We start from the raw sequence: 57,671 nt of genomic DNA, 5'->3' as shown, positions 1-57,671 counted from the left end.
TGCATCTGACGAAAATGACGTATCTTACCTATACGAAGATAACGGTGATTGCTACGATCTAGATTGCTTTGACGACAATGATATTTAAAGGAGTATTCATACGACATGGACGGAATTAAATCGATAAAGGATGTGGCGATTAACTGATTATCGCCACATCCTTTATTATTTTACATATTGGATCAGCCAGTCCGGCCCATCCGCTCTCATTGATATACCGATAAAGCCGGATTTAAGAAGCTGCTGCTGCGCCTCTGTATTTTCCATCGGGACAAACTGCTGTTCAGTCCACTCATACTCCTTATAAGGAAGTGACTTCATAAATACATAGCGCAGTTTCCCGCCATACTTCAGCTTCAATGCTGCTATATGCATATTTTGCGAAAACTTGTCCTTCAAACTTGCGATATTGCCAGGCATAACCGTTGCACAAACCGTATTAAATTTCGTTTCATCCACTTGCTGCATAATGATGTCCGCCATCGTACGCTGCAGACGATAACCGCGATAATCCGGATGTACATTGGAGATTTCCTGATACAGCACTTTTCGCAGTTCTTCCTCTGTTTTCAAGCCAATATCATAGCCTAAATGTTCTTCATCAATCATTGGTTCCAGCAGTGCCCGGAATGCAATTAGCTTTCCTTCAACGAATACCCCGATCATCAGCCCGTTCCCGCTTAAAATAAAGCTCAGCTCTTCATGATCAAGCGGCTGCAATATTGCTTTATCCGGCAGTGCATCCACTACTTCCTGCTGCAAAGTGATCAGTTCCGGAATATGTGTTTCATCCAGTAAATACACTTCATATCGTTCATTCCCTAAAAAGCCCGACGTGATCATTTACTGCACCACACTATGTTCACGTGTTAAATCCTCTAAAACCGATTCGTCCACATCGACACCTAACCCTGCACACTCATTCAACTGAATAAACGGAACATTATATTGAAGGTTTCCGATATCTTTCGAGAATTTTAACGGTCCGGTTAACTCTACACTCGTAAATACTTTGTTCGAAAATGCAACATGGAAACCTGCAGAAGAACCGACCGATGATTCGACCATTGAACCGATTTGGCATTCAATTCCCGCCATTTCCGCCATATGGGCAAGCTTCATCGCGGGATACATTCCTCCACACTTCATCAATTTAATATTCACTTTGTCCGCTGCACGCTTCGCAATAATTTCGCGCATTTCACGTACACCGCGTAAACCTTCGTCAATCATGACAGGAATCGATGTTTTCGATTTAATTTCAACCATGCCATCAATATCATCTGCATGTACCGGCTGTTCAAGCCAGTCGATGTTCAATTTCTCCAGCTCACGAACTGCTTGCATCGTTGTTGAACTGTTTACCCAGCCTTGGTTAACATCAACGCGAATCGCAATTTCATTCCCGACACGTTCACGTACTGCTTTGATGCGGGCAACATCACTCGCAACATCGCGTCCGACTTTCATTTTGAATGAGTTGTACCCCATTTCCACACGTTCTGCCGCTTCATTTGCCATCTTTTCAGGTGTTCCGATGCTTAACACATGTGTAATCGGAAACTTCTCATAGTAACGTCCGCCTGTTAACTGGTAGGCAGGCACTCCAAGTTTTTTCCCAGCCAGATCAAAGCAAGCGATATCGATTGCCGCTTTGGCAGCCGGAGCACTGTAGATAAGCGCGTCCATTTTGGCATGGATCTTTTCAAAATTCATCGGGTTTTCCCCAATCATTGCCGGTGCCAGCGTATGTTTTAATACAGCATACGTGCCTTCCAATGTTTCACCTGTCACATGTTCATCCGGCACCGCTTCCCCCCAGCCGACTAAACCGCATTGTGATGTCATCTTTACAATAATGGACGGCATGTTCGGATAAGTTCCGTAACTTACGATAAACGGTTCAATTAACGGTAACTCAATATTAAATAATTCAATTGATTTGATTTGCATTGTTCGTTGTTCTCCTTCATTACTCAGGGCGTTTCATTGTGAATTGCGCACCGATTTTTGCATAGTCATTTCCAGCAAGACGGCTGATCGCGCCAAGCCCTTCCGGATCTATTCGACCTTCTTCATACAGACTTTCTTCTATATGATAGTACACGACTTTTCCGATAATCAGATCACAGCCGACAGTTTCATCATCGCCGCCAAGTTCCAATGCTTTTTCAAGGACACATTCCAGTCGGACTTTCGCTTCCTTCACACCCGGGACACCGATTTTTTCGCTCTTTACTAATGTCATTCCCGCAAGTGCTACTTCACTTTCGTTTGGCGGCAAGTTCGCTGCAGTTTCATTTACTTGCTTTACATTATCAGTATCGACAATATGAACAACAAATTGCTCATTTTCACAAATATTTCTCGCTGTATCTTTTTGTTCCCCTTTTTTTCGTTGGATACTTACCGAAATCATCGGCGGATTTGAAGATACAATATTGAAGAAACTAAAGGGTGCCGCGTTTACAACACCTTCTTTGGAAACGGATGTGACAAAAGCAATTGGTCTTGGAATAATGGAGCCAATCAAAAACTTATAATTTTCACGTTCGGATAATAGTTTTGGATCTATTTTTTTCATAAAAATTCGCCTCTTTTCTTATCACTAATTTGACTTTAGAGAACAGAACGTAACACGTCAATTAATTTCTTTAAGTCCAAATAGAGGCTTAAGCATTTTTATACATATCCCTCCAGTTCCATTTTTTATGTGAATTTCAGCCGCTATTTACAGGCTTTTTTAAGGTAAATAAAGTAAAGAATCTCCTTCATCTCTCGAGAAAATTTCTTTTTTAAACAAAATTCTTCGGCGTAACTTCAAATATTTCATTTTATTTCAACTGTTATAAACAGTTTCGCCTAATTCTTTTAAATTAATAATAAAAATAGTTTTTCAGGGCTGAGTTGTAGGCAAAACGTTGATTTACCAATGCATAAAGTATCTTTCAAGTTAATTTCACGTGTATTAGTAACTGTTATATTATGAATCCAAAAGTATTTTCAGTTCATCTCATTTAAGCATATAAGAGAAAAAATGAGCACAATTAAGTATTTTTAGTTATTTAAATACGATTTATTATAGTTTACAATATTATCCTCTTCTTCAAAGATTGTTATACTGAACTAATACTAAAACCTTGCAAAACCTTGATTTATCAATGTTATTACGCATTTTGACCATCAAAAAATATTTACTTTAAGCACAATTTCATTACACAAAAGAGAAATATATGTTTTTTCGAGATAATTATTTCTAGTAAATTCTACTTGCGCAAAATAATAAGTTAGTGTTAAGTTTATGTACATGGACGTTCATATTTTTGACATAACTACTCCAAGTAGAGAAATGTCGTATAACTGATATTTATTTTTGTGTGAGGGGGAATATTTTTGAAAAAGAATCGTTGGTTAATTGCTGCATCAGCAATCGCTATTCACCTTTCAATCGGTGGAGCTTATGCATACAGTGTGTATAAAAATCCAATCGCCGCAGAGCTTGGATGGGATGCATCGCAAATTACAATCGCGTTTACAATTATGATGGGGTTAGCAGGTTTTGCTGCCGCACTATTTGGTAGTACAGTAGAGAAATTAGGACCGAGAAAAGCAGCGATGGTTGCTGCAGTACTTTTTGGTTTAGGTCAAGGTGGCGCAGGGATTGCCATCGCTATGGATTCGGTTGTTTTATATTGGTTAACTTACGGGTTATTAAGCGGTCTCGGGATGGGGATCGGTTATATCGCTCCAGTATCAACACTTGTTAAATGGTTCCCTAACCGTCGCGGTTTAGCGACAGGGATGGCTGTATTAGGATTCGGTTCAGGTGCATTAATTACAGCGCCGGTTGCCGTAAGTCTAATGGATGCTGTAGGAATTTCTAACACGTACTTTATTTTAGGTATTAGCTATTTTGTATTAATGATGATTGGCGCACTTTACATCGCTCCACCTAAGCCAGGTGAAGTAGAGGAAGCTGTCGCTACAGGTAAAACAAAAACTCAGGAAATCGCTCAAATGTCAGCACGTGAAGCTGTTCGTACGAAGCAGTTCTGGATGCTTTGGGCAATGCACTTAATTAACGTTACATCTGGTTTAATGATGATTTCCGTTGCTTCGCCAATGTCTCAGGAAATTGCGGGCTTATCAGTAGCTGCGGCTGCAACAATGGTTGGTTTAATGGGATTATTCAATGGTGGCGGTCGTTTACTATGGGCGGCTGGATCTGACTATATCGGTCGTTCTAACGTCTTCGTGATCTTCTTCACGATTCAGCTGATTGCCTTTATTACATTACCGTTTACGACAAATGCACTTCTTTTACAACTATTCATTTTCTTAGTAGTTAGTTGTTACGGCGGTGGCTTCTCGAACTTACCAGCATTTGCGAGTGATTTATTCGGTACGAAGCAACTTGGCGTAATTCACGGTTATTTATTAACAACTTGGTCACTTGGTGGTATTTTTGGTCCGATTATCGTATCAACAATTCACGAAGCGACAAACAGCTATATTCCAGTGTTCTATTTATTCAGCTTCTTAATCGCAATTTCTTTAGGCATTTCTTTACTATTACGTTCAGATTTAAACAAAAAGAAAAAACAGCGTGCACAAGAAGAAGCAATTGCCAACAGCAAAGGGAAACAGGGAGCACCTGCTCATTCATAAGGGGATTATATAGAGATGAACGGAAGTATTCTACTTCCGGTTCATCTCTTTTTATTTTCTTCTCATTTCTGCAAGTATTTTCTCTATTACTCTTGAATTTAACAGTGTTACAATCAACGTAAGGGATGTTTTTCCAGGGGGGATGTTCATGAACCGTCAACATTTCAGTGTTATTTTAGGGGGAGTTTTATTTTTAGCTGTTGCCATGGGGATTAGCCGTTTTGCTTTCACACCGATTTTACCGTTCATGCGTGTTGATGAAAACTTATCATTTTCACAAGGCGGTTGGCTCGCATCAAGCAATTACATTGGATACTTCATCGGCGCTTTAGGGGCTGGCTTTATTTCCAAGTCAAAAAAGAACTTCCTATTAATAAATGTTTTTCTGAATGTATTCTCCATCATTTTAATGGGATTGGTTGAATCTTATTTAATCTGGATAGTGTTACGTTTTATCGCCGGCTTAACAAGCGGCTTTATATTTGTTCTGACCTCTAGTATTGTAATGGATTATTTAGCGGCAAATCTTTTAACGCGCTGGAGCGGCTTTTTGTTTAGCGGGATTGGATTGGGTATCGCGTTATCGGGTCTTTTCGTACCATTTTTCGAAGCCAGCTTTAATTGGCAAGGTTCATGGCTTGGGCTTGGTGCATTATCCATCTTATTTTTGACAACAACAACTTTTTTATGGCGGCATTTAACCGTTGCAAATCATATAAAAGAACCAAAGTCTGCGGACAACAATATTTGGCGCGGCTTTATGCCATGGCTGATCATCGCATATGGCTTGGAAGGACTCGGTTATATTATTACAGGCACTTTTTTAGTCGACATTATTTATAATATCGAATCATTACGTGCCTATGCCGGCTATAGTTGGGTACTGGCCGGGCTCGCTGCTATTCCTTCGGCACCGATCTGGATGAAGTGCATGTCCCGCTTCTCTCCGGTTTCGATGATGACTACCGCCTATTCTTTGCAGATCATCGGAATTCTGCTTCCTGTTTTAACACAATCAGCATGGAGCGTACTCGTATCGGCAATGTCGTTTGGTTTTACGTTTGTCGGACTCGTAACAATGTCGACTTCCTATTCCAGACAGCTGTTTCCAAAGCAAAGCAATTATGTCGTATCTGTACTGACTACGTTCTATGCGATCGGGCAAATTATCGGACCGGTCATTGCGTCTCGTCTTGAAACGCATTTCCACACGTATAAAGCACCACTGCTGTTTGCAGGGGGCACCGTTACACTCGCACTTGTCCTGTTACTCTTCGGCTATTTCTACAGCAGGAAAAGCCCTGTTCATCTAGCCACGGATATGAAATATTGAATGTACATCACATCTCATGAGTTATTGGGGTGTGATTTTTTCTCGTCCCTAAAATAATTTACCCCTATCCCCCATTAATGGTACGATACCGATAACATTGTACTTCGGAGGACACGCTATGGAAGAAAAACATTACTCAATCGGTGAGGTTTCCAAATTGACGAATATCTCTATTCAAACATTACGCTACTACGATCAGATCGGCTTATTCAAACCTTCCTTTGTCGATCCTAAAACAAATTACCGCTACTACAAAGACTCACAATTTTATCATCTGGACATTATTAAATCATTGAAGTATATCGGTGTCTCATTGGAAGAAATTAAAGCAGCGCAGCAGTTCACCCCTGCCGAGCTTCTCTCCTTTTTGCAGCAGCAGGAAAGCGTCATTGAACAGCAAATGACTCGCATGTACGAAATTCAGCAGTCCTTGTATAAAACGAAAAGGCAGATGGAAGAACAGCTCGCAATCGATGTGATGGATACGGTCTATTTCAAAAATGAAGAATCGGTACGGATTTTATCGATTGAAACAAACGAACTGACACCGTACTATATCCCAAATACGTACTACAGTTCCTTAATTAAAACATTGGAAGTTGAAAACAGCTTGCTGAGCAATCGGTACGGATGTATTTTTCCTTACGAGCAATACGACAGCCTGGATGATTTGCATTACAGTCATGTTTTCACGCCTCTCATTACAGACCGGTATATTACCCATTTAACATCTGATATGGACGTGAAAACGATACCTGTCGGACGCTACGTATGCATTGCATTCATTTTTGAACGGGATACTTATTTAACACAATATCAAAAGCTTTATCACTATATAGAAGAGCATCAGTTACAGGTTGTTCCGGTTGTCTATGAAATCTTCATGCCCCTTAACTATTCTCCAAACGAAGAAGACCAGTTTATTGTGGAATTAAAAATTAAGCTACTTTAACTAATTTTACTTCTACTTAAATCTGTTCTATTGACTCTATAGCTACTGTAGGGTTTATGTTAGGAAGTGCGGATTAACGATTTTTCACAACTTAATAAGGAGCAATAACAATGAAAGACTATAAAATAACATTAGGGTTACTATTATTAAACCTGTTCATCGCTTTTCTTGGCATTGGTTTAGTAATCCCGGTACTCCCTACTTTGATGAATGAACTGCAATTAAGCGGCCAGGTTATCGGCTATTTAACAGCCGCATTCGCAATTGCACAACTAATTGTTTCACCGCTCGCTGGTAAAGCGGTTGATAAATACGGACGTAAAATTATGATCGTTCTTGGTTTATTTATTTTCGGTATTTCCGAATTTCTATTCGGTTTAGGGAAGACGATAGAAGTTCTTTTCATTTCCCGTATATTGGGCGGTATCAGTGCAGCATTTATTATGCCTGCTGTTACGGCATTTATTGCAGACATTACAACAATGGAAACACGTCCAAAAGCACTTGGCTATATGAGTGCGGCTATTAGTACCGGTTTCATTATCGGACCTGGCATCGGCGGATTTTTAGCTGATTTCGGTACACGCGTGCCCTTCTACTTTGCAGGTGCACTCGGTACAACAGCAGCAATTTTATCGATCATTTTACTACGCGAACCGGAACGTAATGCGGAAAACGCGGAAAATGCACCTGTACAAACATCCGGATTCAAACGGATTTTAGAGCCGATGTACTTGATCGCGTTTATTCTGATTTTTGTTGCGTCATTTGGACTCGCGGCATTCGAATCGTTCTTCAGTCTGTTTGTCGACCATAAATTCGGATTTACGCCTATGGATATCGCAATCATTATTACAGGTGGTGCAATTTTCGGGGCAGTTGCGCAAGTATTACTGTTTGACCGGCTTGCACAAAAATGGGGAGAAATTAAACTCATTCGCTACAGTCTGATTGTATCGGGGATTCTCGTATTTTTAATGACCGTTGTCAGTTCATATTTTGCTATTTTACTTGTTACATGTATCGTCTTTATCGGCTTCGACCTATTCCGTCCTGCCGTTACGAGCTATTTATCAAAAATAGCCGGCAATGAGCAAGGTTTCGTCGGCGGAATGAACTCGATGTTCACAAGCTTGGCCAATATTTTCGGCCCGATTATAGGCGGGATGCTATTCGATATTGATATTAACTACCCATATTACTTTGCAACGGTTGTCATCTTCTTCGGTATTCTGTTAACATTAATTTGGAAGAAACCTGCATCGTATATGTAATTTTTTCTGTCTTTTGCAATAGATTTATCTGTTTTACAAGTAAATTTGCTTAAGGAGGATTTCATCATGACAACAAAATCAAAATCAGAACAACTTATTTCAACTACGGAAAAATTCGGGGCACACAATTATCACCCACTTCCGATCGTAATCGAAAAAGCAGAAGGTTCTTGGGTAACAGATCCTGAAGGCAACCGTTATTTAGATATGCTTTCGGCGTATTCTGCCTTAAACCAAGGTCATCGCCACCCAAAAATTATTCAGGCGTTAAAAGATCAGGCCGACGCGGTGACACTTACGTCACGCGCATTCCATAGTGCGACATTAGGCGTTTGGTATGAAAAGGTTAGTAAGCTAACGGGGAAAAATATGGTGCTGCCGATGAATACAGGCGCTGAAGCTGTCGAGACCGCCATTAAAACAGCCCGTCGCTGGGGATATGAAGTAAAAGGCATCGAAGCAAACAAAGCGCAAATTATCGGCTGTAACGGCAATTTCCACGGTCGTACAATGGGCGCTGTGTCACTATCTTCGGAAGCAGAATATAAGCGCGGATTTGGTCCGATGCTGGAGGGCTTCACATTAGTTCCTTACGGCGATATTGACGCATTGAAGGAAGCCATTACACCGAATACAGCAGCATTTATCGTCGAGCCGATCCAGGGAGAAGCAGGCATTATCATCCCGACTGAAGGCTTCTTAAAAGCAGCGTATAATTTATGTAAAGAAAATAATGTTTTGTTTATTGCAGATGAAATCCAAACAGGTTTATCACGAACAGGAAAACTGTTTGCCTGTGAATGGGAAGATGTGACACCGGACGTGTACATTTTAGGGAAAGCGCTGGGCGGCGGAGTTTATCCGATTTCAGCAGTTGTTGCAAACGACGATATCCTAGGTGTGTTCAATCCAGGTTCACACGGCTCGACTTTCGGCGGCAACCCGCTGGCATGTGCCGTATCGATTGCTGCGATCGATGTATTGCTGGATGAAAAGCTGACAGAGCGTTCATTGGAGCTTGGCGACTACTTTAAAGCACAACTTCAGACAATTGAGAACCCGGTGATTAAAGAAGTGCGCGGACGCGGTCTTTTCATAGGTGTTGAGCTTCACGAATCAGCTCGCCCTTACTGCGAAAAACTGTCAGAACGCAAACTGCTTTGCAAAGAAACACATGACACAGTAATCCGCTTCGCCCCACCACTAGTCATTTCAAAAGAAGACTTAGATTGGGCAATCGAGCAGATTAAAGCTGTTTTTAGTGAATAGATAGTATATTAAGGGGGCGCTGTGTTATGCATAGTGCCCTTATTTTATTGATGGTGAGTAAAGGAGACTTATGATGAAATCACTTTTTATTACGGGCTACCGTCCGCATGAACTCGGAATATTTAATGACAAGCACCCTGGTGTTCCGGTTATTAAAAAAGCGCTGGAAAACCAGCTGCGCATCCTAATAGAAGACGGATTGGAATGGGTCGTGATCAGCGGCCAGCAAGGTGTCGAAACATGGGCAGCACAAGTTGTACTGGAACTTAAAAATGATTACCCGGAACTTAAATATTCCATTATCACCCCCTTCCTGGAACAGGAGAAAAACTGGAATGAGCATAAACAAGAGACCTATATGCATATAGTAAGTAAGGCCGATTTTGTGACAAGCGTGACGAAGCGCCCATATGAAGCTCCATGGCAGTTTATCGAAAAGGACAAGTTCATTATCGATAACACGGATGCGACATTGCTCGTCTACGATGAAGAAAATGAAGGTTCCCCAAAATATGCACTAAGCCTCATCCAAAAGTATATGGAGCAGCATGATGAATACGAGCTGTTGATTATCAATGCTTATGATTTACAGATGGTGGCGGAGGAGATGCAGCAAGGAGATGATTGGTAAACATTATGTAAATGTCTAAATTTAGTAAATTTTCTGATTACAGACGTTAGTTTTGGGATATAATATATTAAATAAATTATATTTTACTATTCAAGGAGGACACACTATGAACCAATTGACGATGATTAATGAAACAACACCAATAAATATTCCGCACCATACGTATAAGCGCGAGTGCCGATATACGAGAGGCATCAACATTCCCCTTGCAGATATTGAAAGAATTTTATACGGGTTGAGCGATGATGCACTTTACTATTTTGAGTTCCATAATATCGCTAAAGAAATCAAACAAGGCACATTATTAAATGGTTATGCGGGTCTTGCAAATATTATTTCAGACTATTATAAGAACGAAAAAAATATAGAAATTCCTGAGCTGACAAATGGCCGGGACTTTTATGTGAAAATAGTTTAACAAAAATAAGGGGATGACTTCCTAAGTGAATACCAAAAACAACAACGTCTAAAGTATCCTATTCGGTTCGGTGCTTTCGGCGTTGTTTTACATATTGAGAAATTCAGCAAATTGAATTTTCTAAAAATTTATTCAATAAAAGTATTGACTTCCTAATTGATAAAGATTATCATTATCATTGTAAGGTTAGTAAAACCTTTTCGATACTGTTCCCCCCAGTTCAGATTCGAAACTCATTAATTACTTTTCTCATATTTCGGAAAGATAAAAGGATTTATCTTTTCTCCTGGAAGAATGGCAAATCCCCTCACACGATTTGCCATTTTTTCATGGAAAATTGGGTATACATATATTAAAGGAGATGATTTAGTTGGAATTCCGTATTGAAAAAGACACTTTAGGTGAAATTCGTGTACCAGCAGACAAAATTTGGGGTGCACAAACACAGCGAAGCAAGGAAAATTTCCAAATTGGGACAGAAAGAATGCCGATTGAAATTATTCGTGCCATGACCATTTTGAAAAAAGCAGCGGCCATCGCCAACAATAAATTAGGCAAGCTGTCCGATGCGAAAAAGGATGCAATTGTGCAAGCAGCCGATGAAATTCTTGCAGGCAAATGGGATGAGCACTTCCCTCTTGTAGTATGGCAAACAGGCAGTGGTACACAGACAAATATGAATGTGAACGAAACAATTGCCTACTTGGCAAATGAAAAGCTGACGGCAGCCGGATCGGATGAAAAAGTTCATCCAAACGATGACGTTAACAAATCACAAAGCTCGAATGACACATTCCCTACTGCGCTACATATTGCTGCAGTCGAAATTGTAGAGAACTATTTAATGCCGCGCTTAAAGCTGTTACAGGCGACATTGAAAGAAAAAGCATTAGCGTTTAACGATATTATTAAAATCGGTCGTACCCATTTACAGGATGCTACACCGCTTACACTAGGCCAGGAAATTGGCGGCTGGCACCATATGCTGTTAAAATGTGAAAAAATGATTATGGTGAACACGCAGTTCATGAAAGAGCTTGCGATTGGCGGTACTGCTGTTGGTACAGGCATTAACGCCCATCCGGAATTCGGTGCCCGCACAGCTGCAGAAATCAGCAACCTGACAGGCATTGAATTTACATCTGCGGAAAACAAATTCCATGCACTGACAAGTCATGATGAAGTCGTGACAGCACACGGTGCATTGAAGGCATTGGCTGCAGATTTAATGAAAATTGCCAATGATATACGCTGGCTGGCAAGCGGTCCTCGCTCAGGGATCGGTGAAATTACGATTCCCGAAAACGAACCAGGCTCATCAATCATGCCAGGTAAAGTTAACCCGACACAAAGTGAAGCGATGACAATGGTCGTAACACAAGTTGTCGGCAATGACGCAACAATAGCCTTCGCAGCATCACAAGGTAATTTTGAGTTGAACGTATTCAAGCCGGTTATCATCTACAACTTCCTGCAATCAGCACGTCTGTTGGCCGATTCGATGAAATCATTCAACGATAATTGTGCAGTCGGTATCGAACCGAATATGGAAGTATTGGATGCTAATTTGAAAAATTCACTCATGCTTGTAACTGCGTTAAACCCGTATATCGGTTATGAAAATGCGGCGAAAATCGCAAAAACAGCGCATAAAGAAGGCACAACTTTAAAAGAAGCGGCTATCGCATCAGGTCTTTTAACTGAAGAGGAATTTGAACGTTATGTTGATCCAAAAACGATGATTTATCCAAATGCTGAATAATTTTTAGCGATCCTACACAACCTTCCAACAAGTTTAGTCAATTACTTTTATCCAGTAATAAACTATTGTTGAGGAGGTTGTTTTTATTGAAAAAAATTCAATTTGTAAAGGATGGTTATGAAATCGTCATAAATATTCGCAGGAATATACAGAGCGAAACGACTCAATATGTTGAAGCAGACGCCTATTATAAAGATTTTGATAAATACCGTATACTAGTTTTAGCAAATACCGTGGAAAGTGCAGTGGAAACTGCAACATACGAACTATTGACGAATCACCCGTTTGAAAAAATTATAATAGATTATTAACGCGTATTAAAAGGGATGCCCAGAAAATGAATTCAGGACACCCCTTTTTATCCTACATTAACAGAAGTAGTACTTCATCTGCCTCGAAAGCACAGCAGCAGAAGTTCGACCGGCTGCGTATGGGAAATTTATTCCTCAGTTTGGAGGAGATAATCCTCACTTCATGCTGAATACTCCTCGATATAGGTATCTTAATCCTCATTTGGTGCTGTTTATTCCTCATTCGTGAACAGATAATCCTCAAATGCATTTTTAATCCTCATTTTATAAGGGTTAATCCTCGATATCAGGAAGGCATCTGCTCGGTTGCCTATGAAAATTTATTCCTCAAATTGGTACACATAACCTTCTTACAGCGGGCGGTGACATGATATTCGCTACTTTGGCACGGGTAATCGCCAAATTTGATGCGGTATTCGCCACTCCGGTTCACTTAATCGTCACTTTCAAGCGGATAATCGCCACTTTCAATTTTAATTGGGCAGTTTGCAATCTTTATTCGCCACTCCTCGAATACAGTGGGAGGCATTCTCTTCCTGCTTGAAAAAGAGTGATGCTTTAGTTCAACTTATAAAAAAGCAAAAAATGCCCCAGAAAAGTAATTCCAGGGCATCCGATTATTCATTATAGCAATAAGTCTAAGTATAGATCGATTAGCTGGTCACCGTAAAAGTATACGATGATCGCGGCAATAGCAATTGATGGTCCGAACGGTACAGGGGTTTTGCGCCCTTTCCCACGAATTTTCAAAATGACGATTCCGACAATCATCCCGATCACCGAAGCTAAAAATAAGGTTAATAACGTATTAAATGTTCCCAACACTAATCCGATCAGTAAAAACAGCTTAATGTCACCGCCGCCCATTCCGCCTTTAGAAATGACTGCGATTAACAGTAATATCGAAAATCCGATTGCGGCACCGGCAATACTATCCCACCACGGGTCAAGCGGAGAAAGAATTCTACCAATGATTAGTAGCGGCAGGAAAAACAATAATATTTTATCCGGAATAAGCATGTACGCAATATCCGAAACATTTATAATGACCAATAGTGATATGAACAGTAAAGCTACTGCCAATTCCCATGTGATGCCGAGCTGCCATGTAGCAAACGCAAACAGCAGTCCTGTAACAAGCTCAGTAAACGCATAAATCGGCGATACTTTCACACCGCATGTCCGGCATCTCCCTCGTAAAAATATGTACGAAAAAACAGGTACGAGTTCAAAAGCCCTTAAACGTCGATTGCAATGGACACAGTGAGATGGCGGTGTCACAATCGACTCTTTTTTCGGTACCCGTAATCCGACTACATTGTAAAACGAACCGAAAACCAATCCGAAAATCCCCGCAAATATTGTATACATAATCTCCATTTTAGATGCTCCTTACTTGTACCTGCTAAATGTTACTCATAGTAGAAAGTTGTGACTTGAATGTCGGCTGTTACGATTTCCGATACTTCTTCCGTAAATTTGTCTTCTTCACCCGGAAGCGCGAAATCAATAATATCGATTCGCATCACGCGTTCTTTCTTTTCAATTTCTTCAATGAATTGCAGTAAATTTACGTCATTTGGTGCCGCCACATTAATGTTAAATGTAACTAACTTCAGTGAAGGCGGTAATGTTTCTACAGCGATTGTGGAAACCGGCAATTCTTCTGATGCCTCCGTACCCTCCGTTTGATCAATAGCACTCTGTGTTAAATCAGATACAGCCCCTTCTTCCGTTTCCGGTGTAGAAAGCGGGTCTTGTAGTCCCGAACTAGAAACAAGTGCATCATAGTTGTTGAAATCAATACTTTGAATACGTGAATCTGTTACATACTGCATTTCCTCAATCGATAAAATCAGCTCATCAATTTCCCGGTTATCCGGCACTTTTTTACGTAGTGCAAATTCATTTTCATTCGTTTGAGATTGCTGTGACTGATTTGTTGCAATTGTTTCTTCTATTGCTGCAATTTCTGTATGAAGACTATTAATCTCGGAACGAATCATCTGTTCCTCGTCCTGCTTCGGTTTTACGACATAGTAATACATAGCAAACAGCAAAGCCATCGCCAATGCAATTACAATGAGGAGTGTCCCGTTTTTACTACTTGAGATGGAATTCATTACTCTTCACCTCCAGCAGCTACGTGCAATTGATCAATTACAAGGAAAATTTCCACGCTATATCGCGGTACTTCCGTGAATTGCTGTGTATCATTAACTTCTTCACCAGTTGGGTTAAGTTCAAAGTTTTGGATTGTCCCCACTTGAACATCACTAAAATACGGACTTTTTTCCAGCTGGCTTACATATGATGAAATAGCATTCAATGTTTCGAAATCTACCGCTACTTGTACTCCTGTCTCAGAAAATGCATAAGAACGCAAGTATGTATCCGTTGGCAATAAATTTCTTGTCTCAACTATAATCGGAGAGACTGGATATGAAACACGTTCAACAAAAGCGACTGATTCTTCCAATGAACCTTGACTCCCTGTTTGCGAAGTAGTTAGCTCGGCATTTAATGTGTCTCTTGTCAGCAATAACGAATCACGTTCAGGTATAGCACTCGCAATTTCGCTTTTCGCACTGAAATAAGTGATTGCCAGCAAGCCTATTGTCAATATTGATAAAATCCCAACTAATATAAAGGCTAACTTTAAACTTGTCGCACCCTTTTCAATTTTGGGCAGAAGGTTAATATCCGGAATCATTCGTTAACCTCCTTTAAAGCAAGTCCCAGCAAAGTCGCATGCTTTGCTTTGCAGTTTGGAAAATGCTTATTGATTAATGAATCATTGACAATGCTTACCGGTGTCGGCAGATTTTCGTTCAGTAGTACTTCGATCGACTGTAGTAGCGGGTGATCCCCCATAACGATGATCTCGTCCACTTCCCTTTCTCCTTTATGGAGCGAGAATTTAAAGAAGTTCATCATCCGGTCAATTTCAAGCACCTGGTCTGTCGTTGCTGCACGGAAATTATCTAAATCGGCTGTATAGTTAAACTCGACTTCGCCATTTTCAACAATGTTTTGCTGCCAGTCATCCGGATTAGTATCAATCGTCTGGAATCGCAGAAACTCTACTTCTTCGTTTGAATAAATACAAATCGATAATTCATTGATTGACCAGTCCGTCACCAAATATGTACGATTCGAATCGATAAACTGGATATGTTCAAGCAAACGTAAATTACATAAAGCTCGAATATCGGCAACTTGCGGATTTAAATGGTTGTCCAACAATAGACCGATCATTTTCCCAACTTCATCAGGCGGCGCGGCAAACAAAACAGCCTTTCCGTCCCCATCAATCGGGTCATGGACATCAATAAGAGGCTCCTGAAATGGAAGGTGAATCGACTGTCCCACTTCCATTTGCACGTATTCTTTCAGGTTTTTACCGCTTAAATCAGCAGGATGCTCGAATGTTTTCAATAAAATCGATGTATCCGGCACAAGGAAGCGCACATTTTGCTTTCTTCCGCCCCAGTTTTGGACATTTGATTTAATGAGATCATACATCGCCATCTCATCAAGAATAACCCCTTCCTGGACCGCAGTTTTCGGTAAGGGCATTTCGTATATCACGGGCTGATCCACTGTTGCGCCTTTTAAAACGAGTGCACGCATTACATAATCACTGATGACGATGGATACATGCGATTTTCTTTTCATATTGAACATAGAGGGACCCTCCCCTTTAACCTTTAATGTATTACCTGTTTTGAGAAGCGCCGTTTTGGTGGCGCAATCATCACTCAATGGAACACCCAAGCGCTGATGGGTTGGGTGTTCTTTGGGGGATGATTAATTAGTTGCAGCCGGCCAACTCTTAACAGTTCCTTCAGAAACAGTGGCTTTAGACAATTGATCCAATGTAAGACCAGTAGTAGTAGAAACACGTTTTCCCTTAAAAACAATTGTATTTGGTGAAGCTTTAGTAACAGTAAAACTCTCTAAGTTATCTACACCTTCTATATAATCTCCTGCATTAGCTTTAGCAAATGATGTTTGACTTGGGTTATCAGCAAAATAAATATTTGCAGCACTCATTACTTGCATTGCATCAGCAACTTCTGCTTTTGCTTCAGAATTTGCAATAATATTCCCGATAGCCGGAATCGCAATCGCAGCAATAATACCTAAAATTACAATTACTGCCAAAAGCTCCACTAAAGATAAACCTTTTTCATTTTTAATAAGTTTTTTTAATGTGTTAAACATATTAAATCCTCCTCTTATTTTAAATAATTTTGTTTTTGCACTGACGCTTTGTATCGCTTCGATACCTCCTTGCAAAACGTCTTCTATTTTCCGTTTACATTTGCTCATATAGACTAAACATCGGCAAGAATATTGCCGCTACGATAATACCAACTGCCCCGGCCAACAATACAATCATTAACGGTTCAATCAGAGATTTTAAAGTATCAACATTTCTGTCAACTTCCTCTTCATAAAAATCCGCAATTTTTTCAAGCATATAATCAAGCGACCCGGTAGACTCACCAATTCTCGTCATGCTCGTTACCATCGGTGGGAAAATCCAGCTTTTTTCAAGCGGCTCTGTCAATGAACTTCCTCGTTCCAAACTTGCTCGTGCATCCATTACGACCTTTCCTATAACCGGGTTGCCGGATACTTTTTGTGAAATCGTCAACGCCTGTAATATGGGAACTGCACTGCTAAATAAAGATGATAAATTGCGTGTTAATCTAGCAATCGCTGTTTTCTGTAAAAGCGGTCCAAATATCGGCATCTTCAGCATGAAATAATGGACGGTGTAATTGAACTGTTCATTATTTCTATAAAGATATTGAAATACTACAACTCCAATAGCCAGTGCTCCAATCGGGAACCACCAATATTGTCTCAGCCAATCCCCTAAAGCAACTGTCCATACCGTTAAAGTCGGGAGTTCGGCATCCATCGACTCAAATGACTCGACAAACGTAGGGACAATGAAGATTAGCATGAAAAACACGACAACTACAATCATTACTAGAAGCATTGCAGGATATGTCAGCGTCGATTGCATCTTTTTGACTAAGCGGAATGACTTTTCATACGAATTCGCTAGACGTTCCAGCGTGTCATCGATATTCCCTGTCGCCTCCCCTGAACGCATCATATTGACGAATAGTTCGGGAAATGCTTTCGGATGTTTCTTTACCGCATCGGAAAATGGAATACCAGAACGAATGTCTTCTTCTACAGATACAAGTGCTTTTTTTAGTGGCTTGCTTGTCGCCTGCTTTGCTAAAATATCAGTCGCTTCTACGAGAGAAACACCTGCTCGGATCAACGTCGCAAACTGACGGCAATAAATAACAAAATCCTGTGTTTTTACTTTTTTGCTGCCAAGGCTGACTTCCATATGCAAAAGACTTTTTGATTCTTCGATTTCTCGAGGATTGATGCCTTTTTCACGAAGCTTCGAAATGGCGGCTGCTTTATTCGCTGCATCAATCGTCCCTTTTTGCGTTGCCCCCATCTTTGTTCGTCCTACATATTTAAATACGGTCAACTGTAATCACCCACATTCAAATATGGCCGTACTTCCTCCAATGAAACTTTACCGGAAGAAACAAGCGCTTGTATGGATGTCTCCAATGTATGCATCCCTAACGCTCGATTTGTCTGCATCACACTTGGAATCTGATGAATTTTTTCATTTCGTATCAAATTTGTTACAGCCGGAATACTTACGAGAATTTCTGTTGCTGCAACCCGGCCTGCTTTATCTTTACGAATGAATAATCGCTGTGAAATAATTCCTTGCAATACGTTAGCTAATTGAATTCGAATCTGCCCTTGCTGATGTGGCGGGAATACATCGATAATACGGTCAATGGTTGTCGGTGCACTTGACGTATGAAGTGTGCCGAATACTAAGTGACCTGTTTCTGCTGCCGTAATCGCTGTAGAAATCGTCTCTAAATCTCGCATTTCCCCCACTAGAATAATATCCGGATCTTGACGGAGCGATGCACGCAGACCATTTGCAAATGAACCGGTATCGACTCCGATTTCACGCTGATTCACTACCGATTTTTTATGCGAATGTAAATATTCAATCGGGTCTTCCAGTGTAATAATATGTTTTGATTTTGTTTCATTAATATAATCAATCATTGCCGCTAGTGTAGTTGACTTACCTGAACCAGTTGGACCAGTTACTAAAATTAGTCCTTGAGGTTTTTCTGCTAAATCGTACAGCACATTCGGCATATTCAGTGAGTCAATTGTCGGAATTTCACTCGAGATAAGACGAGCTGCGATTGCACCAACATTTCGCTGATGATATGCATTTACACGGAAGCGGCAAAAGTCTTTCAATGAATAGTTGAAATCAGTTTCACCCTTTTCATCAAACTCAGCTGCTTTGTAAGATGGTAAAATATCTTTTACCATTTGCTCAATCATTTCCGCCGTTACAATTACATCGCCATATTGTTTCAGCTGACCATTTATTCGGTAAACAGGAGGGATGCCAGTAGTGACATGCAAATCGGAAGCATTTTCATCATACGCATGCTGCAGTAAATCTTGTATGTTCAATGTCATATCCATTCCTCCCTAGTCAATCGTCGCCACACGCAGCACTTCTTCGGTCGTTGTGACCCCGGCCAGCACTTTTAATAAACCATCCTGCAGTAATGTGTTATGTCCTACGTTTTGCATATAATCACTAATCTCATAGCCACTTGCACCATTTAAAATGAGATCCTTTAAACCACGGTCAACAGGCAGCAACTCGTGGATAGCAATTCGCCCACGGTATCCGGTGTTTCCACATGCTGCACATCCGCGACCTTTTCGAATTTTCTTTACTTCTAACCCATTATCTGCAAAAATTTGTTTTTCCCTAATTGTAGGTTCTACTTCTGTCGTACAGTCACGACAAATTTGACGTACAAGTCGCTGTGCCACGATACCGACAAGCGAAGAAGAAATGAGGAACGGTTCCGTTCCCATATCCTGCAGCCTTGAAATCGATTCAATTGCACTGTTTGTATGTAGTGTACTTAATACAAGATGACCTGTTAATGATGCACGAATTGAAATTTGCGCGGTTTCCAAATCACGGATTTCCCCGATCATTATAATGTCTGGGTCCTGCCGTAAGATTGAACGTAACCCCGCTGCAAATGTTAACCCTACTTCTTCTTTTACTTGAATCTGGTTAACACCATTTAACTGGTATTCGACCGGATCTTCAACCGTAATTATGTTGACACCTTCATTATTTAAATTGGAAAGTGCGGCATATAAAGTAGAAGATTTCCCCGAACCAGTTGGACCTGTAATGAGTACAATGCCATTCGGTTTTTCTATCATCTTCCTGAAAATCACTTCATTGTTTTCAGTAAACCCTAGATGTGATATGTCTGTTGCGGCATTGCTTATATCCAAAATACGCATAACGATTTTTTCGCCGTAAACAGTCGGTAATGTAGAAAGACGAATGTCGACACTTTTAAATTCGATATTAACTTTAAACCTTCCATCTTGTGGAATACGATTTTCCGTAATATTCAGTCCGCCCATTATTTTTACTCGGGCCGTCATCATATTTTGCATATGCTTTGGCAGAGATCTTTCTGTACGAAGGACACCGTCAACACGGTAACGAATTCTGTATTCTGTTTCATGCGGGTCGAAGTGAATATCAGATGCACGCTGGGCGACCCCATTATTGATGATCTGGTTTACGAGTCGGACAATAGCTGAATCTTCATCCGTAATTTCCTGCTGCACTTCCGGTGTATTAACTTCTATTTCAGTTAAAGCTGCATCCATCGAAGCCTGCAGGTCATAGTATTTCGTGATCGTCCGGTACAGGTCGTCCTTTGTCGCAATACTCGTTTCGATTTGACAGCCTGTTGCCATGCGGACTTCTTCAATCGCAAAGTAATCCATCGGGTCTGCCATCGCAATAAGTAGCTTGTTTTTGTCCCGACGCACCGGCATAATATTTGCACGTTTTGCCAGTTCCCTCGGTACAAGCTGCAGCAGCTCTGGTGATATGACATAGTTACTTAATGTCATATGCGGAATACCTAGTTGGAACTCCAGTACTTCAATTAACTGTTGTTCTGTCAGTATACTTTCTTTTATGAAAAAATCCCCAAGTTTTTCATCCCGGCTTTTGTTTGCCAGTGCATAAGTAAGCTGTGATTCGGTAATAACACCTGACTCCAAAAGCAAGTCACCTAAACGTTTTCTCGATTTCGCCTTCATATTTTACGTCCTCCTTTATTTTGGAGTAATTAAATTTCCTCCTTTATCGTAATAGCTGCCAGGTGGAAGAGTTTCCTCTTCAGCGCCGTCGTTTGCGAAATTGTTTGATCCAGAACCTTCAGCATTGTTAGATTCATTTGAACCAGTATTTTGGGACCCGCTAACTGGAGTAGTTAATCCATTGCTTTGTCCATTTCCGTTCGTAGTTTCACCATCCGGGAAACCGTCTCCATCTAAATCCACTTGATAGGCAGGGTCATTGTTCAGATTTTCTGTTGTTGTCTTCACTTCCAGTTGTTTGGAAGACTTCAAAATAATCCGGTCAACAGGCGGGTAATAATCTCGGCTCACAAGCTTCTGTTCATCAAAAGCTGTACGATATACCGAGACACGTAAGCCTTTTGCACCTTCCTGTACTTGTTCAGTCTGACCAATTGCCAGGTTTGCGGAATAACGTGTAATTGTACGGGGCTGGATTTCCTCATCCTGCGAAACTGTCACACCTACTTCCGTTTCCTTTGCAGGTGTATATACCTCAGTCCTCAAATTTCCTTCTTCCATAATCAGTTTTAAAACAACTGGATTGGATGAACTATTTGCGAATTTGAGATCCTCACTTGCAAGTGGATCCACCTTTGCTTCTAAGCCAGCATTTAAATAGGAAGGGATTTCATTTTGCGAATGACGTTCCAGTATTTCCGCATTAATACTCAATGCTGCATTATATAGATTTGATGCAACAAAATTAATAGCTTCACGGTTTGCCAAATTTATCGTATCACCAAGCTTTTCAATCATCGAAAAAGCCCTTTGCGGTTCTATTACCGTTTCATGTAATGCAAGAACCAGTTCATTAATGCCCATTGCCCCTTCTGGCATAGGTTCGACTGATAATGAAATTCGGTCTGTTTCCAGTACCGATACATCTATGACAACCGCTTCAACAGGATTTGTTTTTAAATACGCGGCATTCAGTTGTACATTGCTATACGTCAAGTCCGTATTCCATGACGAAACATTACTAATCTCGTTTTTCACTATTTCACTAGGAGAAACAATTAGTGGGAGATGCACTGTAGGTGTATCTTCCCAAAATGCATACCATGACTTATGTATCTGATTTTCATAGTTTGCTACTGTACTTTCAATATCAAACTGGAATGTGGATGAGTTCACTTCAATTGAAGTGCCCCCGCCAGTGACAGTTAGGTTTTGGGTGTACCAGTCGTTAACAGCATCAGTCAGCAATACTTTTAACTCCTCCCCCTTCAAGTCATCTGTCTCTATCCCTCCGATTGTGGAACCGGCTGCATTATTATCAGCGGATGCAATCGAACTTACTATAAAGTTCGGAATCCAAATTGATAAAAGGACTATTAACAAAGTTATTGGGATTATTGACCTAAAGATAATTTTCATTTACTCACCCCGTCTAATCACTTTAATCCACTATGTATAAATAAGGACTTTATAACTAAAATTAATCTGTTTTTATAATCATTTTAAGAAAAAACATAAAACATATGTTTATTTATATAAATAATAGATGGAAAATATTATAATAAATTCAATATACTATGATTAAAATTCCGCTTTATATATAAATATTTTTTATATCTTTTTCCAAATGCACTCTTATGTTACTATTATAATACATTAAAGATTACTTTTTAACTACATATTTTTTATTTAAATTTTATTTTTATTTTTATACGTTCCATTTTACCTACAATATATTCAAATTACTGTTTTTATACTATTAATTATGAATAGTATGTTTTAGGTCGTTTAATTCACTAATATTACTGTTATTAAGAAGGAAGGGGATATTATGAAATTATTGAAGGAAAAGCGTGGAATTTCTTTAGTGGAGGTACTTGCTTCTATTGTTTTATTAGCTATTGTGTTACTTTCTTTTTTTACATTTTTCATTTCTGGAGCAAAGTTTAATGCAATCAATAACAACAATATTCAAGCAACTAATATTGCTAGACAATATACAGCTCAGTTTAATCAACAATATGATTCTTTAAATTTTAATCAGCTAAAAAATGAATTAGATGATTTGCAGAATCCGGTACCTGACTCTAATATAAATCCGGATATTTTTGTCAAAATAGATACTCAGAGCGCTCAGCCCTATGAAATCATTTACAAAATCAATATAAATCCTGAGCAAGGAAACTACTATCACGAATTACGAAAAGTACATGTTTTAGTAAAAGAAAAGGAAAAACTAATAAGTGAGTCATTTACTTATCATGAAGGGGGGAGATAATGTGAGGTCTATACAATCACAACGTGGTCTATCGCTTGTTGAGGTCCTTGGCGTTATTGCTATTTCATCGTTTGTTATTATCACTATTTCTTCACTTCTTGTTAGTGCTATGTCAACTTCAAACAAACAATCAACAAAATCTCAACTCCAGCAACAGGCTAATTATATTTTAGTTGTTTGGCGAGAGTGTCAAGAATCTGGTCTTCGTTATACGATCAATCAAGAAAGCCCTTCAAGAATTACATTTAATACATTCGAGGAGAGCGGGACTACTCGTTGTTCTCAAGTTATTGAAAATGTCAACTTTCAATACGTGCTCACTTTACCAGACGAAGATGGCACAACAGTAATAGAATCTGAGGAGTTCAACCCGAAATATATTAAATATATACCAGTTGAAATTCAAGTAAAGGATTCCAAGAATATACAAAAGCCATATAAAATCACAACTATTTTATCAAGATTGTAGGTGAGGAAGTTGAAACTTATTAAAAATGAAAATGGGATAACTATAGTTTTAGTTTTATTAGTTATTATTATTTTTTCTATTTTAGGAATTACACTATTTAGTCTTACTAATACGAATGCAAAACAAAATAATAAAATTGAAGTCGATATGCAAGCAGTAAATATTGCTGAAATGGGAATTATCCATTATCGAAACGCCTTGATTTACCATTTAAATGATGAACTTCACAGTAAATTTGTTCAAGCAATAAGTGACATTAAAGCAAATAATGAATTAAATAACCCTTCTATCCCTAAACTTGAAATTAATGGATCTAATATATTAGACCGTTCAGTAGGAGCATTTAATAAAGAAAATTATATTGTACGTTCTCTACTTAATACTCAAATTCAGGCAACAAATGATTATCCATATACCTACGAAATCTCACAAAGCGATAGTGATATTATCTTTCAAGGTTCTAAAGTTACAGTGAAATTTAAGAGTACTAGCTCTGTAAACGAACAAAAAAGTACGGTAGTTGGCGATTTTACAATCGATTTAGTGAAGCTAATTAATGACAATCTAACAATAAATACTCCTAGTATTGTTCCAGGCATTAGGTCAAATAAACCTGTACAAAGTCAAAATATTCCCGCGCCTTTAATAACACACACAAATTATGAAACCGGCGGAAATCAAGATTTTGTTAATAAAAATATTCATGTCTCCAAAGATTACACTGCTCATAATATTAAGAACGTTATAGACACCCATCTGTTCATCGATGGCAATATGAAAGTATCTAATAACTTTACCCATGGTCTATCAAACTCGATTCTTTATACTGGGGGCAATTTAACATTCCATAATGGAACTGGAAGCATTTCAAATTCCACTATTTATGTATCTGGAAATTTTAATGCAAAACTTATTAATGGGACGGTATCAAATTCCAAAATTTTCGTTGAAGGAGATTTAGTAATGACTAATACTGGTCAAGGAAGTGGAATTATTGCTTCAAATTCGAGAATTTGTGTTGTCGGTAAAATCGATACATCTATAGCTAAATACAAACACAATGGCACTAATATTTTTTCACTTGCTACTATGCTTGCACAGGGAAAGTCTGCAGATGATTTTAATGAAAAATGTGCAACTTCTTCAAATGGCGATGCAACACTCGATACCTTTCTTAAAGATATTTCAACTAACTTAAACAACGCCAACTATACGTACCAATAATAATTTCGGGTCTCAGGTGCACATACAATTCCGTCCGTGTGTTAAAATTCCCAAATATCCATTGTAAGGTTATGTGGCATCCTCACACTGGGTTTATTGAGATTCTAAATCCTATTCAAATTAAAAATCCCAAGTAAAAGCCAATTTGCCTGGCCCTTTCTTGGGATTTTTTTAATTCGAATTATTTCCTAACTCTTCCTACTCCATCACATGCATCGGATCAACACGCTTCGTCCCAACCATGTTAAACAACACATTCAAGAAAATCGCCGTTACTGACCCAGCAACAATCCCGTTCGAAGTTAAAATAGACATCCATGAAGGAAGGTTTTCGAAAATGCCTGGTACTGTGGCAACGCCGATTCCTAGACCGACGCCTAGTGCTGCGACCATTGCGTTTTCCATTGATTTTGCGATTTCCGGTGCCAGCATTCTAACACCTTGTGTAATTACCATACCGAACATTGCCAACATCGCTGCACCAAGTACTGGTGTTGGAATGATTGTTGTTAATGCAGCTAGTTTTGGCAGGAATCCAAGTGCTACCAACATACCGCCTGTAATGAAGATTACTTTACGATCGCGTACGCCTGACATTTGGATCAGTCCTACGTTTTGTGAGAATGTTGTGTACGGGAAGGCGTTGAAAATACCACCGATAATCGATGCTAGTCCTTCTGCACGGTACCCTTTAGATAAATCTTTTGAAGTTAAATCTTTTTTTGTAATATCACTTAATGCATAGTAAACACCTGTTGATTCAACTAGTGATACCATTGCCACCAATGTCATCGTTAAAATAGCAGAAGCATTGAATGTTGGTGTTGCTAAGTAGAATGGTTGCATAATGTGCAGCCAAGAAGCTTCGGCAACTGGGGTAAAATCAACCTTGCCCATGAAAATGCCGATCACTGTACCTGACACCATACCTAGTAAAATAGCAATTGCACGAACGAAGCCAACTGTGAAGCGGTAAATTACTAAAATAACTAATAATGTAATAAACGCTAACGCCACATTTGAACCTGATGCAAAGTCTGCTGCCCCTTGTCCGCCAGCCATATTGTTAATGGCTACTGGAATTAAGCTGATTCCGATAATCGTTACGACTGAACCTGTTACAACAGGCGGGAAAAACTTGATTAGTTTCCCGAAAAGACCACCGATTAATACGATAATCAAACCAGATGCGATAATCGCGCCGTAAACATCACCTAGGCCGCCGCCAGAACCGATTGCAATAATCGGGCTTACCGCTGTAAATGTACAGCCTAATACAACCGGTAATCCAATTCCGATCACTTTACCTTTCCATACTTGGAACAGTGTTGCTACCCCACACATGAAAATATCGATTGCGACTAAATACGTCATTTGCGCTGAACTAAATCCTAATGCCCCACCGATAATTAACGGTACTAAAATGGCTCCTGCATACATTGCCAACAGATGCTGAATTCCAAGCATTGTTGCTTTCGTGTTATTCATAAAAAGTTTTCCTCCAATATATGTGTACTCTTGCTGAGTCAATTTACATCGTTTGAACTTTATTACCTTTTAGAAATATGTGCTGCTTAATTAATCGTAAAATTCTACTTTGCCGTTTGCCAATGATTTAATATTCGCCAATGATTCGATGCGCAGTCCTTGCTCGCGTAAAACTTTTCCGCCCTCTTGGAAACCTTTTTCAATTACGATACCGGCGCCGACAATTGTTGCACCTGCCTGGTTCGCAATGTCGATTAAGCCTTTCAATGCTTCGCCATTCGCTAAAAAGTCATCAATGATCACAACATTATCATCTGCCGTAATAAACTTATTCGATACTGAGATTTCATTTGTCTCGTTTTTCGTGAATGAATGTACTTTTGATGTGTACAGGTTGTCCGTTAATGTCAGGGATTTGCGTTTACGGGCAAAGACAACTGGTGCACCTAGTGTTAATCCTAAAAAGGTTGAAGGTGCAATACCGGATGATTCGATCGTCAATACTTTCGTAATGATTTGATCCGAGTAACGTCTCGCAAATTCGTCGCCGATTTCTTTCATTAACAACGGGTCAATCTGGTGATTTAAAAACGAATCTACTTTTAACACTGTATCTGAAAGCACTTGGCCCTCTTTTTCTATTTTTTCTTTTAAAAGCTTCATGATAAAAGCCCCTTCCCATTTGAATGTAAATAAAAAAACTCGAAAGGCAAGCTCCCTACGATGAGTGGAGCAAGACTTCCGAGTAAGTTCAAAAGTAATAACAAATGTATTGTACAAATCTTTAATAATTGGACAAATACATTCATTAAGCATGCTTCACTCATAGTCGGTTTATTTACGGTAAACCGGTAGAAACTTGCAAGCCTTATCCTTGCTATTATATGAGTGGCGAATATTTAATTTAACAATATGAATGTTCCAATTATAATCATGGAAATGATAGTTTGCAATAACATTTGAATAAAAAAACTATTCTTATTTTTCGGAAATTTGGTTAAAAAGTGAATTTTATTTGGGATAATGTTCGGTTTTAGACATTATTTTCTAATATTTTTGCTAAATTCTCTTTAAATTGTTCGAACTTTGAACCGTCCGCACCGAAGTAGCTCATGCTGCGGGTAACGAAAATCGACACTTTTTTGCCATCTTCATAAACCATTTCCGCAAACGGCCCGGCCTGCTCCAATAATTGTACTTTCGTCACTTCTTCATTAAAGATTGTTAACCGATCAGCATATCGTGCTTTAAATAGCTCGTATGCAGCAGTCCCTTGCAAAATTATAATTTCCGGCTGAAACTCATCCATTACTTCTTTAAAGATGACATTTCCGCGCTCAAAATTAGCTGGATCCACTTTTTTAGCTACTTTCGCTTCATCCGCTGATTCCAGCTGGTACGTATTTAATGATGTATAAATGAGCGGTTCCTGGTGCTGTTTTTCCAGCCAGTTTTCAAACTGTAATGAGCCTTTAAATTCCCGAGGTGCCCCTTTAATTTCACTTAAGTAAAGGTCGTGGAAAAGCTCTCTGTTCACTAGCGACTCCGCAAAAATCTGCTCGCTTCGGTCTTCCACTTTAAATAACGGCACCGCATGCGAACTTACTAGGAAAATACGGGACTTGTACGGGTTCCCCTTTGTAAGAAACGGTCGATACAGCACATCTTTGCTATCTTCCCCTATTAACCACGGATATACTTTTTTATAGAAACCTTTTGAAATAGGCATGTTTTCACTTCCTTATTCTTCTGTGTTACTCAATTTTTGTTTCTTCTATAATACCACTCTTGCAGCCATCGTACTCGAGGAAATTATTCCTCAATTTTGTACAGATTATCCTCAATCAGTCTAGCATAATCCTCAATCACTCTCACTTATTCCTAAAGGACAAATATTCCGCATAAATAAAAAACGCAATGAAAGCCTGTAAGCTCACATTGCGTTTCAGAAATTATTTATTCGATAAATCGCAGTCCTCTAAAGGAACGATTTTCGTTTTGTGTTTAAATTTGTAGCCAAACCATAAAGCAGCAAACAGTGGTAAACCGATATATGAAACGATAACACCGTACCAGTCAATTGTTCCGCCCATGAACGCCATATAGTTTTGACCTAGTACGACAATCATACATAGGGCAAACGCGAATAGCGGACCGAATGGGAAGAATCTCGATACATATGGTAAATCGCTTAAAGAATGTCCTTGTGCGACATATGCACGGCGGAATCGGTAATGACTGATTGCAATGCCGAGCCAAGCGATGAAGCCGGACATACCGGAAGCATTTAATAACCAAATGTACACGACACCGTCACCGAAAAATGATGCAAGGAATGCTAATGAACCGACTGCCAAAGTAGCAAGAAGTGCATACATTGGAATACCACGCTTTGTTACTTTCATGAACAGTTTTGGCGCTTTGCCTTCAACCGCTAACTGATAAAGCATACGACTTGCTGCATATAATCCAGAGTTCCCTGCTGATAACATTGCCGTTAAAATAATCGCATTCATAACCGATGCCGCAAATGCCACACCTAAGTTTTCAAATACTAATGTAAACGGGCTTGTCGCAATATCTTCTGACAAAAGACGTGAATCCGTATATGGAATAAGCAATCCGATTGCGCCGATTGCGAAAATGTAAAACAGTAAAATACGCCAGAATACTGAACGTACCGCTTTTGGAATGTTTTTGCCCGGGTCATCTGTTTCCCCTGCCGTTACCCCAAGCATTTCCGTACCTTGGAATGAAAATCCGGCTGCAAGGAAAATACCGAACAGTGCAAGGAAACCGCCATTAAACGGTGCGTCGTCTTTCACGAAGTTCGTGAAGCCGACCGGATCGTTCCCGCCTAAAATACCGAAAATCATCAGGAAGCTGACAATGATGAAGACGATGACTGTCGCAACTTTAATCATCGCAAACCAGTATTCCGCTTCACCGAAAGCTTTTACAGATGCTAAGTTAAATGATAAAACGACTACGATAAATAAAATTGTCCATAAAATCGACGAACTGTCCGGGAACCAGTATTTCATAATTAACGAAACAGCCGCAATTTCTGCTGCAATTGTAATTGCCCAGTTGTACCAATAGTTCCAGCCAAGTGCAAAGCCTAAAGCCGGATCCACAAATTTTGTTGCATACGTACTAAACGAACCGGATGTTGGCATATAGGCAGCCATTTCCCCTAATGATGTCATTAAGAAATACACCATAACGCCGATCAGTGCATATGCGAGCAATGCCCCGCCAGGACCTGCCTGTGCAATCGCACCGCCTGATGCTAAAAATAAACCTGTACCGATCGTTCCGCCAAGCGATATCATCGTTACATGGCGACTTTTTAATCCTCTTTTCAGCTCATTTTTGTTACCGAGCTGATCTATTTTAATCTCACTCATGATCTTAAAAACTCCTTTGTTTTAGCCAATACTGTTGCAATAAGTGCGGCTGTCCATTAGCCGCTTTAACTTTTTAGCCAATTGAGGTGGTTTTTTAGCCAAAATTATACGTTTTTTAGCCTACTGAGCTAGTTTTTTAGCCAAATTTTTGTATTTTTTAGCCAATCCCCGCAACTTTTTAGCCACTCTCGCCTAAATCCGTAAAAAGAAAAACCACCACAAGTTTTTGTGATGGTTATATTTACACCTCAACAAACTTGAAAGATAGCTCAACACATGCTCACACATGTGACAGTTCTGTTCCTTATCGGAAACAGCCCCAGCATTATTTTCAAGAAGAAAAATAACACTTCGGCAACCATTCCTTTCATAAAGCTTCACCGATTCTTCCTAATCTCAGCTATACTAGTCTTAATGATTGCGACCTCTACCTCATAAATCTACATGAGGTAATGTTTTATTTAATTGAAACAATGATTAAAAGTCTAACATAACATTTTTTTGATAGCAATGACTTCATCTTTATTCTGTTTTTTAAGAGTATTCATACTACTCAAACATATATTACTAGTCAAAAGGAGAATTAAAATGGACACCGAGCAATTAAATCAAAACAGCAAAAAAATACTATCCAACCGACCGCTCATCTATTTTATGGTCGCCGTATTTTTATTTGCGACAACATTGCGTACACCGATTACATTAATCGGACCAATTATTTCATTTATTCGTGACGACCTTGGGATATCGAACTTTCTTGCAGGCTTTTTAACGACTATTCCTTTAATTGCCTTTGCGGTCGTTTCGCCATTTGCACCGCGTATTGCCCGTAAGTTTGGGATGGAATGGACATTATTTTATTCCGTCATCTTGCTATGTGTAGGGATTTTACTGCGTTCACTTGGGGCAACATCTTTACTCGTTTTAGGAACAATATTAATCGGGGTCGCAATTGCATTTGGTAATGTCCTTATCCCTAGTTTTTTCAAATGGAAATTCCCATTACATATCGGCTTATTAACAGGGATTTATTCCGTATCGATGAACATTTCTTCCGGACTTGCTGCAGGCTTCAGTTATCCTATTGCTGCAAGCGCAGGCTGGCAAATCGCAGCTGGAATTACGATTATTTTAGGTATTCTTACAATGCTGATTTGGCTGCCGATTTTGCGCCAGGAAAAAGTCGAATTACATATGCCCTCTTCGCAGACGAAAACGCATATGTGGAAATCACCGCTTGCCTGGGCAGTCGCTGGAGCAATGGGTTTTCAATCATTTATATTTTACTGCTCGTCCGCGTGGATACCGGAAATTTTCGTTAGTCAGGGACTTGATGCTACTGCTTCCGGCTGGATGGTGTCCGTTATGCAGTTTTCGCAAATTCCGATGACATTTATTATTCCGATTATCGCCGGTAAAATCGCTTCACAACGACCAATCGTTGTTTTCTTTACAATCTGTTACTTAGTTGGATTTACTGGTGTGTTGATAGAATGGACAAGTCTCGCTATTGTCTGGATGATTTTATTGGGCTTTGCAGGTGGGGCTTCATTCGGTTTAGTACTGATGCTGTTTTCTCTGCGTACAGAGACAGCCTATGATGCAGCTGAACTTTCAGGATTTGCACAATCAATCGGTTATTTTATTGCCGCAATCGGACCGATTCTATTCGGCTATGTCCATGATTTGACGGACAGCTGGTCAATCCCGGTGATGCTGTTTATCCTAATTTCTGTACTGTTATTTTTTGCTTCTTTTATGAGCGCAAACAATCGGACGATATAACCAAACGTATGTACCCTTTTATGATATAATAGCGTTAGTAAACAAAAGGAGTACAGAACTATTGCGTAAAAAGAGAAAACGAAATAAAAAACGCCTGCCGGTTATCCCGCTGTTTTTCATCGCCTCGGCTGGTGCAGCTGGTTTTTATGTCACACAAACAGCTGAAGGGATCGGCTATGGAATTGTCGCTTATTTCGTACTATATATCGCGTTTAAAATTTGGCTGAAATCGCTGAAGACGAGGAAGTTACGGAAATCCGGCATCCGTGAAGTCGACAAAATGACCGGTGAGGATTTCGAGAGATTTTTAGGAGAATTATTTAAGCGACGCGGTTTTAAAGTGAGCTATACCGCAACGAGCGGTGACTACGGTGCAGACCTTATTCTAAAGGACGGAAAAGATATTATCGCTGTCCAGGCAAAACGCTATTCCGGTACGGTCGGTGTAAAAGCCGTTCAGGAAATTATCGGTGCGGTAAAAATGTATGAGGCAACTGAAGCATGGGTTGTCACCAACAGTCATTTTACACGCCAGGCTGAAAAACTTGCCGACATCAATGACGTTTATTTAATCGATCGTGATGAATTGATTCAAATTATGTTAAATAAAAGGTAAAGAAACAGGTGTGCAGAGGCTTTCGCTTCCTGCACACCTATTTTAATATGGCTGCTGTTGGTAGAAGTAATTTGGTTTTTTTATCGTGTTGGCAATTGGTTCATGATACAGATCTGTCGTTGCAGGAGATAGTGGCGGTACAAGCCAAACCCAGTTGCCGGTTACATCGCGGTTGCTTTTATTTTCCTGCACTTGAAACAGCTGAAACTGCTGAGCTGCTGTATGATGATCGACAATACTAACGCCCGCCTTTTTATAGGAATGAAGAACCGCAACATTCAATTCAACTAGTGCACGGTCCTTCCAAAGCGATGCATTCATTGTAGTATCCAACCCCATTGCTTCTGCTACTTTCGGGAGAAAATTATAGCGGTACGTATCCGCCAAGTTGCGCGCACCAATTTCTGTCCCCATATACCACCCGTTAAACGGGGCTGCCGGAAAATCAGTACCGGCAATATTAAAACGCATACTCGAAATAATCGGAACTGCATACCATTTCATATTTAATGATGAAAAATCATACTCCGGATGGGTGATCGCCACTTCCAGCACACGCTCTTTCGGAATATCAAAAAACATAGGCTCCCGTTCATCAACTTGAATGACAAGTGGTAGTACATCATAGTGAGTACGTGCACCCCACCAGCCAAGGCTTTCACATATTTTCGTAAACTCGATCGAATCGGAATCTCCGACAATCCCACTATCTGTTTCATAGCCGGCATAGCGGATGAGCTGATGATTCCAGATGCGTACACGGTCCGGTTCAAACAGTGTTATAGCCGGTCTGATTTTCCCGTTATTGGCCGCAAAATCAATATGGTTAAGAAGTGCTTCGTAAATTTCAGCTTCATTTAATAATTGGCGCTTATCAAACACGTTTAAGCTATTCCAAAACAGGCGCCCGATACATTTATTGCTGTTGCGCCATGCAACTCGCGCCCCGTATGTAAGCTCATCTGTCGATAAAATAAAGTCCGAATGCTGGGCATCTTCCAAACGCTTTTTCAGCCACTCTTCTGTCTGATTTGTTTCTTTTTTATATAAAGTAAGGAAATCTATACGTTCATGCACTATTGAAGTCGTTGTTGCCATCTATTTCATCCCCTTCTAGCCTTATTTTGGCCTCTTGGAAAAGGAAACACAATGAAACAACAACCGATTAAAACATGTATATTTCATACATGACTAAATTTGTTCATAAAGTGGTTTTTAGATTATCTCTTCCATTTATCACTCGCTTTGAAATTATAAACCGGTGTCACGTGCTTCTGGATTGTCACCGTTTCTCCGATTTGCTCGACAATTTCCTGCATCGGCTTATAGGCCATTGGTGCTTCGTCGAGTGTTTCTTCACTTACCGAAGTTGTCCAAACCCCTTGCATCGTCTGTTTGAAATCATCCATCGACAGGTTTTTCATTGCGGCTGTCCGCGAATAAATCCGGCCTGCTCCATGTGGGGCGGATTCATTCCATTCGGCATTTCCTTTTCCGATACAAATAAGAGAACCGTCCCGCATATTCATCGGAATGACGAGCTTTTCATCCTTTGCCGCCCGCACTGCCCCTTTACGCAAAACCATGGCATCCGTATCAATATAATTGTGTACGGAATCAAACTGCTCCGCGAACTCCCACTTCATATGCTCGGCGATTGTCTTGGCAATATGGATCCGATTTTCATGTGCAAAACGCTGTGCCAGTTTCATATCCGCAATATAATCCCGGAACAGATCGCCTTCTAAATATGCCAGATCCTTTGGCACAACCGGATTTTCATTCTTATAGGCATTAACCATTTTTTGAATGTCCTTGCTGTTTCCGGCTTCCTTCATTGCCGCAATTCTTTCGGATAAATCTTCGCGCTGCAATGACTCAAATGCACGCTTCTGATGCCAGTTCGCCACCTTTGCCCCGACATAGCGCGAGCCCGTATGAATCAATAAATAATGAACTCCCGTCTCATCTTTTGCAAGCTCGATAAAATGATTGCCGCCGCCTAATGTACCTAGCGAGCGGCCTGTATATTCATTTTGCAAGCCACGTGCGATGAAGTTTTCGTTTGCAAAAAGTTCAGCGCCCATTCTATTTAGTGCAGTTTCATGGATTTCATTGCCGCTCGGTACGAAACGTCGGATTGTTGTATCAAGTTCATTAAAATCAATGTTACCTTTACCGATTTCCGAAACGAGCACCCCACATCCTACATCAACGCCGACGAGATTCGGTACAACACGGGCATTCAACTGAATTGTTGTGCCGATGACACAGCCTTTTCCGGCATGATAATCGGGCATAATTCGTACTTTTGTCCCTTCCATAAACGGCTGATTGACGAGTTCATCAATTTGCTGAATCGCTACTTCCTGTGGTGTGTTTGTATAAATTTTCGCGTTTGTATATTTCCCGTTAATTTCGATCAATGCTATTCACGCCTTTCTTTTTTAAACTGAGTACAGCGAATATAAGAAGTGCCACCCCGATATAGCTTCCGAGCAGAAAAACCGGGGATCCTCGGTTAACAAAATCCGAATACCATTTCAGATTGCAGCCCAACCGTATCCGGTGCGAATTGCGGCTTGTAGAAGAATGTTTGAACCAAACCAATTAACAGCAGTATTGCGTAATATAGAATATGTAAGAGCAGTGCTCCGATGAATGCGAACAGGATTTTACGTTTCATGACAGACCTCCCTTTGTGAAAGTAATTGTTACTGTTTACGAGTGGAGGTGAGGAGAAGTTTCATAAATTTTCCTTTTATAGTAGCTTGCATTTTATTAGAAGAAATAAGAGTAAGAAAACTTGAGGGTTATATTTGAAACTTTCAGCTGTATATTTGAAGATTGAGGGTCGATATTAGAAAATCCATTTGTTTTATTAGAAAATGGACGATTTATTAGAAACTTGAGTACAGATATTAGAAAATCTCGGGAATTTATTAGAAAACCAGATCTCTCCTCAAATAAAATGGGCCGTTCGAAAAGCGGTTAAACTTTTCAAACAGCCCATTTAACTATTTTTTCGCCACATCCAATGCGATGTCTGCTTTTTCTTTCCTCCTTTACCCCCTGTTTTGATTATTAATCCATTTTTGTTATTTTTCACTCCATAAAAAAAACCGAATTCCCCAAAAAGAAATTCGGTCAGCTTTTCATTTCAAATGAACAAATCTCGATACCAGCATCGTTAAAAACGCGTACACTCCGGCTTTTACTGTCTGCAATTCACGTGTATCACGATGCGGATCGACACAGACAAAATCCATACCTTTTACAATTTCGTATTTCCCCACTTCATAAAGCAAATCAAAAAGCTCTTCTGTCCGCATCCCACCTGGTGTAGACGCAGGAACTCCCGGGGCATATGCAATATCAAGTACGTCCATATCAACTGTCACATAAACAATATCTACTTTTCCAGAAAGCTCTTCCATGACATTAGCGATTATGGACTCCGCGCCACGACGACGGAAATCCTTTAACGTAATACGATTCACCCCATAATGGTCCGCAGTACAAATAAGGCTCGGGGCATTATAAAAACCGTGCAGCCCGATGTTGTACACATCCTCACCCTTCACTATCCCTGCATCAAGCAGCTGACGGATCGGCGTACCATTTGTCGGTCCATCTGATTCCGTTGCTCGTAAATCCAGATGGGTATCAAACTGTAAAATACCGATTCGTTTGCCGGAAGAATTTGCAAAAGCCCTTACAACCGGGGCAGTAACCGAATGATCTCCGCCAATTTGTACATAGAAGCTCGCAGGACAATTATTCAATATATCCATCATCGCTTGTTCGATATTGTCATGACACTGCAAAATATTCGTTCCGTGCATTTTCACATCGCCAACATCCGCAACCCGTAGTTCCCGAATATCCACATCCTCATCAATCGAATACGTCGTAAACAGATTCCAACTTTTACGGAAAAAATCCGGATATTCCGAAGCTGCCGAAGCACTGATCGACGAACGGGACAGCGGGACCCCTGTTAAAACCACATCAAAGGATTCCGAAAGCTCCGCATAACTTGGTACAATCCAGTCTTTAACCTTCAAGTCTTCAGATTCCACCCGATTCCAAGAAGTTGCCGGGCTTACTAGAAAAGCGCTCACAGTAAGCTGCCACCTTTCACAACGACTTTCCCTGCTTTAATGACAGTGTCGGTATGATTCATCCCGTAAAAATATTGAAGCTGCTTATAATTCGGAACGTCCAAAATCAGTACATCCGCCTGTTTTCCTTTTTCGAGCGTGCCGACCTGATCAGCACGTTTTATCGCGTGGGCGGCATTGATCGTTGTTGCACAAAGCACTTCCTCCATCGTCATTCCCATGTTCATGCATGCCAAATTTTGAATGAACGGCAAGCTGATCGTTGGCGAAGAACCCGGATTAAAGTCCGTTGAAATTGCTACAGGTACACCACTATCAACCATCAGGCGACCCCTTGCATACGGTGCGCGTAAAAAGAAGGCGGTTCCCGGCAAGAGTACAGCAATCGTACCGGCCTTTGCCATAGCTGCAATTCCTTCATCTGAAGCAACGAGTAAATGCTCTGCGGAGATGGCCCCTACTTCTGCAGCGAGTTCCGCGCCTTCATACGGCTCAATTTCATCTGCATGAATTTTCGGTGTCAGTCCGTATTCTTTCCCCGCTTCCAAAATCAGGCGGGATTGCTCAGGTGTGAACACCCCTTTTTCGCAAAAGACATCATTGAATTCCGCAAGCCCCAATTCCGCCACTTTTGGAATCATCTGCTCGATTATAATTTTCACGAATTGATCTTCATTGCCTTTAAATTCTTTCGGAACAGCATGTGCACCCATAAAAGTAGAGACGATATCGACAACATGCTCTTCCTGCAGTTTCTTTACAACATAAAGCTGTTTGAGTTCGTTTTCAAGATCAAGGCCGTAGCCTGATTTTGCTTCAACCGTTGTAACACCGTGACGCAAAAACACGTTTAAGTGCTGAACGGTTTTGTTGTATAGCTCATCAAAATTCGCTTCGCGCGTTTTTGTCGTCGTATAGTGAATCCCGCCACCTGCATTCATAATGTCCATATAGGACCTTCCGGCAAGGCGCATATTCAGCTCATGTTCACGTGTCCCCCCATGTACTAAATGTGTATGGCAGTCAACAAGACCCGGCATAACAATCTTCCCGCGTGCATCAATAACCTCGGCATCGCTTACTAGATGCGGATATTCTTGTTTTATTTCATCAAGAGGCGCAATCATTGCAATGCGATCGTCTTCGATTAATACACTTACCTCTTTTTTCAGACCGAGCTCGCTCATTTGCTCACGGCGGCGCGGTAATTTCACATCACATTCCATTGTTAATACTTCATTTGCATTGTTTATTAAAATAGCCAAAGTTCATCATCCTTTTAGCATCGGCATATTGATACCTTTTTCTTTTGCTGTGCGAACTGCAATATCGTAGCCTGCATCTGCATGGCGTACAACCCCCATACCCGGGTCTGAAATAAGCACGCGATTGATCTTTTCTGCAGCAAGTGTTGTTCCGTCAGCTACTAGTACTTGGCCGGCATGTTGGGAATAGCCCATTCCTACACCACCGCCGTGATGGATGCTCACCCAGCTTGCACCGCCTGCCGTATTGACGAGCGCATTTAATAATGGCCAGTCTGATACAGCATCCGATCCGTCCTGCATCCCTTCTGTCTCACGGTTTGGTGAAGCGACAGATCCAGAGTCCAAATGATCACGACCGAATACAATCGGCGCTTTTAATTCACCATTTGCGACCATTTCGTTCACTCTTAGGGCAAAGCGGTGGCGGTCGCCATATCCCAGCCAGCAAATGCGGGCAGGTAAGCCTTGCCATTTCACCATTTTCTGCGCCATATCGATCCAGTTTACTAATGCCTTATCTTCAGCAAACATTTCTTTAGCCAAAGCATCTGTTTTGTAAATATCCTCCGGGTCGCCTGACAATGCTACCCAGCGGAAAGGTCCCTTTCCTTCACAGAATAACGGGCGAATATAGGCAGGTACAAATCCAGGGAAATCAAAAGCATTTTCCACACCCATTTCCTTTGCATACGCACGGATATTGTTTCCGTAGTCGAATGTTTCCGCACCTGCCTGCTGGAATTCAAGCATTGTCCGTACATGCTCTGCCATTGTTTCCTTTGCTCGGCGCTCATATGTTTTCACATCTGTTTTGCGCAATTGAAGTGCCTCCTCCAACGTCATCCCGTTTGGAATATAGCCGTTAATCGGGTCGTGCGCAGATGTCTGGTCTGTCACGAAATCCGGAATCATGCCACGATTTAACAGCTCACGGTTAATGTCCGCACAGTTTCCTACTAAACCAATTGATGCAGGTACTTTAGCGGCTGTTAACTTATTTACAAGCTCAATCGCCTCATCTACTGTTTCGACAAGGTAATCACAGTAGCCTTCATTTATTTTGCGTTCGATTCTTGCACGGTCCACTTCAACAACTAAAATGACCGCACCCGCCATTTTACCGGCTAATGGCTGGGCACCACTCATACCGCCCATACCACCAGTTAATATCCACTTACCACGAAGGTCGGCTGTTCCAAACTTCTTTTTCCCTGCTTCCACAAAACTTAAATACGTTCCTTGGAGAATTCCTTGTGCCCCGATATAGATCCATGAACCCGCCGTCATTTGCCCGTACATCATTAAATTGCGTTCTTCCAGTTCATAGAAATGGTCCCAATTCGCCCAGCCAGGCACTAGATTCGAGTTGGCGATCAGTACGCGCGGTGCATTTTCATGTGTTCTGAATACTGCGACCGGTTTTCCGGACTGCACAATCATCGTTTCATCATTTTCAAGTTCTTTTAATGTTGAAATGAGTTTTTCGTAGCTTTCCCAGTCACGCGCCGCTTTCCCGATACCGCCATATACGACCAGCTCATCCGGATTTTCCGCTACTTCCGGATCCAGATTGTTCATCAGCATGCGCATTGCCGCTTCCTGTGTCCAACCTTTACATGAAAGCTCTGAACCACGTGGTGCACGGATGTTTGTTTTATATACCATAAAAATCTCTCCCTTAATTTGAAGTTAGAATAAGATAAATGCTATTGGCGTAACGATAATGAGTGTTAAGACAACTCGCTCAAACCAGATAATGAGCATTTGGCGAATTGATAACGGAATGTCTGTCGATAAAATAACCGGAATGACAGCTGAGAAGAATAAAATAGCTGAAATCGAAATAACGGCTACGATAAATTTCGTTACTAGAACTGCTTCTGTTACAATCATTGCCGGTAAGAACATTTCCGCAATTGATAATGACAACGCTTTAGCTGTCAGCATCGGATCCGGAATTTGCAGTAAATACGTAAATGGCGCGAAAATATATGCCAGCCAGTCAAACAGCGGTGTATAAATTGCCAATACCATTCCTAATAGTCCAATGGATAATATAGAAGGAATGACCCCCATCGCCATAATAAAACCTTCTTTTAAATGAATGTATAAGTTTTTAGGTAAAGACGGGTTTGTCTTTGCTGCATCTACCGCTTCTGCCCAAGCTACTTTTAAACGATCAGCTTTTACGATTTTTTCAGGCTGAGGTGTTGAGCCTTCATAGTATTCATCTTTAATTTTGTTTAATGGATAAATCCGGGCTGTAATTGCAGTAACGACGAATGTCACAACTAATGTCACCCAGAAAAATAAGTTCCAGTATTCCATTAAATCCAATGTTTTCGCAACGACTACCATGAAAGTAGCTGAAACTGTAGAAAAGCCTGTAGCAATGATGGCTGATTCTCTCGCTGTATATTTTCCTTCTTTATAAACACGGTTCGTCAATATTAAGCCAACCGAATAGCTGCCAACAAATGAGGCTACCGCATCAACAGCTGAACGGCCAGGCGTTTTGAAAATCGGTTTCATTACCGGCTGCATGAGTACCCCTATAAATTCTAGTAAGCCATAGCAAACGAGCAATGCTAAGAAAACCGATCCGATTGGAATGACGAGTCCTACCGGCTTAATAAGTTTTTCTAATAAAAATGGACCGATATCCGGATTAAACAACCATGCCGGACCAAATCCAAAAATAAGCATTACCCCTGCAACAAGTCCGCCCAACTTAAAAATAGATAACACCATATTTACTTTTGAGGTATTCCACTTTTTCGTGACAAATGGATAAAATGCTCCAAGTACTAAAAGAATCAACACATACCCGTTTACTAACGTTGGTGTGAATGTCGTGAATGCACTTACGATATGGTCGATTAAAATCGATGTTTTTCCATTCCATTCAAATGTGATAAAAAAACTAAAAATCCCGATTAAGCTGCAAAACACCATTTTCATGAAAATACTCACTTCAAACTGTCCAACTTTCGGCAGTTCCTGTTCCTCCTGGTACTTTGTCATTCCACCACTCCTTTGTAATCTCCATTCTAGTTTTCTTTCAATTCCGAATAAATAGAATAAAAACATCGATTATAGTAAAATTTAATGAAAGTAAAATTAATTTGGATGATTTTTAGTATTTATATATGAAATAGTAATTATTAAAGGTGGTGTTTGATTGAAAATCTTAATTGTTGAGCGGGATTTTGAAGAAATTGCAGGAATTGAGTGGTATTCAAAAAATTATTTTATGCGGAATATTGAAGTAGTTGGTGTAATAGATGGCAGTAGAATAATTGAAGCATTTGAAGAAACACGGCCGGAAGTACTTCTTATAGAAATGGAACTTGTTTCTCCTTCTATAGAGCAGTTTTTACAAAAACAGGCCATTCCCGTTATCGGTATTACAGCGGAACCTATCTTTCAGCAGGCAATGAAAGCAATCCGCTTAAAAGCGATCGATCTTTTTGTGAAGCCTGTGCCATTGGAGCAATTAAAGTCTGCTTTGCTGAAAATCCCTTCGACTAAGCCGGCAGCTACTTCAAAAAGTACTGTTCCAGTCGAGACGCAATTATATTCGGATTTGTATTTAAATAAGCCAGGGAATTTCTCTTTAGATGGAAAGTCCTTCTTTTTAATTGAGTGTGCAGATTACAAGCATAATTTAATGCTGTATGAGTGGCTCATTGAACTGCCTATTTTTCATAATCTCTTAGCCTTGCCGCTGCAAAACCGGGTGATTTGTATTGTTGAAATCGATGTTTTTACCAATCTATTCAGACAGCTTCGAATCATGAGCCAGGAATGGGAGAAATTCAGTGGGGAATCGCTCAATATTGCTGTTTATGACGGTAAGGAGACAACATTGCTTACTATGTATCAAGCATGTAAAAAGACTTTGGCGCAGCGCTTTTATAAAGGGTATTCCCATATTTTTAAAAGCTCGCAAACACTCCATGTGACAAGGCTTGATCCGCTTTTAACTCCTGAGGAACAGCAGCTTTGGATTACAAGCCTTGAAAACGGTGATTTGAAAGCAATTAAAACTTTTTTATATACGCTAACAAAAGGTTCTACCTATTACCATCAGGATGATGTGCGAATTCATTTGACGAGTATTTTAGCGCAAATCCGCCGATTTATGATGAAGTATCATCTGCAGCAGCAAGCAAAAATGGAACAGCAATACCGCTCACTGTTCCATTTTATTTTAGAGCATCCGATTTTATATGCGATTGTACAGGAGTTTATTTTATTTACACAACGCTTGATCGATGCGAGAAAAAATTTGCAGCAACAGCAGATTGCTGACTATACGGAGCTGGCTGTTGAAATAATCGAGCGCTATTATACTAATGCTGAGCTGACATTACAACATGCCGCAAACGAATTAAATATAAGCACCAATTATTTGAGCAATGTGTTTTCAAAAAAACGCGGCATACCATTCAAGAAATATTTGCAGCAGTATCGCGTACAGCAAGCCGAAAAGTTATTAATAGAAACGAGTTTGGGAATCGGATCAATCGCAGAAATGGTCGGCTTCACAGACGGCAATTACTTCACTAAAGTATTCCGGGAATACTACCAGTTAACCCCTTACCGCTATAGATTGCAGGTAAGGAAAACAGCCGGTTCAGCAAAAAATTAAGTTCAATTCCGGGGACGCTTTCCGCGGAATAGAACTCAACAAGTTATTGATCACAAAACCGAAATTGTTCCAATAATCACTTTAAAACGGAAACAACAATGGCACCGCAATCATCATGACGATAAACATAATAACCTGTAACGGAACACCAACTTTGACGAAATCCATAAATTTATAGCCGCCAGCTGTTAAGACAAGGGAGTTTGTCGGAGATGCAATCGGTGTTGCAAACGCCATACTCGCAGCAGTTGCTACCCCGATCATAAAGGTATACGGGTTCGCATCCATAGCAAGTGCTGCAGTGATGGCAATCGGCGAAAAAAGTACCGCTGTTGCCGTATTACTAACAAATTGCCCGAAAACAGCTGTCAGTAAATAAATCCCCATCAATACACCATATGGTCCGAAATCGCCGAGCACACTGATAATGCCTTCTGCGAGAATCGTCATCCCCCCTGTTTTCTCAAGCGCTGTCGCCATCGGAAGCATTGCCGCTACGAGTACAATACTTTCGAAGTTCATTTTACTGTAGGCATCATCCATATTGCGCAGACAGCCTGTAATAATCATAAGAACGGCCCCGATTAATACCGCAATGACGGCATCAAATACTTCAAATACCATAAGCCCGATCATCAGCAGCATAATCATACCGGCAATCGGTGCCTTTCCGTTTGCTGCAATGGCTCCTGCTAATTCGCGTGGTTGTCCGACTACGACCACATCTTGCGTTTCGCGGGACAACAGCTCGATTTCATCCCATGTCCCCTGCACTAAAATTGCATCACCGAAACGTAGCTTCTGGTCGGCCATGTTTTTCAGTAAGTAGTCACCTTTACGGTTAATCCCCAAAATGTTCAAATTGTATTTTTCACGGAATCCGATTTTACTGACCGTTTCCTTAATAAGACGTGATTGCGGTGTTAATAATACTTCCGCCACACCGATTTTTTTCGTAACGAGCTCTTTCGCATGATTTTCAAACGGCTGAACGGTCAACGCAAAATCATGGGCAAAGCGTGCTACATCATCTGCCATACCTTGAACATACAGCTCATCGCCGACATGAATAACACTTGTCGGACCCGCCAGCTCCTGGTACGTCATCGGCCGTAAATTAAGTCCTTCCTGTGCAGCACCGTGTTTAATTTTCATAATATAAATATGATAAGTTGCCGGAAGCTTCAAATCAGCCAGCTTTTGTTCCGAGATTGTCGAATGCTCGGTAACGGCAACGCGGAACAGTTTATCATGCAAATCATATTCCTTGGCAATTTTCTTTGGAGAAAGCTTATAGCCCGCACTTGACTGCGAACGGTTTTCTTCATTCGGCAACAGCACATTACGTACTGATACTAAATAAATTATGACGGTAATCGTCGCAATAATTCCGATTGGAGTTATTGTGAAAAATCCAAGTTTTTCGAAGCCGTGATCAACAAGTGTTTGCGAAGCGATCAGGTTTGTCGGCGACGCAATTAACGTCATCAACCCCGACATGCTCGCAATGTAGGATAGCGGCATTAAAAATTTGGACGGGCTCACTTTAATGCTGATTGCTATTGACACAACAATCGGCAGCATTAACGCGACCGTACCTGTATTGCTCATAAACGCCCCGACAATTGCGACAATGACAAGCAGCAGAATAAAGAGACGGAGCTCATTATCCCCCGACCATTTTAATAGAAGATTTCCTGCCATACCGGCAAGTCCCGTTCTTAAAATACCTGCCCCGACAACAAATAGCCCTGCTATCATAATAACTACAGAATTCGAGAACCCCGCCAGCGCTTCAGCAGGTGTTAAAATATTCAGTATAACAAATGATAATAATGCCATTACTGCGACAAGATCTGCCCGCAATCGATTCGTCGTAAATAAAATAATCGTAACTGCCAAAATGATAAAAGTTAATGTAAGTTGCATAACCATGTCCTTTCGTATGGTAATCGCCTCTATTATATAGAAAATAATAGAAGAACTCCTCACATTTGTCGATTAACAAAGAAAAAGCTATTATTAACCAAAAACGTGGAGCAATGTTTACCTTTCCCCGCTAGGAAAAGGTATAATTTACTAGAAAACTATATTATCCGAATTTTCCTTAATGTCTATTTTCAATAACCAATTCTTTAATATAAAGATTCCTTAAAAAGAATTATTATAATCTAGTAGAAATTATGATTTAGATTTGTTATATTATTTAAGAAGAGTTTTTCAAAAAATATTAGGAGGAACTACATATGACAAATGAACGTTTAACAACTATTACTGGTGCTCCAGTAGTATCAAACGACGATGTACAAACAGCTGGTCGTCGTGGTCCAGTTTTATTACAAGATGTATTTCTAATTGAGAAATTAGCAAACTTTAACCGTGAAGTAATTCCTGAGCGTCGTATGCACGCAAAAGGTTCAGGTGCATTCGGTACATTTACTGTAACGCATGACATCACAAAATATACAAAAGCAAAAATTTTCTCTGAAGTTGGTAAGAAAACAGAAATGTTTGCACGTTTCTCAACTGTAGCAGGTGAGCGCGGTGCGGCTGATGCAGAGCGTGACATTCGCGGTTTCGCATTAAAATTCTATACTGAAGAAGGTAACTGGGATATGGTTGGTAACAACACACCTGTATTCTTCTTCCGTGACCCATTACACTTCCCGGATTTAAACCACGTTGTTAAGCGTGATCCAAAAACAAACATGCATAACGGTAACTCAAACTGGGATTTCTGGACTTCATTACCAGAAGCGTTACACCAAGTAACAATCGTAATGTCTGACCGTGGTATTCCAAACGGCTACCGCAAAATGCACGGATTCGGTTCTCATACTTACTCAATGATCAACGAAGCTGGCGAACGCGTATACGTGAAATTCCACTTCCGTTCTCAACAAGGTATCGAAAACTTAACAGGTGCAGAAGCTGCTGAAATTATCGGTAAAGACCGTGAATCTTCACAACGTGACCTATTCGAGTCAATCGAAAAAGGCGATTTCCCGAAATGGAAAATGTACATCCAAGTGATGACTGAAGAGCAAGCTCGCAACTCTAAGGACAACCCATTCGACTTAACAAAAGTTTGGTACAAGTCTGAGTACCCACTAATGGAAGTTGGGGAATTCGAATTAAACCGTAACCCGGAAAACTACTTCGCTGATGTTGAGCAAGCTGCATTCGCTCCATCAAACGTTGTACCTGGTATTTCATTCTCACCAGACCGTATGTTACAAGCGCGTCTATTCGCTTACCAAGATGCAACTCGTTACCGTTTAGGCGTTAACCACCACCAAATTCCTGTAAACACACCAAAATGCCCATTCATGGTATATCACCGTGATGGACAAGGCCGTGCTGACGGAAACCGTGGTGCAGCTATTACTTACTATCCAAATAGCTACGGTGCCCTACAAGGTCAATCACAATACAAAGATCCTGCATTAGCTCTTGATGGTCCAGCTGACATCTACGACTTCCGTGAAGATGACAACAACTACTTCGAGCAACCAGGTAAATTATTCCGTCTTCAAACACCAGAACAGCAACAACGTTTATTCGAAACAACTGCTGCTGAAATGAACGGTGTTGAAGAATTCATCAAACGTCGTCACATTTTACACTGCTACTTAGCGGATCCAGCATATGGTGAAGGTGTAGCGAAGGCAATGGGTCTTTCATTAGATGGTATGGACCTTTCAAACCCATACGTAAAATAATATAAGTATGTATTAACATGTACTCTATGAATTTAGCTTCTTGCTCAAATTGTTAAATTCACTAGCTTTTCATATCTAGTGTTTACTAGATTACGAAAGCGTTATTGATATCCAACTATAATCGCTTACAACCGCAAGTATCTGAGGGGATACTTGCGGTTTTTATGTAAAAAGAGCTGCAGTAAAAGTTGAATTCACCTTTACTGCAGCCCTTGTCTATGCAAATAAAATTGTCGATAAATAAATTACAACCGTCACTGTTAAACAGCTGATAATCGTTGAAAACAGTACTGTCTGAGCTGCTGTAGCTGATTCGATATCATACTCAAGCGCCAAGCTGGAACTGTTTCTGGATGTCGGGAATGCACTTGCGATAAATAGAGACTGTGCCACTACCCCATCCAGGCCAAGTGCGAAAATAATGAGAAGTGCTGTTGCCGGACCGACTATCAACCGTGTAAAGCAGCTGACAAAAATAGTTTTATTGAACATTGTCCGCATTTCAATTGTAGAAAGCTGTGCCCCTAATGTAATAAGGGCAACCGCCACAAATCCGCCTGCAATATGTTCAAGTGGAATACTGAATGTTTCCGGGATCGGGACGTGAAAGTAATTCAATGCCGCGCCTATAATTAGCGCATGAACGATCGGCATTTTCAAAAAGTCCCGGACAATTGCTATTCCGGATTTTGTTGATGAGATTAAATTATACAAGCCATATGTATAGGTCGTCATATTTTGAAAAATAACAAGAATGACTTGAATCGCTACCCCAATCGGCTGCGTTGCGAATATCATTTGTGCCACCGGAATTCCATAGTTGCCCGAGTTGATAAGGACAACACTGTTTTTGAAAACAGCCGATTCCTTTTTATCAAGTTTTAACATTTTTGCGAGCAGCTGACTTAACAGCATTTGCGCACCGATAAACAAAATAATAAAAATCGTAATTTGTCCGAGTACATTCATTTCAATGGAAGTTTCATAAATATTGATAAACACTGCTGCCGGCATAAAACAGTATGTAATGAGTTGGGATAAGGCTTTAAGGTTAAACTGGAACTTGCGCTGTAAAATAGCACCTATAATAAGTAAAATTAAAATCGGTGCAACAATTTTGAAGAAAATCATCGATAAATAGACCATGCGAAAACTCCTTTTGTGCATGTGTGCTGTAGTTGTTAATTATAGCGCATTTGTAAAGGAGTTGTCAGAGCATCCGACTCCTTTTTCTATCCCAACATAGCTGTTTTCCACTAAAAAACCTATGACTCCTGAGTGGGAATCATAGGTTTACGAATTTTATAAGTAGTCGATTGCTATTAATGCATTGTATATAAGCTCGGCAAACTCACCGCGCGATAATGCTTTCTCCGGATTAAATAGGCCTTCCCCATCAACAACTCCAAATAGCTCTAAAATCGCTATGCTTTGACGTGCTTCAAATGTCAGGTTTGCGATATCTGTATAGCTGAAGTTTAGTTCATTATACGCTTTCGCCAAATCCTGATTTAAGTAACGGTACATGTTGGCTATAATGATGGCTGCTTCCTGCTTTGTCACAGAGGCATTAGGTCCAAACCGGCTCGATGTAGCCCCGCTCATAATTCCCGCTTCCAATAAACCTTGAACGAGTTTCAACTGCTGTGTATTGGCTATATCCATATATTTTGATTTAGTGTTACTCGATACATCAAGTGCAGATGCAATCATCACTGCAACATCAAGTCTGCTTACTTGTTTAGAGCTTTGCACCAGGCGGTTTTTTGTATTAAATAGTATACCGCGCTTTGTCAGCTCCCGTATCGCACGTCCTTGGTCATTATTTGGAATATCCGTATAGATGACATTGCTGTTCGCTGCTTTAAATGTACCACCCGTCGCTGTACGGATAATGAATGTTGAGCCATCCACTTTAAATGATGACGGTGACGTACCTGTTGAGGTAACACGCTGAACAACTTGCGAAGTATTCGCTTTTAATTTTGATACCGGAACATGAACTTCTACTGTACTTGCAAATGTTTTTGCACGATTTCCTTCTGTAAACTGAATGTTCAACTGGTTATTCGTCACACTTACAGACACTCCAACCGCTGCTGTAGAGCTTTGAATTTCTGATGTAGGAATAACAATTTCAATATCTCCTGCTTTTAAACGGATATTCCGGTCTGCGTTGTTTTTCACTTGAGAAGAAGTAATCTGTGTTGAATAGCGTCCATTTTGGTAAGTCATCGTCTCATATTGTGACCAGCTTGCTGTTTTTGGAATCGTTGTCGCCACAGTACTCGCCGAATCGTCCGGAATGTAAAGCGGGTCGTATGATGGCTTTTCAATGACTACTCCACCAGGCTTTATATCATGGATATAATCTGGATAGTACGTATACACAAGCTCAATATAATACGGGTCTCTCCACATTGTTTCAAGACGGACAAGCTTTTCCAATGTTGTTACATGTCTTTTTGCTTCCGCCGATAAGTTGTTGTATAGTGAACGGGCTTTTGCAATTTCCTGTGTTGTCGAACTACGGCTAACATCATTCATGTAGATATCGAATGCATTGGCATCAAGCTTTGCCTGCTTCACAACTGTATTTTGATAAATAATATAGCTCTCGCCATCAATTAAAATATTGAGGTTTGTTACAAACGATTTCGCAAGATCACTTAATGCGTTGTACGCCATTCGAATACTCTTGATTTGAGCATCAGTGTATTTCGTTTTATCAATGCGATTTATACGATCCATCACAACTTTCGCTTCTTTTTCAGCCTGTGCAATTTGCGACTCCAATACTAATTCAAAATACTCTAGATTTTCCAATACTTTCTTAGGAACTAGCTTTTTTGCTTCTTCTGTCAAATCAGTATAAGCATCACGAGCAGCTTTAATTTCATTTGGTGTTGATTCATTATTAAGAACCTGAATTAGTTCAACTACCTTTTCAGCTGCAATTCTGTTTGAAAGTTCTATTTCCAATGCTTCTAAAGCTTCTATAAGTAAATCAAGTTTCCCATAATTCTTTATTTTCACTTGCTGTTCTTGTGTAAGCTCATTATAAGCAGCACGAACATTTTCAATATCTTCTTTTGTCGATTGACTATCTAATGCTTCAATTGCATTATTTACATCATCGATTGCTTTTTGAAAAGCTGTTGCATCCTTTGATACTTTATCCCATAATCCCAGTAATTTTTCTTTGTTTGTTACAAGATTTTTTACCTCATCTGATAATGCCTGATAACTTTGATAAACGGCCTGTACTTCTGAATAAGTTGATTCCTCAGATAATAGCTCAATATTTACAATAATATTTTGTGCTTCTGCTGTAAGTAGCGCTTCTTTAATCCATTTTTCTTGAGCGTTTAACTCTTTCAATTCCTCGATAAAGAACTTTTCAAAACGGCTATCCGTAGCAATTAAATTCGTATATCGCTGTCTTACTTCCATAATAGTTGTTGCCGAAGATTCGTCATCAAGGGCACCCATTTCAATTATTAATGGCTTTGCTGAATTAATAGCTAACTCTTTCAACTGACGGTATTCAACTAACTTTGTTCTTACATCTGTTGATAATAATGCAATCGCTTGTTCTTCTGTAATACCTAAATTGGCAGCAACTACACTTACCGTATCTGCTGATGTGACCTGGCTTACTAAATTGTCTAAAGAAGTCATTTCTGCAAAATCCAGCGCTGTAATTGCACTTATCAAAGCTTTTAATGATACATCTTCAGAAATTACATTTATGCGATCAATTAAAGCTTTTAGTTTTTCAGTATTTTCTTCTGAAATAGCATTTTTCTGTGCTAGCTTCATGTCATTATATAGTGATTGCGCCTGTTGTACTTTACTAACAAAATCATCCGTAATAGTATCGGATATTGAAAGACTGTCCATCAACTCATTGAATTTTTTTATTTGACCCTTCATCGATGTCATTAAGGCAAGCTTTTCATTAACTATATTGCCATCAGCACTTTTAATAATATGTTTTTGACTTGAGAGAAGATCATCGTACTGTTTTTCTATGACTTCCATAGTTGTTATAAAATCCAATGCCTCTTCATCTATAATCTTTACTGTATTAACAAAATCCTCTGTATCTCGACGAAGATTTACTGTACGTTCACGATAAGTTTCAATATCACCCAGTCCTGGAACGCCGTTTCGAATCGATGGTAAATAACTATCAAATTTTTCCAGAAAATCTTCAACAAATACGATGAAATCCGGAATTTGTGCAAACGGGTCTTCATTTGTCACGCTCGCTACTTTTGAATCTAAGTTCTTTTTTAATTGACGTGCAGCATCAACCTTTTTCACCGCTTCTTGTAAAATAGAATAATTATAAACCGCCATTTTATTACTAAGTCCATTATAGGCACTTAATGCATCATCGACATTTTTAACATAACTTTCATCCATTTCATCTAACTTGTTGATAATATCCACAACGGCAGATGTTTTTACATCGCTGGTCAAAGTTCCTTCGATTTCTACAAGTTTTTGATAATTAGATACTAGTAATCGCTGCCCTTCTGTCAGTGCCAAATATAATTGACGTGTGGCCATTACCGCTTCTTTAAACTTTTGTGTAGTTTGATCTTCTGTATCTACTAATTTCTGAATTTCTGAATTCACCTTATTTGCCAACTCATTATTCAAATCTTCTATCCGTGACAATGGCAAAAATCCAGATTCTCCATCAATTGTTTTATAATTTAAAATATTTGTACCTAATTCAATCGACTGCAACTGCTCTTTTAAAATCAATTCAAGTTTGCTTGAATTAAGTTCATATCGATATAAATACTTTCCTTGACTATCATTTATAAAATATAAGTACTTCCTTACAACTTCAATATTTGCTGCATCGCCAGACGTTTGCTCATAATAAACAATACGACCTGTACCTGTCGTTGCATTACTACGGTCAATTGCTAATGGAGTTGATGTAAGTGAAGTTAAATCTAACTGATATATTTCTCCTGATGTTTGTGCATTAGGATAATATATATGAGTTGTTGATTGTGCTTGATTGTCGATTATTTTGAAATAATTGTATGTTGTATCTGTAATTTCAGCGTTTTTTTCACTTAAAATACGACGCTCATTTGGTGTGTATGTCAAGAAATGGCGATATTGAATACGCTTGTCGCTTTTTTCTGCTGAATCATCACTTGCTGCATCAAGGTGATACCACTCCGTACCGATTTTTACAATATTCCATGAACGATATTCTCCATTTACAATTCCATATACATATCGGACTTCCATTGATGGAACTTGTTTTAGTAGAGTATACATCCATAAAGCATAGGCATGGGATGATAATCCGCTTATTGAAGCTACACTATGATTGGTAGCTACATAATGCGTATTTTGAATTACATAGTCATGAATAACTTTAATTTTTGCAACTTGACCTGTTGCCTCATCTACCTTTGACTTAATATCACTATACTTAGCCTTTGCAGCTATAAAGTTAGTAGGTTGACCATTTGTGATGGTATCGTAATAGTTAAGCGAGAAATCTAATTTTACCGATGTTAATACATCATCATTTTTTGTTTCAGTCGCTTTTACACGCATATTATTAAAAATCCCATAAATTTCTGTTACATCAAATGTTACAGTGTCATTAGAAGAAGTTGTTACAACTTTTGATGTGTTTAATTCAGATAATACTTCTCCCATTAATTTCTCAATTGCAATTTTATATGAAGCAATTTCTGTACCTGTATATGTAATCGTAAATCCTTTATTAAAATTCGCCAACTCAAACAAAATCTGATTTTTCAAATCTTCTTCGTTATCTATTGAAAGTGTTTTTGTGCTTGTTTGTTCTATAAATGAGGAATTACCTGTAAAGCTATTCTTAAATTCAAAAGTTTGTGAAGTAGTCATTTCCTCAGCCTGCACTACCCCTGCAACAACAACACTAGCAGGAACTGCAACTAATGCTGCTAATATCTTTTTAGATTTATTCATATAAGATTTCTCCTTAATATTTCTATTTATGTACATAACTCAATACTTTTTATATCGGTTCATATTCCATATTTTAGAACAAAAATAGGTAGTTAATTATAAAAAAGAATGTATTTATGACTGTAGGAAAGGTAAATATTAGAATATATTTTTATACTCCAGATTATTCCGAGTGAAAATATGAACTTATAGAAAAAAGGAGGCTATTATACCCCCGGACAGCTGCTTCATTTATGCTCAATCAAACTTTTAATCGTAAAATACCACTCCCCGTTACGCAGTTCACGCACAATTAAACCGCGTTGTTCTCCAAGGAGCGTTAACCCGATTATTTCAGAAATGATAAATGTAAAATATTTTGTAAAGCGCTCACCGTAGATTACTTCTCCTAACTGTTTCGCCGTATGATGGCCTTCACTAATTTTGGATATAACCTTTTGCAGTTTGTATTCTATTTTACTTAAGCTTTTCTCCATCACTTCATTTAAGTTTTCATAGATTCCTTTATGGCCGGCAAACACGGTATGCACATTATAAGTATTCATTTTTTCAATCGAATCTATATATTGGCTAAACGGGTTCGTTATGGTTCCTGAATCGTCATGATCAATTAGAGCACTGGTCATGCCGGTAGATAACAAAAAATCTCCCGCAAACAACCAGCCCGTCTCCTCATCAAACAAACAGATTGAATCCGGTGAGTGTCCCGGAGCAGCGATTACTTGTAATCCTCCGACTTCTTGACCTTCCCTCAGTTTCAAAATCTGCGGATAGATTATCACATGTTCTTTATTGTGAAGCGTATTCTCCATTTTTAACATTCGTTCACGGGCAAATTCCGGTACGCCGTATTGCTCGTACAATTCATAGTAAAAGGTAAGCTTTTGCTGTAAGTAATCATCTTCACATTTTAGACGAGGAATGGCGATATGACTGGCATAGACAGGGATCGGATAAACATTCGTAATTTGATTTACCACCCCTATATGGTCATTATGAAAATGTGTTAAAATAATACGGGTAATTTGGTTAATTTCAATATTATAGTCTTTCAATTTCTGATAAAAAAACTGCTCAAATTCCTCATTTTTTATGCCCGCATCAATTAATGTATAGTCTTCACCATTTTGATAGACATAACAGTTAATACTTCCCAATCCACTATAGTCAGAAGGGAAAATAATCGGGTAGACTGCTTTATTACCTGTTTTTATTATCGCATTCACTTTTCCACCTGCTCCCACTGTTTTATGCAGAAAGGGCTTGCCCCTATGTTCTTTTCAGACAGCCCTTTCTATTGTAACTTTATAATACCTTACTATGAGTACATCAAACAGCCGATGCTTTCGTCAAGAAATAAAGAAAACATCAAAAAAACACATTGCAAAATATGCAATGTGTTTTCATTCAAGTGTATATGACCCGTACGGGATTCGAACCCGTGTTACCGCCGTGAAAGGGCGGTGTCTTAACCACTTGACCAACGGGCCAATGGCTCCGAAGGCAGGACTCGAACCTGCGACCTGCCGGTTAACAGCCGGATGCTCTACCAACTGAGCTACTTCGGAATAATACTATGGTGGGCCTAAATGGACTCGAACCATCGACCTCACGCTTATCAGGCGTGCGCTCTAACCAGCTGAGCTATAGGCCCATAGTATGGTGGGTTTGGACGGAATCGAACCGCCGACACTTAGAGCTTCAATCTAATGCTCTACCAACTGAGCTACAAACCCATAAAAAAAATGGCGGTCCCGACCGGGATCGAACCGGCGATCTCCTGCGTGACAGGCAGGCATGTTAACCGCTACACCACGGGACCAACATTTGAAGAAAAAAATATTAAAATGGAGGAGGTAGAGGGATTCGAACCCCCGCGCGGTGTTACCCGCCTGTCGGTTTTCAAGACCGATCCCTTCAGCCAGACTTGGGTATACCTCCAAAGGGAATAAAATATAAATGGTGGAGCCTAGCGGGATCGAACCGCTGACCTCCTGCGTGCAAGGCAGGCGCTCTCCCAGCTGAGCTAAGGCCCCAAAATGATGGTCGGAATGACAGGATTCGAACCTACGACCCCTTGGTCCCAAACCAAGTGCTCTACCAAGCTGAGCTACATTCCGAATATGTCAGTAAATATATTATGGCGCGCCCGGCAGGAGTCGAACCCACAACCTTCTGATCCGTAGTCAGACGCTCTATCCAATTGAGCTACGGGCGCGCATTATTAGAAATAAGAATTATAAAATGGTGCCGAGGGCCGGAATCGAACCGGCACGGTGATCACTCACCGCAGGATTTTAAGTCCTGTGCGTCTGCCAGTTCCGCCACCCCGGCATTTTGGAGCGGAAGACGAGGTTCGAACTCGCGACCCCCACCTTGGCAAGGTGGTGTTCTACCACTGAACTACTTCCGCAAAATGCTTAAGATCATTTATATCTGACAGTATGTATAATTTTATAAAACTGGTGAGCCATGAAGGACTCGAACCTTCGACCCTCTGATTAAAAGTCAGATGCTCTACCAACTGAGCTAATGGCTCTCTAAATGGTGCCGGCGAAAGGAGTCGAACCCTCGACCTACTGATTACAAGTCAGTTGCTCTACCAACTGAGCTACACCGGCATTTTAGAAATGGTGGAGGATGACGGGCTCGAACCGCCGACCCCCTGCTTGTAAGGCAGGTGCTCTCCCAGCTGAGCTAATCCTCCAATATTCTAGCGAAGCGACGTCCTACTCTCACAGGGGGAAGCCCCCAACTACCATCGGCGCTAAAGAGCTTAACTTCCGTGTTCGGTATGGGAACGGGTGTGACCTCTTTGCCATCATCACTTCACTATTACGGCTTCCAATACACGGCGCTATCCTTCGTCAACTTCCTTCGTTCTTTCAGTCACGTACTTGAGTACGCTCCTTCAATCACTCAGTCGTTTCCTCGACTAGCTTGTGTCTTGAAACCCTTAGAAAGATCATTCTTTCAAAACTGGATAAACGTTTCATTGAGTTTGTGCAATAAAATGTGGTTAAGTCCTCGACCGATTAGTATTCGTCAGCTGCATGCGTCACCGCACTTCCACCTCGAACCTATCTACCTGATCGTCTTTCAGGGGTCTTACTTACTTGCGTAATGGGAAATCTCATCTTGAGGGGGGCTTCATGCTTAGATGCTTTCAGCACTTATCCCGTCCATACATAGCTACCCAGCGATGCCTTTGGCAAGACAACTGGTACACCAGCGGTATGTCCATCCCGGTCCTCTCGTACTAAGGACAGCTCCTCTCAAATTTCCTACGCCCACGACGGATAGGGACCGAACTGTCTCACGACGTTCTGAACCCAGCTCGCGTACCGCTTTAATGGGCGAACAGCCCAACCCTTGGGACCGACTACAGCCCCAGGATGCGATGAGCCGACATCGAGGTGCCAAACCTCCCCGTCGATGTGGACTCTTGGGGGAGATAAGCCTGTTATCCCCGGGGTAGCTTTTATCCGTTGAGCGATGGCCCTTCCATGCGGAACCACCGGATCACTAAGCCCGTCTTTCGACCCTGCTCGACTTGTAGGTCTCGCAGTCAAGCTCCCTTATGCCTTTACACTCTACGAATGATTTCCAACCATTCTGAGGGAACCTTTGGGCGCCTCCGTTACTCTTTAGGAGGCGACCGCCCCAGTCAAACTGTCCGCCTGACACTGTCTCCTACCCCGCTAAGGGGCATGGGTTAGAAGTTCAATACAACCAGGGTAGTATCCCACCGACGCCTCCTTCGAAGCTGGCGCTCCGAGATCTCTGGCTCCTACCTATCCTGTACAAGTTGTACCAAAATTCAATATCAGGCTACAGTAAAGCTCCACGGGGTCTTTCCGTCCTGTCGCGGGTAACCTGCATCTTCACAGGTACTATAATTTCACCGAGTCTCTCGTTGAGACAGTGCCCAGATCGTTACGCCTTTCGTGCGGGTCGGAACTTACCCGACAAGGAATTTCGCTACCTTAGGACCGTTATAGTTACGGCCGCCGTTTACTGGGGCTTCAATTCACAGCTTCGCTTGCGCTAACCGCTCCTCTTAACCTTCCAGCACCGGGCAGGCGTCAGCCCCTATACGTCACCTTACGGTTTTGCAGAGACCTGTGTTTTTGCTAAACAGTCGCCTGGGCCTATTCACTGCGGCTTCTCTAGGCTATGCACCCAAAGAAGCACCCCTTCTCCCGAAGTTACGGGGTCATTTTGCCGAGTTCCTTAACGAGAGTTCTCTCGCACACCTTAGGATTCTCTCCTCGACTACCTGTGTCGGTTTGCGGTACGGGCACCTCTCACCTCGATAGAGGCTTTTCTTGGCAGTGTGAAATCAGGAACTTCGCTCATACGAGCTCGTCATCACAGCTCAACGTTATAGTATGCGGATTTGCCTACATACACGCCTTACTGCTTGAACACGCGCAACCAACGGCGTGCTTACCCTATCCTACTGCGTCCCCCCATTTCTCAAACGGTGAGGAGGTGGTACAGGAATATCAACCTGTTGTCCATCGCCTACGCCTATCGGCCTCGGCTTAGGTCCCGACTAACCCTGAGCGGACGAGCCTTCCTCAGGAAACCTTAGTCATACGGTGCATGGGATTCTCACCCATGTTTCGCTACTCATACCGGCATTCTCACTTCTAACCGCTCCACCAGTCCTTCCGGTCTGACTTCAACGCTGTTAGAACGCTCTCCTACCACGCATACTCAAAGTATGCATCCACAGCTTCGGTGAATCGTTTAGCCCCGATACATTTTCGGCGCAGCGTCACTCGACCAGTGAGCTATTACGCACTCTTTAAATGATGGCTGCTTCTAAGCCAACATCCTGGTTGTCTAAGCAACGCCACATCCTTTTCCACTTAACGATTACTTGGGGACCTTAGCTGGTGGTCTGGGCTGTTTCCCTCTTGACTACGGATCTTATCACTCGCAGTCTGACTCCCGTGTATAAATATCCGGCATTCGGAGTTTGTCTGAATTCGGTAAAGCGAGATGCCCCCCTAGTCCAAACAGTGCTCTACCTCCGGTATTCTCAATCACGAGGCTAGCCCTAAAGCTATTTCGGAGAGAACCAGCTATCTCCAGGTTCGATTGGAATTTCTCCGCTACCCACACCTCATCCCCGCACTTTTCAACGTGCGTGGGTTCGGGCCTCCAGTGAGTGTTACCTCACCTTCACCCTGGACATGGGTAGATCACCTGGTTTCGGGTCTACGACCACGTACTAATTCGCCCTATTCAGACTCGCTTTCGCTGCGGCTCCGTCTTCTCAACTTAACCTCGCACGTAATCGTAACTCGCCGGTTCATTCTACAAAAGGCACGCTATCACCCATTAACGGGCTCTAACTACTTGTAGGCACACGGTTTCAGGATCTATTTCACTCCCCTTCCGGGGTGCTTTTCACCTTTCCCTCACGGTACTGGTTCACTATCGGTCACTAGGTAGTATTTAGCCTTGGGAGATGGTCCTCCCGGATTCCGACGGAATTTCACGTGTTCCGCCGTACTCAGGATCCACTCTGGAGGGAATGAACTTTTGACTACAGGGCTTTTACCTCGTTTCGCGGACCTTTCCAAGTCGCTTCGTCTAGTTCATTCTTTTGTAACTCCGTATAGAGTGTCCTACAACCCCAAAGAGCAAGCTCTTTGGTTTGGGCTCTTCCCGTTTCGCTCGCCGCTACTCAGGGAATCGAATTTTCTTTCTGTTCCTGCAGGTACTTAGATGTTTCAGTTCTCTGCGTCTGTCTTCGA

General features: G+C 40.7%; 43 protein-coding genes, 14 tRNA genes, 2 rRNA genes and 2 riboswitches (1 of these 61 cut by a window edge). Of the genes, 16 read left to right on the top strand and 43 right to left on the bottom strand.

Annotation, left to right across the window (positions count from 1 at the left end; all coding sequences use genetic code 11):
* Positions 1 to 165: 165 nt before the first annotated feature.
* The 3 genes from MKY27_RS01385 to MKY27_RS01375 are packed head-to-tail and all read right to left on the bottom strand — an operon-like array spanning position 166 to position 2,584.
* Positions 166 to 843, bottom strand: a complete 678-nt coding sequence (locus tag MKY27_RS01385) for a GNAT family N-acetyltransferase (protein WP_339197098.1) — start codon at positions 841 to 843, stop codon at positions 166 to 168.
* On the bottom strand, positions 844 to 1,953 hold the full coding sequence (locus MKY27_RS01380) for a dipeptide epimerase (protein ID WP_339197095.1): 1,110 nt from the start codon (positions 1,951 to 1,953) through the stop codon (positions 844 to 846).
* Positions 1,954 to 1,972: 19 nt separating this feature from the next.
* Positions 1,973 to 2,584: a flavin reductase family protein gene (locus MKY27_RS01375; protein ID WP_339197092.1), complete on the bottom strand. Its 612-nt coding sequence runs from the start codon at positions 2,582 to 2,584 to the stop codon at positions 1,973 to 1,975.
* 809 nt (positions 2,585 to 3,393) lie between these two features.
* Here MKY27_RS01375 and MKY27_RS01370 point away from each other — a divergent pair.
* From MKY27_RS01370 to MKY27_RS01330, 9 genes are all read left to right on the top strand, one after another.
* Positions 3,394 to 4,668: an OFA family MFS transporter gene (locus MKY27_RS01370; protein ID WP_339197089.1), complete on the top strand. Its 1,275-nt coding sequence runs from the start codon at positions 3,394 to 3,396 to the stop codon at positions 4,666 to 4,668.
* Between the two features lie 148 nt (positions 4,669 to 4,816).
* Positions 4,817 to 6,001 carry a YbfB/YjiJ family MFS transporter gene (locus tag MKY27_RS01365; protein ID WP_339197085.1) on the top strand — a complete coding sequence of 395 codons (1,185 nt, stop codon included), beginning with the start codon at positions 4,817 to 4,819 and terminating at the stop codon, positions 5,999 to 6,001.
* 118 nt (positions 6,002 to 6,119) lie between these two features.
* A complete protein-coding gene (locus tag MKY27_RS01360) occupies positions 6,120 to 6,953 on the top strand; it encodes a MerR family transcriptional regulator (RefSeq protein WP_339197082.1) in 834 nt (277 codons plus the stop codon).
* A 110-nt stretch (positions 6,954 to 7,063) separates the two neighbouring features.
* Entirely contained in the window at positions 7,064 to 8,227 is a 1,164-nt protein-coding gene (norA, locus tag MKY27_RS01355) for a multidrug efflux MFS transporter NorA (protein ID WP_339197079.1), read from the top strand.
* A gap of 66 nt (positions 8,228 to 8,293) precedes the next feature.
* The gene (locus tag MKY27_RS01350) at positions 8,294 to 9,496 is read left to right on the top strand and encodes an ornithine--oxo-acid transaminase (protein WP_339174846.1); all 1,203 of its coding nucleotides are present in this window, start codon (positions 8,294 to 8,296) and stop codon (positions 9,494 to 9,496) included.
* A 70-nt stretch (positions 9,497 to 9,566) separates the two neighbouring features.
* Entirely contained in the window at positions 9,567 to 10,127 is a 561-nt protein-coding gene (locus MKY27_RS01345; RefSeq protein WP_339197076.1) for a DUF1273 domain-containing protein, read from the top strand.
* A gap of 106 nt (positions 10,128 to 10,233) precedes the next feature.
* Positions 10,234 to 10,545, top strand: a complete 312-nt coding sequence (locus MKY27_RS01340) for a hypothetical protein (RefSeq protein ID WP_339197074.1) — start codon at positions 10,234 to 10,236, stop codon at positions 10,543 to 10,545.
* Positions 10,546 to 10,915: 370 nt separating this feature from the next.
* Positions 10,916 to 12,307 carry a class II fumarate hydratase gene (fumC, locus tag MKY27_RS01335; protein ID WP_339197071.1) on the top strand — a complete coding sequence of 464 codons (1,392 nt, stop codon included), beginning with the start codon at positions 10,916 to 10,918 and terminating at the stop codon, positions 12,305 to 12,307.
* A gap of 86 nt (positions 12,308 to 12,393) precedes the next feature.
* The gene (locus tag MKY27_RS01330; RefSeq protein ID WP_339197068.1) at positions 12,394 to 12,618 is read left to right on the top strand and encodes a hypothetical protein; all 225 of its coding nucleotides are present in this window, start codon (positions 12,394 to 12,396) and stop codon (positions 12,616 to 12,618) included.
* Between the two features lie 624 nt (positions 12,619 to 13,242).
* On the opposite strand, the gene MKY27_RS01325 is transcribed toward MKY27_RS01330, so the two are convergent.
* From MKY27_RS01325 to MKY27_RS01285, 9 genes are all read right to left on the bottom strand, one after another.
* Complete coding sequence (locus MKY27_RS01325) at positions 13,243 to 13,998, bottom strand: prepilin peptidase (protein WP_339197066.1); 756 nt, start codon at positions 13,996 to 13,998, stop codon at positions 13,243 to 13,245.
* Positions 13,999 to 14,030: 32 nt separating this feature from the next.
* On the bottom strand, positions 14,031 to 14,741 hold the full coding sequence (locus MKY27_RS01320; protein WP_339197064.1) for a potassium transporter: 711 nt from the start codon (positions 14,739 to 14,741) through the stop codon (positions 14,031 to 14,033).
* Positions 14,741 to 15,331: a PilN domain-containing protein gene (locus tag MKY27_RS01315; protein ID WP_339197061.1), complete on the bottom strand. Its 591-nt coding sequence runs from the start codon at positions 15,329 to 15,331 to the stop codon at positions 14,741 to 14,743. The genes MKY27_RS01320 and MKY27_RS01315 overlap by 1 nt, the downstream gene beginning before the upstream one ends.
* Positions 15,328 to 16,305 (bottom strand): pilus assembly protein PilM, encoded by a 978-nt coding sequence (pilM, locus tag MKY27_RS01310; RefSeq protein WP_339197058.1) that lies wholly within the window; start codon positions 16,303 to 16,305, stop codon positions 15,328 to 15,330. Before pilM ends, MKY27_RS01315 begins: the two co-directional genes overlap by 4 nt.
* Positions 16,306 to 16,428: 123 nt before the next feature.
* Positions 16,429 to 16,845, bottom strand: coding sequence for a prepilin-type N-terminal cleavage/methylation domain-containing protein (locus tag MKY27_RS01305; RefSeq protein ID WP_339197055.1), 417 nt, complete (start codon positions 16,843 to 16,845; stop codon positions 16,429 to 16,431).
* A 94-nt stretch (positions 16,846 to 16,939) separates the two neighbouring features.
* The gene (locus tag MKY27_RS01300; RefSeq protein WP_339197052.1) at positions 16,940 to 18,148 is read right to left on the bottom strand and encodes a type II secretion system F family protein; all 1,209 of its coding nucleotides are present in this window, start codon (positions 18,146 to 18,148) and stop codon (positions 16,940 to 16,942) included.
* Positions 18,145 to 19,188 (bottom strand): type IV pilus twitching motility protein PilT, encoded by a 1,044-nt coding sequence (locus MKY27_RS01295; RefSeq protein ID WP_339197050.1) that lies wholly within the window; start codon positions 19,186 to 19,188, stop codon positions 18,145 to 18,147. The genes MKY27_RS01300 and MKY27_RS01295 overlap by 4 nt, the downstream gene beginning before the upstream one ends.
* Before the next feature lie 12 nt (positions 19,189 to 19,200).
* Positions 19,201 to 20,865, bottom strand: coding sequence for a GspE/PulE family protein (locus MKY27_RS01290; RefSeq protein ID WP_339197048.1), 1,665 nt, complete (start codon positions 20,863 to 20,865; stop codon positions 19,201 to 19,203).
* Between the two features lie 15 nt (positions 20,866 to 20,880).
* Positions 20,881 to 22,284 (bottom strand): VanW family protein, encoded by a 1,404-nt coding sequence (locus MKY27_RS01285; RefSeq protein WP_339197045.1) that lies wholly within the window; start codon positions 22,282 to 22,284, stop codon positions 20,881 to 20,883.
* 412 nt (positions 22,285 to 22,696) lie between these two features.
* Here MKY27_RS01285 and MKY27_RS01280 point away from each other — a divergent pair, with 412 nt between their 5' ends.
* Genes MKY27_RS01280 through MKY27_RS01270 form a run of 3 tightly spaced genes read left to right on the top strand, consistent with a single transcriptional unit; the run spans position 22,697 to position 24,836 of the window.
* Complete coding sequence (locus MKY27_RS01280; protein ID WP_339197044.1) at positions 22,697 to 23,143, top strand: type II secretion system protein; 447 nt, start codon at positions 22,697 to 22,699, stop codon at positions 23,141 to 23,143.
* Position 23,144: 1 nt separating this feature from the next.
* Entirely contained in the window at positions 23,145 to 23,612 is a 468-nt protein-coding gene (locus MKY27_RS01275; protein ID WP_339197042.1) for a type II secretion system protein, read from the top strand.
* Between the two features lie 9 nt (positions 23,613 to 23,621).
* Positions 23,622 to 24,836, top strand: a complete 1,215-nt coding sequence (locus MKY27_RS01270) for a hypothetical protein (protein WP_339197040.1) — start codon at positions 23,622 to 23,624, stop codon at positions 24,834 to 24,836.
* Positions 24,837 to 25,034: 198 nt separating this feature from the next.
* Here MKY27_RS01270 and MKY27_RS01265 read toward each other — a convergent pair whose 3' ends face one another.
* The 4 genes from MKY27_RS01265 to MKY27_RS01250 all read right to left on the bottom strand — a co-directional run bounded on the left by MKY27_RS01265 (position 25,035) and on the right by MKY27_RS01250 (position 29,734).
* Positions 25,035 to 26,324, bottom strand: coding sequence for a nucleobase:cation symporter-2 family protein (locus MKY27_RS01265; protein WP_339197039.1), 1,290 nt, complete (start codon positions 26,322 to 26,324; stop codon positions 25,035 to 25,037).
* A 90-nt stretch (positions 26,325 to 26,414) separates the two neighbouring features.
* Entirely contained in the window at positions 26,415 to 26,987 is a 573-nt protein-coding gene (locus MKY27_RS01260; protein ID WP_339197037.1) for a xanthine phosphoribosyltransferase, read from the bottom strand.
* 143 nt (positions 26,988 to 27,130) lie between these two features.
* Positions 27,131 to 27,232, bottom strand: a riboswitch (purine riboswitch).
* Between the two features lie 125 nt (positions 27,233 to 27,357).
* Positions 27,358 to 28,053, bottom strand: a complete 696-nt coding sequence (locus MKY27_RS01255; RefSeq protein WP_339197034.1) for an RNA 2'-phosphotransferase — start codon at positions 28,051 to 28,053, stop codon at positions 27,358 to 27,360.
* Positions 28,054 to 28,276: 223 nt separating this feature from the next.
* The gene (locus tag MKY27_RS01250; protein WP_339197031.1) at positions 28,277 to 29,734 is read right to left on the bottom strand and encodes an amino acid permease; all 1,458 of its coding nucleotides are present in this window, start codon (positions 29,732 to 29,734) and stop codon (positions 28,277 to 28,279) included.
* Between the two features lie 257 nt (positions 29,735 to 29,991).
* Positions 29,992 to 30,172, bottom strand: a riboswitch (Lysine riboswitch).
* Positions 30,173 to 30,322: 150 nt separating this feature from the next.
* Between MKY27_RS01250 and MKY27_RS01245 the strand changes: the two genes are divergently transcribed.
* Both MKY27_RS01245 and MKY27_RS01240 read left to right on the top strand, forming a co-directional pair.
* Positions 30,323 to 31,519, top strand: a complete 1,197-nt coding sequence (locus tag MKY27_RS01245) for an MFS transporter (RefSeq protein WP_339197029.1) — start codon at positions 30,323 to 30,325, stop codon at positions 31,517 to 31,519.
* A gap of 61 nt (positions 31,520 to 31,580) precedes the next feature.
* On the top strand, positions 31,581 to 32,135 hold the full coding sequence (locus tag MKY27_RS01240; RefSeq protein ID WP_339197027.1) for a restriction endonuclease: 555 nt from the start codon (positions 31,581 to 31,583) through the stop codon (positions 32,133 to 32,135).
* Positions 32,136 to 32,177: 42 nt separating this feature from the next.
* Here MKY27_RS01240 and MKY27_RS01235 read toward each other — a convergent pair whose 3' ends face one another.
* The 7 genes from MKY27_RS01235 to MKY27_RS01205 form a co-directional block, all read right to left on the bottom strand.
* A complete protein-coding gene (locus tag MKY27_RS01235; protein ID WP_339197025.1) occupies positions 32,178 to 33,233 on the bottom strand; it encodes a nitric oxide synthase oxygenase in 1,056 nt (351 codons plus the stop codon).
* Between the two features lie 122 nt (positions 33,234 to 33,355).
* Positions 33,356 to 34,561 carry an RtcB family protein gene (locus MKY27_RS01230; protein WP_339197023.1) on the bottom strand — a complete coding sequence of 402 codons (1,206 nt, stop codon included), beginning with the start codon at positions 34,559 to 34,561 and terminating at the stop codon, positions 33,356 to 33,358.
* Positions 34,562 to 34,656: 95 nt separating this feature from the next.
* Positions 34,657 to 34,821 carry a hypothetical protein gene (locus tag MKY27_RS01225; protein WP_339197021.1) on the bottom strand — a complete coding sequence of 55 codons (165 nt, stop codon included), beginning with the start codon at positions 34,819 to 34,821 and terminating at the stop codon, positions 34,657 to 34,659.
* A 469-nt stretch (positions 34,822 to 35,290) separates the two neighbouring features.
* Entirely contained in the window at positions 35,291 to 36,259 is a 969-nt protein-coding gene (locus MKY27_RS01220; RefSeq protein WP_339197018.1) for an agmatinase family protein, read from the bottom strand.
* Positions 36,256 to 37,485: an imidazolonepropionase gene (gene hutI, locus MKY27_RS01215; protein ID WP_339199571.1), complete on the bottom strand. Its 1,230-nt coding sequence runs from the start codon at positions 37,483 to 37,485 to the stop codon at positions 36,256 to 36,258. The genes MKY27_RS01220 and hutI overlap by 4 nt, the downstream gene beginning before the upstream one ends.
* Before the next feature lie 45 nt (positions 37,486 to 37,530).
* Entirely contained in the window at positions 37,531 to 39,192 is a 1,662-nt protein-coding gene (hutU, locus tag MKY27_RS01210; RefSeq protein WP_339197015.1) for a urocanate hydratase, read from the bottom strand.
* A 24-nt stretch (positions 39,193 to 39,216) separates the two neighbouring features.
* Positions 39,217 to 40,551, bottom strand: a complete 1,335-nt coding sequence (locus MKY27_RS01205; protein ID WP_339197013.1) for a YjiH family protein — start codon at positions 40,549 to 40,551, stop codon at positions 39,217 to 39,219.
* 157 nt (positions 40,552 to 40,708) lie between these two features.
* On the opposite strand from MKY27_RS01205, the gene MKY27_RS01200 reads away from it, so the two are divergent.
* Positions 40,709 to 42,181 (top strand): helix-turn-helix domain-containing protein, encoded by a 1,473-nt coding sequence (locus MKY27_RS01200; protein ID WP_339197010.1) that lies wholly within the window; start codon positions 40,709 to 40,711, stop codon positions 42,179 to 42,181.
* Positions 42,182 to 42,262: 81 nt separating this feature from the next.
* Here the strand turns inward: MKY27_RS01200 and MKY27_RS01195 are convergent, their stop codons facing one another.
* Positions 42,263 to 44,110, bottom strand: coding sequence for an SLC13 family permease (locus MKY27_RS01195; RefSeq protein WP_339197007.1), 1,848 nt, complete (start codon positions 44,108 to 44,110; stop codon positions 42,263 to 42,265).
* Positions 44,111 to 44,427: 317 nt separating this feature from the next.
* Here MKY27_RS01195 and MKY27_RS01190 point away from each other — a divergent pair, with 317 nt between their 5' ends.
* A complete protein-coding gene (locus MKY27_RS01190; RefSeq protein WP_339197004.1) occupies positions 44,428 to 45,903 on the top strand; it encodes a catalase in 1,476 nt (491 codons plus the stop codon).
* Positions 45,904 to 46,119: 216 nt separating this feature from the next.
* Here the strand turns inward: MKY27_RS01190 and MKY27_RS01185 are convergent, their stop codons facing one another.
* The 19 genes from MKY27_RS01185 to MKY27_RS01095 form a co-directional block, all read right to left on the bottom strand.
* The gene (locus tag MKY27_RS01185) at positions 46,120 to 47,049 is read right to left on the bottom strand and encodes an AEC family transporter (RefSeq protein ID WP_339197001.1); all 930 of its coding nucleotides are present in this window, start codon (positions 47,047 to 47,049) and stop codon (positions 46,120 to 46,122) included.
* Between the two features lie 156 nt (positions 47,050 to 47,205).
* The gene (locus MKY27_RS01180) at positions 47,206 to 51,900 is read right to left on the bottom strand and encodes an S-layer homology domain-containing protein (protein ID WP_339196999.1); all 4,695 of its coding nucleotides are present in this window, start codon (positions 51,898 to 51,900) and stop codon (positions 47,206 to 47,208) included.
* A gap of 227 nt (positions 51,901 to 52,127) precedes the next feature.
* The gene (locus MKY27_RS01175) at positions 52,128 to 53,126 is read right to left on the bottom strand and encodes an MBL fold metallo-hydrolase (protein WP_339196996.1); all 999 of its coding nucleotides are present in this window, start codon (positions 53,124 to 53,126) and stop codon (positions 52,128 to 52,130) included.
* 192 nt (positions 53,127 to 53,318) lie between these two features.
* Positions 53,319 to 53,390 (bottom strand) — tRNA-Glu (locus MKY27_RS01170).
* 2 nt (positions 53,391 to 53,392) lie between these two features.
* Positions 53,393 to 53,468 (bottom strand) — tRNA-Asn (locus MKY27_RS01165).
* Between the two features lie 9 nt (positions 53,469 to 53,477).
* A tRNA-Ile gene (locus MKY27_RS01160) sits at positions 53,478 to 53,554 on the bottom strand.
* A gap of 6 nt (positions 53,555 to 53,560) precedes the next feature.
* A tRNA-Phe gene (locus MKY27_RS01155) sits at positions 53,561 to 53,636 on the bottom strand.
* A 10-nt stretch (positions 53,637 to 53,646) separates the two neighbouring features.
* A tRNA-Asp gene (locus tag MKY27_RS01150) sits at positions 53,647 to 53,722 on the bottom strand.
* 26 nt (positions 53,723 to 53,748) lie between these two features.
* Positions 53,749 to 53,841, bottom strand: a tRNA-Ser gene (locus MKY27_RS01145).
* Positions 53,842 to 53,860: 19 nt separating this feature from the next.
* Positions 53,861 to 53,936, bottom strand: a tRNA-Ala gene (locus MKY27_RS01140).
* Between the two features lie 7 nt (positions 53,937 to 53,943).
* Positions 53,944 to 54,020 (bottom strand) — tRNA-Pro (locus MKY27_RS01135).
* A gap of 21 nt (positions 54,021 to 54,041) precedes the next feature.
* Positions 54,042 to 54,118 (bottom strand) — tRNA-Arg (locus MKY27_RS01130).
* A 27-nt stretch (positions 54,119 to 54,145) separates the two neighbouring features.
* Positions 54,146 to 54,234, bottom strand: a tRNA-Leu gene (locus MKY27_RS01125).
* A gap of 4 nt (positions 54,235 to 54,238) precedes the next feature.
* A tRNA-Gly gene (locus MKY27_RS01120) sits at positions 54,239 to 54,313 on the bottom strand.
* Positions 54,314 to 54,363: 50 nt separating this feature from the next.
* A tRNA-Lys gene (locus MKY27_RS01115) sits at positions 54,364 to 54,439 on the bottom strand.
* A gap of 6 nt (positions 54,440 to 54,445) precedes the next feature.
* Positions 54,446 to 54,521: transfer RNA gene (locus MKY27_RS01110), tRNA-Thr, on the bottom strand.
* A 10-nt stretch (positions 54,522 to 54,531) separates the two neighbouring features.
* Positions 54,532 to 54,607, bottom strand: a tRNA-Val gene (locus tag MKY27_RS01105).
* Positions 54,608 to 54,616: 9 nt separating this feature from the next.
* Positions 54,617 to 54,732 (bottom strand): 5S ribosomal RNA (gene rrf / locus MKY27_RS01100).
* A gap of 183 nt (positions 54,733 to 54,915) precedes the next feature.
* Positions 54,916 to 57,671: ribosomal RNA gene (locus MKY27_RS01095) — 23S ribosomal RNA — on the bottom strand (it continues 173 nt past the right edge of the window).

This window comes from Solibacillus sp. FSL R5-0449 (genome assembly GCF_037975215.1).
GTDB lineage: Bacteria > Bacillota > Bacilli > Bacillales_A > Planococcaceae > Solibacillus.
Note: the sequence above shows the minus strand (reverse complement) of the source record. Positions and strands in the feature narration are given on the sequence as shown.

Coding starts and splice junctions, on each gene's coding strand:
- MKY27_RS01385 (WP_339197098.1), bottom strand. CDS start 843: ATGATCACGTCGGGCTTTTTAGGGAATGAACGATATGAAGTGTATTTA.
- MKY27_RS01380 (WP_339197095.1), bottom strand. CDS start 1,953: ATGCAAATCAAATCAATTGAATTATTTAATATTGAGTTACCGTTAATT.
- MKY27_RS01375 (WP_339197092.1), bottom strand. CDS start 2,584: ATGAAAAAAATAGATCCAAAACTATTATCCGAACGTGAAAATTATAAG.
- MKY27_RS01365 (WP_339197085.1), top strand. CDS start 4,817: ATGAACCGTCAACATTTCAGTGTTATTTTAGGGGGAGTTTTATTTTTA.
- MKY27_RS01360 (WP_339197082.1), top strand. CDS start 6,120: ATGGAAGAAAAACATTACTCAATCGGTGAGGTTTCCAAATTGACGAAT.
- norA (WP_339197079.1), top strand. CDS start 7,064: ATGAAAGACTATAAAATAACATTAGGGTTACTATTATTAAACCTGTTC.
- MKY27_RS01350 (WP_339174846.1), top strand. CDS start 8,294: ATGACAACAAAATCAAAATCAGAACAACTTATTTCAACTACGGAAAAA.
- MKY27_RS01345 (WP_339197076.1), top strand. CDS start 9,567: ATGATGAAATCACTTTTTATTACGGGCTACCGTCCGCATGAACTCGGA.
- MKY27_RS01340 (WP_339197074.1), top strand. CDS start 10,234: ATGAACCAATTGACGATGATTAATGAAACAACACCAATAAATATTCCG.
- MKY27_RS01325 (WP_339197066.1), bottom strand. CDS start 13,998: ATGGAGATTATGTATACAATATTTGCGGGGATTTTCGGATTGGTTTTC.
- MKY27_RS01320 (WP_339197064.1), bottom strand. CDS start 14,741: ATGAATTCCATCTCAAGTAGTAAAAACGGGACACTCCTCATTGTAATT.
- MKY27_RS01315 (WP_339197061.1), bottom strand. CDS start 15,331: ATGATTCCGGATATTAACCTTCTGCCCAAAATTGAAAAGGGTGCGACA.
- pilM (WP_339197058.1), bottom strand. CDS start 16,305: ATGTTCAATATGAAAAGAAAATCGCATGTATCCATCGTCATCAGTGAT.
- MKY27_RS01305 (WP_339197055.1), bottom strand. CDS start 16,845: ATGTTTAACACATTAAAAAAACTTATTAAAAATGAAAAAGGTTTATCT.
- MKY27_RS01295 (WP_339197050.1), bottom strand. CDS start 19,188: ATGACATTGAACATACAAGATTTACTGCAGCATGCGTATGATGAAAAT.
- MKY27_RS01290 (WP_339197048.1), bottom strand. CDS start 20,865: ATGAAGGCGAAATCGAGAAAACGTTTAGGTGACTTGCTTTTGGAGTCA.
- MKY27_RS01285 (WP_339197045.1), bottom strand. CDS start 22,284: ATGAAAATTATCTTTAGGTCAATAATCCCAATAACTTTGTTAATAGTC.
- MKY27_RS01280 (WP_339197044.1), top strand. CDS start 22,697: ATGAAATTATTGAAGGAAAAGCGTGGAATTTCTTTAGTGGAGGTACTT.
- MKY27_RS01265 (WP_339197039.1), bottom strand. CDS start 26,324: ATGAATAACACGAAAGCAACAATGCTTGGAATTCAGCATCTGTTGGCA.
- MKY27_RS01260 (WP_339197037.1), bottom strand. CDS start 26,987: ATGAAGCTTTTAAAAGAAAAAATAGAAAAAGAGGGCCAAGTGCTTTCA.
- MKY27_RS01255 (WP_339197034.1), bottom strand. CDS start 28,053: ATGCCTATTTCAAAAGGTTTCTATAAAAAAGTATATCCGTGGTTAATA.
- MKY27_RS01250 (WP_339197031.1), bottom strand. CDS start 29,734: ATGAGTGAGATTAAAATAGATCAGCTCGGTAACAAAAATGAGCTGAAA.
- MKY27_RS01245 (WP_339197029.1), top strand. CDS start 30,323: ATGGACACCGAGCAATTAAATCAAAACAGCAAAAAAATACTATCCAAC.
- MKY27_RS01235 (WP_339197025.1), bottom strand. CDS start 33,233: ATGGCAACAACGACTTCAATAGTGCATGAACGTATAGATTTCCTTACT.
- MKY27_RS01225 (WP_339197021.1), bottom strand. CDS start 34,821: ATGAAACGTAAAATCCTGTTCGCATTCATCGGAGCACTGCTCTTACAT.
- hutI (WP_339199571.1), bottom strand. CDS start 37,485: ATGGAATGTGATGTGAAATTACCGCGCCGCCGTGAGCAAATGAGCGAG.
- hutU (WP_339197015.1), bottom strand. CDS start 39,192: ATGGTATATAAAACAAACATCCGTGCACCACGTGGTTCAGAGCTTTCA.
- MKY27_RS01205 (WP_339197013.1), bottom strand. CDS start 40,551: ATGACAAAGTACCAGGAGGAACAGGAACTGCCGAAAGTTGGACAGTTT.
- MKY27_RS01195 (WP_339197007.1), bottom strand. CDS start 44,110: ATGCAACTTACATTAACTTTTATCATTTTGGCAGTTACGATTATTTTA.
- MKY27_RS01190 (WP_339197004.1), top strand. CDS start 44,428: ATGACAAATGAACGTTTAACAACTATTACTGGTGCTCCAGTAGTATCA.
- MKY27_RS01185 (WP_339197001.1), bottom strand. CDS start 47,049: ATGGTCTATTTATCGATGATTTTCTTCAAAATTGTTGCACCGATTTTA.
- MKY27_RS01180 (WP_339196999.1), bottom strand. CDS start 51,900: ATGAATAAATCTAAAAAGATATTAGCAGCATTAGTTGCAGTTCCTGCT.